Consider the following 57671-nt stretch of genomic DNA (forward strand, 5'->3'; position numbering starts at 1 on the left):
ATCTGTTCGTCCGTAAATCGTGTACGCTTCATTGTCTGTCCTCAAATTGGGTCAGACTCTAATCGATGATGGAGGAAAAATCCCGTGGCAGGTCACCTGTAAACACACAGTTAAGACAGGAGATGCTGGGTCCCATCGTTAATCTATTTATGCAAGGCGATCGAAAGAGCTATATCGGCCAGTTTCTTTGTACATATTGATCTAAGGAGACAGCGATGGACGATTGCAGGGGATTTCACAGGCGAGTTCAAGCTCGATCAATTCTCCCTAAGTGCTATTCACACCATCCGTTTTGCTCTGGCACGAACGTATTCCAAGCCGGGTCGGGGCATCTCACATAACAAGATGCTAAGTCGAAAAGCCGTGTTTAAGGTGGACCGAAATTTCTATACGAGCGGCTTTGTCAAATACCTTCAAAGAAGCAAGCCGTGCGCAATTCGAGTTCCTGCAATCAACGCTTTCGAATTGTGGGCAGCATTCGTAACTTATGGATGACGAGAGCAGCGAGTACGATGGCCGAGAGTAATACTTTGGGCATCGATCATAGCGGATCGAGACGCGACGCCAATCCTTCACGTTACACTGCCGACAGAGGAAGGGGGGAGGGTAACGAGAAAATGCCCCGCGCTATAGATCAGCAGGGCCCGCGAAAGCGAGGGCCGAGAAGGCCGCTGTTGTGCAAAAAGAACAGTTATAGTGCCGACGCTAAACGAATAAGCGTCAGTAATTCCTTCAAGAGCGTAACTGACCTGCCGCAATCATTGACATGAGCACCATAACGGTCGCGCACGCTAAGAGCAGCACCAAGCCCCCCATTTGGTAAGCTGCCCCAGACATAACAGTCCCAATCAGTCGCCCCGCGGCGTTGGCCATGTAGTAAAAGCCCACGTCCATAGTTACCCGTTCTGACTTGGTGAATGCGAGGATCAGGTACGAATGGAGCGAAGAATTGATTGCGAAGACGGCGCCAAAGGCCAAGAGTCCAACGATCAGTAACGCCGTAAGCCAATCGGATGGGCCGGTTGCCATGAATGCGGCGCAGGCGAGAGCGGCAGGAATGGCCGAAAGCAAGAACGCCCAACGGCGCGCGTCGGCGATGAGAGCCGCTTCCGAACGGGCGCCTGCGCGCAGGACTTTGGGCGCAAGACCTTGGATCAAGCCGTACAGAATAATCCACGCAGCCATGAACGTTCCGATGATGAAGAATGCCGTGCGATTGCCCTCTGCGGTCCCATCAGACAGCACACTGTAAAAATAGATCGGGATGCCCACCACAAACCACACGTCCCGCGCAGCAAATAGAAACAGGCGTGCCACCGAGAGCCAGTTCACGTTGGCCGACTTTGAGAAGACTTCCGAAAATTTGGCACCCTTTCGTCCTGTCGGCAGCCCGGCAGGCATCGCATAGGCAATAGCGACGAGTATGATGAACAACACGCCTGCCATCAAATAAGTCGCCCAAACAAAACCTAACGTGGACAACATCAGAGTACCCAGCAAGAAGCCGACGCCTTTGACCGCATTCTTGGAGCCTGTCAGGACAGCGACCCAACGGAACAGACCTCCTTTCTCAGTTGGGGCCAGAAGCTTGACTGCAGACTTTGACGACATCTTGGCCAGATCCTTGGCCACGCCGCTCGCACCTTGGACGCACATAACGTAGGTGACTGACAGACCGATGGACCATGCTGGATCGAGTTGCGCCAAGGCAATCAGCGCAACCACCTGAATGCCGAGCCCGACGTAGAGGGTAGAGGTCAGTCCAAACCGCGCGGCAATCCAGCCTGCGGACAGGTTCGTGACCATGCCTGCAATCTCGTAAAGCACGAACAAGTAGGCCAGTTGCACAGGGCTGAAGCCCAGAGTGTGGAAATGCAGCAAAACGAGCATTCTCAGCGCCCCGTCGGTCAGCATGAAAGCCCAATAGGCCGCTGTGACCGCGATGTAGGCGGACATTCCTTCGGGGCGGGTGCTCACAGGCGGGCTCCGACCATTTCGGCCACGTCAACGAGCCGATGCGCGTAGCCCATCTCGTTGTCATACCAAGCGTAGACTTTGACTTGGGTGCCGTTGATCACCATCGTCGACAGGGCGTCCACGATCGAGGAACGTATGTCGTTGGTGTAGTCGGTAGACACCAGCGGCCGTGTTTCATAGCCGAGGATGCCGGCCAGCGGGCCTTCGGCGGCGGCTTTGAACAAGGCATTGACCTCTTCGGCTGTGGTCTCCCGCTCCACCTCAAAGACGCAGTCGGTCAGCGACGCATTCAGCAGAGGCACACGCACGGCATGACCGTTCAGGCGGCCCTTGAGTTCGGGATAGATCAGGGTGATCGCCGTGGCGCTGCCCGTTGTCGTCGGGATTAGCGAGTTCAGTGCAGATCGCGCGCGGCGCAGATCCTTGGCGGGGCGATCCACGATGGTCTGTGTGTTGGTCACGTCGTGGATCGTGGTGATCGAACCATGCTTGATGCCCAAGTTTTCGTGGATGACCTTGACCACAGGTGCAAGGCAGTTGGTGGTGCAGCTTGCCGCGGTGACGATCTGATGCTCTTTGGGATCGTAGACGTCGTTGTTCACGCCGTAGACAATGTTCGCCGTGGGGCCGTCTTTGACAGGGGCCGAGACGACAACCTTTTTCACGCCTGCTGCAAAGTAGGGGGCGAGCTTGGCCTCGGTCTTGAAAACGCCGGTGCAGTCGATGACTACATCAACGCCGTCCAGAGGCAGTTCGTTCAGGTCAGATGTACCGACAAACGGCAGGCGGGTGCCGTTGATCGTGACGCTATCCGAGTCGTGGCTGAACTCTGCATCCCAGCGGCCGTGAACGGTGTCGAATTCCAGCAAGTGGGCATGCATCTCGGGATCGCCTACTGCGTCGTTGATCCATGCTATCTTGGCGCCGCGCTCGAGCAGCGGTTTGAGGGCAAGCTTACCGATGCGGCCAAGGCCATTCAGGGCGTAGGTGATCATGCGTCGTAGTCCTTTGGCATGCGGGCAATAGAGTCGATCGCGCTCTGCAACGCGATCCGGTCCAGCGAGTCGACTTGTAGCTGCACGAAAGCGGCAACGCGCTGGCGCAGCGCGCGATAGGTGTGTTGGTAGGCGTCTTCGATAGAGAATCCGCTTGCGACCAGAGAGCTGGGGTCTGGCAAGCCCCAGTGGCCGCTGATCGGTTGCCCCTCCCATGTGGGGCACTCTTCGTTCGCGGCTTGGTTGCACACAGTGAAAACGAAATCCATTTGCGGGGCCATATGCCCCTGAAACGCATCCATGTGTTTGGGCGACAGGCCGATGGGTTCAATCCCGTTGGCTTCGAGTGTGCGTAGGGCCATTGGGTTCACGGAGTCGCGCGGATGTGTCCCGGCGGAGTAGGCCTTGAACCGATCACCCGCCATGTCTCGCAGAATGGCTTCGGCCATGATCGACCTTGCAGAGTTTCCGGTGCACAAGAACAGAACGCTCATTTTGCCGCTTGATCTTGGAGCGGGGGCTGGGGCGCACATTTCGGGGCGGCCACGGCAGCAATCCACCAGCAGATAGTCAAAGGTCTGTCGCACAGTCTCCATATCCACCGAATACATGAGCGAGGTGCCCGCGCGTTGCTGCGTCACCAGCCCGACCTGCATGAGCGAGGACAGGTAGGTGGAGAGAGTACTGGCCTTGAGGTCCAGCGCGCCCGCGATTTCACCTGCGGGCAATCGGTCTGGATAGCGGCGCATCAACAGACGGAACAGGGCCAGCCGCGCAGGGTGACCCAGAATAGCGAGACGATCGGGAATCATTTTTTCCATATTTCAGGTATATCCGAAATATAGACATTGGAGCGTGAATTTTTTGTAACGCCCCATAAAAAAGGGCCACCCGAAGGTGGCCCTAAGTTTGGCTTAGCCGTTGTGGCCGCGCCATGCTTCGCGGTCGATATCGAGATCCGCAAAGTCATCTGGGTTCAGGACAGGGCGTTCGACCCCATCCTTGAGTTGTTCCCGGAAGTCGCGCAGCAGGCGCATCGCGACAGGGAAGAGCATCATGATCGCAAGCAGGTTCACGATCGCCAGAATGCCCATCATCGGGTCCGAGAAGAAGAAGACGGCGGTTGCTCCGGGTGCGACGGCACCAAGGAAGACAATGCCCATGATCGCCAGACGGAAGCTGACCAGAACTGCTTTGCTCTGGGTCATGAAGGTCAGAGCGTTTTCGCCAAGGTAGTAGTTGTAGATGATCGACGAGAAAGCAAAGAGCAGGATCGCCAGCGTCAGGTAGTACTGCGCCCAATCACCAAGGTGGAACACGATGGACTGCTGGGTCAGGGCGACACCGTCGATGCCTTCGGCACCGGGAACGTAGACATCACCCAGCAGGATCACGAAAGCGGTGCACGAGCAGATCAGGATGGTATCGATGAAGACCGAGAAGGCCTGCGTGATGCCTTGGCTGATCGGGTGACGCACATGGGCAGTCGCCGCGACGTTGGGGGCAGAGCCCAAGCCTGCCTCGTTCGAGAACAGACCGCGGCGTAGACCTTGGGCAATCGCTGCGCCCATACCGCCACTGACAGCTTCTTCCCAACCAAAGGCATTGCGCACAATGGTGGTCAGGACGGTGGGAATGTCGCTGAGATTCATCAAGATGACGACCAGTGCCATCAGGATATAGCCCACCGCCATGATCGGGACGACAACGTCCGACGCCTTGGCAATGCGGTGGATGCCGCCAAAGATGATGAAGCCAGAGATCACGGCCAGCGCGATACCGGTCCACAGGCGATCCACACCCAGCGAGTCCTGTACAGCGCCCGCGACGGTGTTGCCTTGGAATGCGTTGAAGCCGAGGCCGAACGCTGCGATCAGGCAGATCGCGTAGACCACTGCCAGCCATTTGTAGGAGGCACCGAGGCCGTGCATGATCGCGGTCGCCGGACCACCGCGATAGCCGCCGTCATCGGTCTTGCGCTTGAACAGCTGCGCGAGCGAGCATTCGACGAGGCTAGTGGCCATGCCGACCAGCGCAATCGCCCACATCCAGAACACCGCGCCGGGCCCGCCAAGGGTGATCGCAACCGCAACGCCCGCGATGTTGCCACCGCCGACACGACCGCCCACAGATACCAGCAATGCCTCGCGTGCAGAAATCTGGGAATTGTCGTCCGAGTTGTTCTTGTTCGACAGAACTCGGAACATGCGGCCGAAGTACTCGATCTGGACAAAGCCGGTGGCGATGGTGATGAACGCGCCAAAGACGACAAGGATCGGGATCAGGGACCAACCCCATGTCAGATCGCCGATCCTGCCAAAGATCATTTCTAAAAATTCCATGAAGCCCCTCGTGGATCCGGTCTTGGTTCAAAGTTCGGGGCACCCTAGTGAGCGAACCGAGGGTTACCATTTCGCTAGCTTGCGCAGGGGTGGCGCGATCTGTATGCGAACCAGCGTCAACTAGTGAAAGATGTGCCCACATGTCCCGAGATTTGCCCGCCAACCTGAAGGCGCTGTGCAGTTATCATAAATCTATCGCCGAAGTGTGCCGGCAGTTGGGCATGAACCGCTCGCAGTTCAACCGCTACCTCAGCGGCGAGACGTTTCCCTCCTTGCGGATCATGCGGCGGATGTGCGACTTCTTTGGTGTCGAAGAGGCTGAACTGCTGCTGCCCCACGGACAGTTCATGGAGCTGATCAGGCTCAAACCTCAGGAATCCGGCGTACGCGCCGAAACCAACAAGATCGCCGCAATTGCTGAGGACCTGCGCATGGGCTCTCGGACCGATCTGGATCGCTACGTGGGATATTATTTCACCTACTACAACTCCATGTCCCATCCGGGGATGATCTTGCGAGCGCTGACGCAGCTGTACCGTACCCAGCACGGGATCAACGTCAAAAGCATCGAGAAGGTCGGTTTGCCTGGTCAGGCCAAGTTCACCTGCAAATACGAGGGCGCTTGCTTCTTGCTGGGGGATCGCCTGTTCATGACCGTGATGGAGATGCTGACCCGCAACGAGGTCATGCAGATCATCCTTTATCCCAGCTATAACAACCGGATCAATTATTTGACGGGCGTCGTGACAGGGGTGGCCGCCCGTGCGCCGCGCCCGCCTGCGGCCACGCGGATGGTCTGTCAGTATCTGGGCCAGAGCCTTGATCTGCGTAAAAGTCTGAAGCTGAGCGGGCTCTATCAGCCAGACGATACATCGATCCCAGCAGAGGTGCGTCACATGCTGTCGGGCGGTCTGCGCGCGGGGTCGGGTCTGATCGAGGCGCCTCTGCCCTAAGCGGCGGTGTATTCCCCACACTGGCAGGTGGTCAGGTACTCGCGCTGCGAGTCAATGTTTTCGAATTGGCTCAGGGCGAATTGGACTTTGGCATAAGCCATCTCTGGTGTCATGTCGCGTCCGTCGATCACATCAGTCTCGCGCAGGACGCCGCCCGCTGCGTAGGTGCCAAGGCGAATCCCGCCCTCGGCGCACTGGGACACGGCGACGACCGGGATTTGCCGCTCTTGCGCGCGGCGCAGGGCTGCGCGCAAGGCGGGCGTATCCGGAGCCGTACCCGAGCCATAGCAGCGCAGGACGATGCCCGCGCAGGTGTCTGCGGCAAAACGGATCAGCTCTGTGCAGGTGCCGGGCGTGATCGAGACCACGCCGACGCGGTGGTCCTGAACTTGTGCGAGGTTCAAGGTTTCCGCGGGGATCACTGGCGGGGTCATCACCGTCTCGGCTTCGAACGCGTCAAAGGCATGGGAATGGGATTTCCGGACCCGCCCGCCGTGCAGCAGATTGCCCGCGAATTGCACCCAGACGCCTGCGGGGGCTTCGCTCGCGGCGGTCAGGGCATCGTTCAGGTTTCGCGTACCGTCCGTCCCTTCAACCGTCAGGGGCAACATCGCACCCGTGACGATCACCGGCTTGCGTAGTCCACGAAGCCCCAGACACAGAGCGGCTGCAGTGTAGGCGAGTGTGTCCGTGCCGTGGGTCACGACGAACCCGTCATAGCGGTCGTACTCCGCATGGATGGTTGCGGCGATCTTGGCCCAATCGGCAGGGGTGGCCTGCGCGCTATCAATCAACGGATCAAAGCCTTGGACGTGCACTTCGGTCGAGACCTGACCCGCTGCCCGCAACTCTTCGATTGCGGTTTCCAACACGCCAGAGCGAGGGGCAAACCCTGCATCGGTTTGAACCATGCCGATGGTGCCACCGGTGTGAATCACTAACAGAGCCATATTGTCCCCTTGCCGTTTGCTGGATTGTAACCTTGATCGCATGCGCGCCGATAGGGTCTGGTGCCCGACGCAGGCAAGCGCTGCCAGATATCGCATGCTCTGCGTTTGGTGTGAACTGCCCTAACCAGAGCATCAATTCGCGTCAAAACGCCCATACGCCGGAATACGCTCGTTGCCGAAGCTCTGGTTTCGGGCGACTCAGATGGCCGGTCTCCGCTTGAGCCGTTATCGCAAACAGTCTTACAAGAAGGGTAACTTTGCCCTTGTTCGATCAGGAGACCCCCATGCCCCAATCAGCGCCCGGACCAGAGGGATCGACCCCGTGGCTCTCCTCGCCTGAGCATCGTGCGTGGCTGACCCAAGAGGCCGAGCGACAGCTTGATTTCTTTGCGCGTAGCATCCGGCCTGAAGGAGGCTTTGTATCTCTGGATTATGACGGGGCGCCGATGGCGCACCAACTCCAAGAACTGCATTCCACAACGCGCTTGGTCCACAGCTACGCCTTGGCGCACTTGGCAGGGTATCAGGGCGCGGAGACGCTGATTGACCAAGGCATGGCGTACCTTTGGAACGCGCATCGCGACAGGGCGTATAGCGGCTATGTATGGGGCGTGCAGGGGCAGCAGGTCGCCGACGGGCGCAAGCTGGCCTATGGGCATGTTTTCGTCTTGCTGGCTGGGGCGTCGGCCAAGTGCGCAGGTCACCCCGATGCGGACCGCTTGATTGATGATGCGAGCCACGTGCTCGACACCCACTTCTGGGAGGATGGCCCGAGCCTGTTCGCAGATGAGTGGAACCGAGATTGGACGCCATTTTCGACCTATCGCGGGATGAACGCCAACATGCATGGGGCCGAAGCGCTGCTCGCCGCCTACGAGGCCACAGGGCGCGAGGTTTATCTGACACGGGCAGGACGTATTCTAGATTTCTTTATGCGACACGTCGCGCGGGATGAAGGCTGGCGTATTCCCGAACATTATACTGCTGATTGGCAAATAGATCGTGCCTATGACGGTGATCCGATGTTCCGGCCCAAAGGCACGACACCGGGACACTCTGTCGAGTGGTCGCGCCTGCTCTTGCAATACTGGGATCTGGTGGGGCGTCCAAAGGACGGCACGCTAGACATCGCGCGCTGTGTGGTGACCCGAGCGCTAGAGGATGCATGGGATACAGAGCGCGGCGGGCTGGTCTACACACTGAACTTCAATGGTACGCCGGACATCGCCGACCGCTATTGGTGGCCGGTGACTGAGGCGATCGGCGTGCTCGCGAGTCTCTTGAAGATCGCGCCGACGGAAGAGGACGAGCAGTGGTATCGACGCCTTTGGCAGTTCGCAAATGACCACTTTGTCGACCATGTTCATGGGGGCTGGTTCCCCGAGATCGACGCAGAGGGGCGTCCAATGGCGACACAATTCGCGGGGAAGCCCGACGTTTATCATGCGTTACAGGCGACGATGTTCCCGTTAGCGCAGGGCGTGTCCCGTTACGCCAAAGCGTTTGAGGACGCGCCCTTATGGCCTGTCGGTCAAGGTCAGTAAGGCAGACCGATATAATTCTCGGCTAGATCGCGGCGGGCAGTTTCAGAGTCCGCCAGATGGCGCAGCGTCGATTTCCGCATCTGCTCGGCAAAACTATCCTCCCCGTCAAAGCGGTGCAGCATGGTGGTCATTTGCCAGCTAAAGCGCATGGCTTTCCAAATGCGTTGCAGGGCGCGGGCCGAATATTCTTCGATCCCTGTCTGGCTGTTGCTCTTTACGGCGTCGATCAGGGCTTGGTGCAGGTAAAACACGTCAGATGCAGCAAGGTTCAAACCCTTGGCGCCGGTCGGCGGCACGATGTGTGCGGCGTCACCCACAAGGAATAGGTTCCCCCAGCGCAGCGGCTCCGACACAAAGGATCGCAGGGGCGCAATGGACTTTTCAATCGACGGACCAGTGACCAAGCGGCTCGCGGCTTCGGACGGGATGCGGCGGCTGAACTCCTCCCAAAAGCGGTCGTCGGACCAGTCTTCAACGGTATCGGTCAGCGGTACCTGAACATAATAACGCACAAGATTTTCGTTGCGCATGGAAGCCAGAGCAAAGCCGTGGCGCGAGTTTGAATAGATCAGTTCGTCGTTCACTGGAGGGGTGTGAGACAGAATGCCGAGCCAGCCAAAGGGGTACACACGCTCGAACTCGCTACGCTTTTCTTCGGGGATCGTCTTGCGGCTGACCCCGTGGAAGCCATCGCAGCCCGCAACAAACAGGCAGTCGAGCCGTTTTTCTTCGCCCTCGTGACGGAAGGTAACATAGGATTGGGTCTGGTCCAGATCATGGATCGAAAGGTCCTCTACGCCGTGCAGAATTTGCGTGCCCATGGTGTCTTGGGCGGCATAGAGGTCTGTGGTGACTTCGGTCTGGCCATAGACCATGACCTGTTTGCCCGTCAGGTGTTTGAAGTCGATGTGGACCATCAAGTCCTCGTCGGTCATGTAACAGCCGTCGTGGGGGATGCCCTCTTTGCCCATGCGGTCGCCGACACCGGCCTCGCGCAGTAAATCCACAGCGCCCCATTCCAGAATGCCCGCACGAATGCGTGACAGGACGTGCTCTCGGGTCGAACGCTCTAGCACCACGGTCTCAACACCCGCGCGGTTCAGCAACTGTGACAGCAACAGCCCTGACGGTCCGCCGCCAATAATCGCCACCTGAGTTTTCATGATCGTCCTCCCTTTTCGTGGCGGTCAGTTTGCCCTTGAACAGAGAAGACGGTAAATGGAGCGCTCCAGCCTGTGCTGGTACTTTTCGTGCATTTTGGCCTCAGCTTATGTCGCTGAAAGGGTATCCAGCAAAGCGCGGGTTTTCCGCACGTAGGTGGCAAAAGCGCTGGCAAACCCCCTAGCCGACATTGGCGCGGGACGAGGAATCTCTAGCCCAATGGGCGCATCGGGCGCGGCCCTTAGAAAGGCAGCCAGATCGATTTGTCCGTCGCCCGGCGCGAACCGTTCAGCGCGTGCTGTGTGCAGTAGATCCTCGACCGCGTAGGCGGGCAGAACAGGCGCATCGCAGAGGTGCAAAAAGGGGATCCGCTCCTGCGGGATCTGAGCCAACAGGTCAAGCGAAGAGCCCGAGCGGTCGAAGTGCAGGCTGTCGACCAACAGGCCCACGTCGTCACCCGCCGCTTGCACCACTTTCCAGCAGGTCGCCAAATCAGGCACCGAAGTCCACGGAAAGAACTCTAGTACGACCCCTAGGCCACGCGCCTGCGCGGCCTCTGACAGCGCCCCGATTGTTTGGGACAGCCGTGACAGGTCTTCGTCGTACGGGGCGAGGATGGCGGTGTTCGCCTCAAGCTCCGCGCCACAATCAAAGAAGGGCAGCAAGCTTTCTACTGTGGTTTCGGCGGTGACTTTGACGAATTCGATGTCGTTCACACGCAGTCCGCTGTTGCGCAGGGCGTCCTTGGTGGCGCGCATCATGGCGGGGTCTTGCCACAGGGGATAACCGGGCGAATCTGCCGTGACTTTGATCAGCCTTAGACCGACTGCATCCAGTTCGCCCTCTGCAGCGGCTTCGATCAGGGCAGGGGGTGCGAGCTCAATCGCGCTAAGATGGGCAATAGAAATGTCGCGCGTCATGTGTTCGCTCCGGTCTGGGCCGCGTGCCGGCCCGCAATAAAGCCAAAGGTCATTGCGGGACCAAGGTTAATCCCGCCTGCCGGATAGAACCCGCCAAAGACAGAGGCCGCGTCCGTGCCCGCCGCATATAGCCCACCAATCACGGAGCCATCTGCGCGCAGCACTTGGGCGTTCTCATTCGTTGCCAGCCCCGCAAATGTCCCGAAGCTGCCAGGCACAACCTCGACCGCGTAGAACGGCGCTTTGCGGATCGGGGCTACGTTTGGATTGGGCGTTTGCTCTGGGTCACCCTGAAGTCGCATGTAAGGGCTCGTGCCGCGACCAAAGGCTGGGTCCTCGCCCCGATCTGCGCCCGCATTCCAGTCAGCCAGCGTTTGCGTCAGGCCATTGGCGTCTATCCCGCAAGCGCGAGCCAGCTCTTCGGGGGTGCGTCCGGTTTTCAAGTACCCGCGCTTGATCCATTGCTTGAAGGGCAGGGGCTGCGGACGCACCACGCCGATGCCGTACCGGCGCAGGAAACGGTGATCGCAGATCAGCCAACTGCGCGCGGGCGTTCCCTCTGGTGTTACGCGGAGCAGAGCCTCAACATAATCATGATAGCCAAGACCTTCGTTGCAGAAGCGCTGGCCGTTCGCGAGTACGCCAATCAGACCGGGTTTCCCACGATCAATGATGTGGGGGAATTGCGCGACGCGGCCATCGGGCCAGCGTACAGTCGAGACGGGACAGAATGCAGCGGGCCGTGCAATATCAGTACGCACATGTGCGCCGACTGCTTCGGCCAAGGCAAGGCCGCTGCCATTGGCGCTCTTGACCGCGAGGGTGCGGTGCTCCTCGTTGCGGGGAAAGGTTTGGGCGCGCCGTGTGTCATCCTGAGGGTAGCCGCCACATGCCAACACGACACTTGGTGCGCTGAGGTTCGTGCCATCGGATAGAACGACGCCGGTAATGGTGCTGCCATCGGTGTTTAGATGTGTGACTGTCTGGCCGGTGCGGATATCGACACCCGCCATGCGCGCGGATTTCAGCAAGCGACCGACCAGAGCGATCCCGTTCCGCAAATCCATTCCACGCCGATACAAGGCCAGATCTCGGAAATGAAGCAGCGTGCGCTTCGTGACATAGGCAAAGGATTTCACCGACCGCGTCATGGTCATGAAAGCACGCAGGTCGGCACCGGCCTGAATGGTCATTCCCAGAAAGGTGGTCTCTCGCACCGGCTTGCGCAGTAGGGCGATGTCCGCCCCCAGATCTCGGGCATCGTAGGGACGGGCGATCACCGACCGTCCGCCGGTACCTGCGCCTGCCACGTGGCCATACGTGTCGGGGATGGGAAAGCCACCGTCGAATTGCAGCGCTGTGCCCCTTTCAAAAAAGCTGACCATCTCTGGCGCGGCCTTTAGAAACGCATCCACCCGTTTGGCATCAAAGTAGTTGCCCAGAACGCCCTTCAGGTAGGTGCGGGGGGCGTCGATATCCTCGTCAATCCCGGCGCGCTTTGCAGGGCCATTACGCGGGCTCCAGATCCAGCCACCAGACCACGCTGTCGTGCCGCCGATTACAGGCTCTTTCTCGATCATTGCGACGCGTGCGCCATGGCCCGCTGCCGTCACGGCTGCGGACAACCCAGCCGCGCCGGACCCTAAGACGATCACGTCAAAGCTAGCTTTTTCAGGTGTATTAACCGCCACTTTATTGCCCCCTCGTCCCCTCAATGGGCCCATCTCAGGCATTCCGCTGCGTAACGTCAATTACAAGTATATCGAATTACGGAACATCATGTTAATCACTGTGGCGGGAGGAGACAGGCATGAAAGAAATTACTCTTCGCCAGATCGAGGTAATCCGTGCCGTGATGCTGCGCGGGACGATTAGTGGCGCAGCGGACCATTTGGGGGTCTCCGCCCCCGGCATCAGCCGATTGATCAAACACACAGAGGAGAGCCTTGGTATCCGATTGTTCGAACGCCGCGCTGGCCTCTTTACTCCTGCGGTCGAGGCGAGCGCTGTCTTTGACCAGATCCGAGAGGTCTACAAGGGCGTCGAAAACCTGCAGCTCGCGCTCGACTCCCTACAAAAGGGAGAGGACGTAAGATTGGCCTTTGCCTCTGCCCCGTCGGTGGCGCAATTCATCGCCACGCGTGCGATCCGCGATCTACGGGGGCGCTACCCTGACCTCTATATTGACCTGAATATTTTGAAAATTGAGGAAACGGTCGACTATCTGCTGCTCGAGCGTGGCGAGTTCGTTATCATGAGCTCGCCCGTGCAGAACGCCGGTATCGAAAACACACAGATTGCCGAAGGGCGAATCGTCGTGATTGTCCCAGATGGCCATAGGCTGGCAGAGCAGGATGAAATCTCGATTTACGATTTAGAACACGAGCCTCTGATCGGGATCGATCCTGCGGATCCCTACGGGCAAATCCTTGCCAAACCCTTTGTTGAGGCCGGATTGACGATGCAGCATTCCATCCGTGGACGTTTTGCACAGACACTTGTCAGCTTCGTCCGGCATGGGCTTGGGGTGGCCTTGATCGATGAGTTTTCTGTGGCCGAAGTCTACATGCCGGGTTTGGTGCGTAAGCCCCTGAAAGAAAATGTTGTTGTTCAGTCCTACGTGGTACAAAAGCGGGGTCGAAACCTTTCAGCCTTTGCCGAAGATGCGATACGACTGCTGACCCGTGAATTGGCGAATGCAGCAACACATTGGCGCTAAATCCTGCCCGCAGTAAAATAACCTCAGGTTAATAGGAGATAACTTTAGGTATTTGACGTTATGCCTTGGCTTCGTCAGTCTCTGGTCTTAACGGGTAGCTCTGCGAGCAATAAGCTATTCCGACATTATCTCATTGGGAGGAGATACTATGAAACGCTTCGCTTTCGGCGCCGTCTCGGCGCTCGTACTTTCTGCAACCGGTGTTTTGGCGGCTGACTATCCCGCCAAGGAAATCCAAGGCATCATCCAGTGGGGTGCTGGTGGGTCTACCGATACCGTAATGCGCTCGGTCACCCCCCACGCCGAAGATGCGCTGGGTGGCACTGTTGTCATGCAGAACATGACCGGCGGCGTTGGCGCGATCGCGCTGAACTACGTCGCGACCCAGTCGACCGACGGCTACACCCTGCTGATGGGCGCGGAAAACCCGCTGCTCTACAAAGTCATGGGTCTGGGCAAGAAAGACTACACTGACTTTACCCCCATCAACCTGCTGGCACGTGGCACCCCGATTTTGGTGGCAAGCCCTGACGCGCCTTTCGATGATTACGCAGGCATGATGGCCTACATCAAAGAGAACCCCGGTGAAGTCCGCTTCGGCGCGACTGGCCCCGGCGGCCTGCCTTCGGTTGTCACCGCGATGATCGAAACTGTCGAAGGCGAGCTGGACGTGATCTCGGTGCCCTACGACGGTGACGGCCCCGCGCTGACCGCTCTGCAGGGTGGTGCGATTGACGTGATGCCCGCCGTTCTGGGCGCAGCGATCGAAGGCATCCGCGCAGGCAACATGAAGCCGCTGGCTCTGTTCGACGTTGCAGCAAACGAAAAGCTGCCCGACGCGCCCGCAGTCACCGACTTCAACGAGACCTATAACGACTTCCTGCCTTGGGGTCCGTTCTTTGGTGTGTTCGTTGCCAAAGGCACCCCTGATGATGTCGTCGAAAAGCTGTCGGCTGCCTATGCCGAAGCCGCAACCAACGAAGACTTCGTTCAGCTGATGGACAACCGTGGTTTCACCATGATGAACATCTCGGGTGCCGAAGCCGAAGACTTCCTGTCGACTTGGCAGCAGAACACCACTTGGCTGCTGCAGGACGCTGGTCTGACCAAGAACTCGCCCGAAGAGTTCGGCATTGCGCGTCCCGGCGAATAAATCAAACTGACAGATCGCCCGCTTGGCGGGCGAAGCTGCTATACTGGCGCCGCTCGTCCCTAGATGGGCGGCGTCTATCGTTCCGCAGGGCGGGCCACGCCTTGCACTAGGCTGATGGAGGAAGCCATGGAACCCGATTTTCGCGGTGATGCTGATCACCACGATGGTACGTCCGATGCCACTCCGGGTGGCTACGCAGACAGCCGTCGCCCCGGTGAACTGGTTTTCACCATTCTTCTGACGATTGGGAGCGGTGCGCTCTTGTGGAACGCCTACGGTATCGCGGGCTTTGAGGCGCTGTCCTCGCCCGGTGCGATCCCGATGGCGACAGCCGCCGTTATGCTGATCTCGTCGATTATTATTCTGGTCAAGACGGCCCGACTGAAGCTCGTGGCGAACGAAACCATGTCCAAGGATATTTTGCCTTGGCTCGTGATCGTCATGTTCGTTTTGCTTGTGGCATTTGGCATCGCTCTGAAACCGCTGGGATTTATTCCGACGGCCGCAATTTTCCTGATCCTCTCGATGAAGCTCATGGCCCGCCGCAGCTGGCCTGTGACCTTGCTCATCGCTCTTGGATCGCTCGTGGTGATTTGGCTGATCTTCCGCATCGTCTTCACGGTGCTCTTGCCCGCAGGCATCGTGCCCGAGGCAGAGTTCATCCAGTACTTCCGCGACCTATTCTCCGCAGGAGGTGACGCATGAGCGCCCTGATGGATATGCTGATGATCTTTACAAACCCGCAGCTGCTGTTGCTGGTGGGCTTGGGCACCTTTGCCGGCGTTTATGTCGGTGCCATTCCCGGTCTTTCGGTGACGATGGCGGTGTCGATCCTGATTTCGTTCACGTTTTCTTGGGATGTTCTGCCAGCGATCTCTCTGATGATCGGTATCTACATGGGCGGCGTCTATGGCGGCTCTCGGACAGCGATCCTACTCAATATTCCCGGTGCGCCTTCGGCGATTGCCACCGCGATGGATGGCTATCCCATGGCCAAGCGGGGCGAGGCAGGGACCGCCATTGGCGTGACCACCGTTATGTCGTTCTTTGGTGGCTTTATCGGGATCGGTGTGCTGGCTCTGGCCGCGCCCTTTGTCTCTAAGTTTGCGCTGACCTTCCAGCCGAGGGACTACATGCTGCTGGCCGTTCTGGGCATTTTGCTCGTGGGGTCGCTATCGTCCGGTTCGCTGATCAAGGGAACCTTCGCAGGTGCTTTGGGAATTGGCATCGGTGCGGTGGGCATGGACCCGTTGACCTTTACCGAGCGTTTCACCTTTGACATCCCGCTGCTGACCCAAGGCATCTCGTTCATCGCCGTGATGATCGGTATGTTCGGTGTTTCAGAGGCGCTGCTCCAGCTGCATCACATCGACATGCCCGCTGTGCGGCAAAAGATCGACCGCATCGTTCCGTCCTTTAGCACCATCAAGAAGCATCTGCCGCTATCGGTTCAGACGTCTTCTATTGGTGTCATCATTGGCGCTTTGCCAGGGACAGGCGGCGATATCGCTGCGCTTATGGCCTATGACCACGCCAAGCGTGTGACCAAGAACCCCGAGCGTGAATTCGGCGACGGTGCAATCGAAGGTCTTGTTGCCCCTGAAACTGCGAACAACGCGGCGGTGGGCGGTGCATTCATTCCGATGATGACCCTTGGTATCCCCGGTGATGCGGTTACTGCGATTATGATCGGTGCGCTATATATCCACGGCCTGAACCCCGGTCCGATGCTGATGATCGACCAGCCGCACATGTTCTGGTTCATCGTGGGCGCGCTGATCACCGCAAACTTCTTTATCCTGCTGTTCGGCCTGACAGGCATCAAGCTGTTCACCAAGATCGTGGAAATCCCTCGCGCGTTTCTGATCCCCCTGATCATGCTCTTGTCCATCGTCGGCGCCTATGCGGTGAACAACTCAATCACCGACGTCTACTGGATGCTTGGCTTTGGTGTGTTCGGCTACTTTATGCGTCACTACGGCTACCCCTTGGGTCCGGTCATTCTTGGTGTGATCCTGAGCCGCCTCTTGGACGATAACTGGCGCCGTGCGATCATCTCCGAGCGCGAAGATCTGGGGCGCTTCTTTGGTGGTCTCTTCTCCAGCCCGCTCTCGACCGTTTTGTTCGTCGCCGTGGTGCTGATTTTCGTGTCGCAAACCCCGCTGTGGACCAAGGGCAAAGCTTTGATCTTTGGCCGTAGCAACCGGAGTGCATCGTAATGCAAGACCTGCCCGTCACACTTCAACTTGGCCTGATCGGTGACAATATCGCCGCCTCGCGCTCACCCCTGTTGCACAAGATTGCAGGCGAGCAAAACGGGATGGACGTCAGCTATCTGCGTCTGGTGCCCCGCGAGATGGAGCAGGACTTTGACGGTGTGTTCCAGTACGCCAAAGACAACGGCTACCGCGGGATCAACGTCACCTATCCCTACAAGGAGTACGTGACCAAGTTCCTCGAAGTCGAGGACCCGCTGGTCCGCGGCATCGGTGCGTGCAACACCGTGATCTTTGGCGAAGGAATGCCCAAGGGGCACAACACCGATTACTCGGGCTTCATGTCGGCCTATCGGAACGTGCGGGGGAATCTTGCCCCCGGTGCGGTCCTGATGATCGGCACTGGTGGCGTGGGGCGTGCGATTGCCTTTGGTCTGGTCGGTCTGGGCTGCAAGGAACTGCGTCTGGTCGACCGCGACATGCTCAAGGCAGAAGCTCTGGCCGCCGACGTCCGCAAGACCGCGCCCGATGTCAAAGTCGTTTGTGGCTCGAATGCCGAGGCTTTGGCCGACGGCGCACAGGGCATCGTGAACTGCACCCCCGTAGGCATGGTCGGCTATGACGGCACACCGCTGGCGGAATGGGCGATGGCTGGTGCGGCGTGGGCGTTTGACGCGGTCTACACTCCGCCGAACACCCAGTTCCTGTCGGACGCCAAGGCCAACGGCCTCGACATCATTTCGGGGTGGGAGCTGTTCTTCTTCCAAGGGGTTCACGCGTGGAAATTCTTCTGCGGCGCGCCCTTGGATGAACCTGCGCTGCGCGCGGAACTCATGACCGAAAGGACATACTAATGAAGACCTCGATCGCCACTGTATCGGTCTCTGGCAACCTGCGCGAAAAGCTCGAAGCAATCGCCGCCGCAGGCTTCTCGGCGATCGAGATTTTCGAACAGGACTTTATCGCGGACGAAGGCACCCCGCGCGATGTGGGGCGCATTGTCCGCGACCACGGGCTGGAAATTGCGCTGTTCCAACCCTTCCGCGATTTCGAAGGTCTGCCCGGTACCCTGCGCACCAAGGCCTTTGATCGCGCCGAGCGTAAATTCGATCTGATGCAGGAATTGGGCACCGATCTGGTGCTATTCTGCTCGTCGGTGCATCCGCAGGCGTTGGGCGGGATCGACCGCGCCGCCGAGGATTTCGCCGAACTGGGGGAACGCGCGGCTAAGCGCGGCATCCGCGTGGGTTACGAGGCGCTGGCGTGGGGCACCCACGTCAACGATCACCGCGATGCGTGGGAAATCGTGCGCCGTGCGGATCACCCGAACATTGGTCTGATCGTGGACAGCTTCCACACGCTGGGCCGCAAGATCGATCCGAACACCATCCGCCGCATCCCCGGTGACAAGATCTTCTTTGTCCAGCTGGCAGACGCGCCGATGATCGAGATGGACCTGCTGTACTGGTCCCGCCACTTCCGTAACATGCCGGGCGAGGGCGATCTGGCCGTCACCGACTTTATGCGTGCTGTTGTCGCGACCGGCTACCAAGGCCCTGTGAGCCTCGAGATTTTCAACGACCAGTTCCGTCAGGGTAACGCCAAGACCGTGGCCCGCGATGGCTATCGTTCGCTGATCAACCTGATGGACGACGTGCGCCGCCAAGAGCCCGAAGTCGCAATGCCCTTGCCGAACCTCCCGCCCAAGGTCGAGGTCAACGGTACGTCCTTTATTGAATTCGCGTCCCGCGGTGATGACGCCGAGAAACTGCGCAAGCAACTGGAAGTTCTGGGTTTCGCCAAGACAGGCCAGCACGTCGACAAGAAAGTCGCGCTTTGGCAGCAGGGCGATATCCGCGTGATTATCAACGAAGAGCCCCACGATTTCGCGGGATCGGCCTACAACATGCACGGCACTTGCGTGTGTGACTTCGGTCTGGATGTGGGATCGGCGGCGGACACTGTCACCCGCGCCAAGGCGCTGGGGGCGACCATGTTCTCGCAGCCCCTGTCCGAGGGGCAGATCGACATTCCGGTGATCCGTGGTCTGGGGGGCAGCCTGCTGCATTTCCTTGATCAGTCGGACAAGCTGGCCCCCGTCTGGCAGCACGAATTCTCGCCTGTCGAAGCTGACACCACCGGCGTGGGCCTCAAGCACGTCGACCACGTGGCGCAGACAATGACCTATGACGATATGCTGTCTTGGTCTCTGTTCTACACCTCGCTGTTCGACATGAAGCAGTCCCCAATGTTCGACGTGACCGACCCTGACGGTCTGGTCCGCTCTCGCGCGATGGAGGCGAAGTCGGGCAAGTTTCGTATCACCCTGAACGGCGCGGAAACCCACCGGACGCTAGCGGGTGCATTCCTAGCGGACAGCTTTGGCGCGCCGGTTCAGCACATCGCGCTGGCGACTGACGACATCTTTGAGACCGCGCAGAAACTGGCGGATCGCGGATTTGCGACTTTGCCGATTTCGGGGAACTACTACGATGACCTCGCCGCGCGCTTTGACATTGACCCGGATCAGCTGGCCACCATGAAGAAGCTGAACATCCTGTACGACCGCGACGACCAAGGGGAGTTCTTCCAAGTCTACAGTCAGGCGATTCCCGGCGGGCTCTTTGTCGAAGTGTTGGAGCGCCGAAATGGTTACGCAGGCTACGGCGCGCCTAATGCCCCCATGCGCATCGCGGCGCAAAAGCGGCTGGCGCGGGCCAAGGATATGCCCCGAAACTAGGTCTTCACAGAATTGAAACGTTAGAGCAGGTGCCATTTGGTGCCTGTTTTTCTTTTAATATCAGTGGGTGAGGACCGAATGGGGATAGGGAAACAGCAACTTGGTCAGTTGGCGTTAACCCGATTGGATGAGGCCACGGCGCATAAGTCGGGACCCGATTGATCGCCTTTTTGCGTTCAGTAAACAGGCTAAATGCGAAACCTTCACCCTGCGCCCCTCATTGCCATCGGATTGATCGCCATTCTCATTGCAGAACTGGCGAGTGTCGCCGTGGCATCAGTGCCCGAGGAGGCAGATTTGGTCCTTGTAATCGCTCCGCCGTGGCACGGAGGCCCCGAGGCCATCGTCTTGTCTGCTGGCGGCTCGATCGTAGGTCCGACCAACGCTCCGCTCGCGGTGGTTGCGACTGACGCGGCACCGGCGGCGTTCAAAGAAGCAGGAGCTTGGTTTTTGCTCGACCCAAATAAATTTCCCTTCCTCTGCGCAACGGAAACACCCAAATGAGTACTGAAGATCTCTCTTCCACCAAGGCGAATGCGATCGCGATGACCCGTCTGGTCGCGATGGCTCTGGCGCCCCTCTCCCCAATCGCGGCGTTCATCGTAGGTGGCAATGTTGTCGCAGAACTCGTTGTCGCCGGCGTGCTGATGGCTGTTGCGTTCCTGTCGAACCGCGTGGCGCTCAGGTCGCAAGCCATCGTCCTCGGCGTGGTTCTGACGGGCTGTGCTGCGGCGCTTGTTTCTGCGTTTGCAGGGCATCCCTGGCAGATTGACGCGCACATGATCTTCTTTGCCGTTCTTGCAATCATTGCGACCATGGGCAGTAAGCCAGCACTTCTCGTCACCGTTGGGGTTGCAGCGGTGCACCACCTTGCCTTTGGCCTGTTGGCGCCGTCGCTCGTCTTTCCTAGCGTAGATGTGTTGGATGCTCTGGGGCGCGTTGTCTTCCATGCTGTGATCGTGGTCCTTGAAGCAGCGATCCTGTTCTGGTCTATGCACCAGTCTGACAAAGCCGAAGTCGCTATTTTGGACGGCCGCGCCGAACTCAGTAAATCCGCTGCTGCTGCCGAAGAAGCGCAGGTCGAAGCCGAAGCCACGCGCGAGCAGGCTCTGGAAGTCGCTGCGCGCACTCGCAAAGAGGGTCAGAAAGCCGCCGTCGCCGTCGAAGAGATTTCTGCCGCAGCCAGCGCCGCAGCCGAGACCGCCAGCAACGCGCGCGCCGTTGTGGAGCAGACGCGCTCTTATGCCGAGGGCTCCGGCGCGGTTGTCCACCGTGCAATGGATGCGATGGACGCAATCAAAACATCGTCCTCGCAGATCGACACCATCATCACTGTGATCGACGAAATCGCCCGTCAGACCGACCTTCTGGCGCTGAACGCTGCGGTCGAATCCGCTCGCGCAGGCGAAGCAGGCCGCGGCTTTGCTGTGGTCGCTCAGGAAGTCCGTAAGCTGGCGCAGCGCTCGGCCGATGCCAGCCAGCAGATCCGCAATCTGGTGACAACCTCTTCGGAGCAGGTTTCCGAAGGTGTGGAACTGGTGTCTGAAACCGGTGAATCCTTGAACCAGATACTGAACGCTGTGTCCGAACTCGCCGATCTGATGAACGGTATCGCCGAAAACGCCAAACAGCAGTCCGAGGGTCTAAACCAAGTCAGCGTCGCGATTTCGCAGATCGACAACATCTCGGAAGATGATGTGAAACAGACTATCTCGTCCAAGCCGGTTTTGGCTCTGGCCTAAGTCCCCTGATTCACCAAGAATAGCAAAGCGCCCGCCGAAAGGTCGGGCGCTTTTGCGTTTCTGGGGCGGCTCCATTGGCAAGCTGAGTTGTATAATTGTCGCAAGGATCAGTTGCCCGAGGAAACTCGCAAAAACCATATTCTTAAATTTCTATTTGAGCGTGGGCGTTTAGGGCGACGTCCACGCAACTACAGGTTTTCAAAACGCTCATCTATTCACCGAAATTTGAGATGTGTTGCACTTTAAGGTTGCAAAGAAAGAATCTGTCGCCATGCTTTGGCTGCGGAAATTCATCATTTTCTGTCACATAACTGTAATGAATTATTGGGATTAGCTGGGGGGCGTTCCGACGAAATCACAGGGCTATGGGCTGCCGCGTTGCAATCTTTGATTGCATCGCGCTTGCGGAGCTTTGTCATTTGCGCGGGCCTTCTGGCGTAAGGGTATCAAGGGATTTTTGATGTTTAAGACCTTCGCTTCGGGTGTCTCGTGCTCGGTTGTGTTTGCGTTGCTCACGTCGACCGCCGCTGTGGCACAGGACAGCATGACTTTTGCGACCAGCGAGCCGTACGGCCTGATTTCGGGAAGTGAGCTGCCCGATGGCGGCGTGGGGACGCTGGCTTTCAAACATATTCTCGACAAGGCAGGTATCGCCGCCGACATCACCTTTGCGCCGACATGGTCCGACGCAGAGGGCGGTGCGCGCGACGGCACGTATGCTGGTGCCTTCCCCTATTACTATACTCTGAGCCGATCGCTGGGGTTCTTGTACACCGACGCGGTGCTCGCCGTGGGCGAGCGCCTGTATGCGCGGGATAGCAGACTGAGTTCTTTGGATGACCTGAGCGGTCAGGATCTGTGCTATCCAGCGGGTTACAATCTTGCGACCTCGCTCCAACTGCGCGTGGATGCTGGTGACTTTGCGCGTGTGACTGCAAATGACATGAACGGCTGCTTCCAGATGCTGTCAAATGGTGACGTCTTCGCAGTTCTCTCGGATCAGAGCGAAGCGGCCTTTGTTTTGAACTTTGCCGATTTTGATGTCTCGTCGATCCGCGAAAGCTCTTTTGATCTGGCACGTCGCACCCTTCACCTGATGTTGCCCTTTGACATGCCGAACGCAGCCGCGACGATCGAGGCATTCAACGCGGCGTTGGCCGAGGCCCGCGACAGTGGTGAGCTTGCAGAGCTGCTCAAGGACCGGATTGATGTGGATCTGCTGCCCGCAAGCGCCACAGATTATCGCCTGAAATCGGCGGTCGAAGCGACCCTGAAGCTGCATGATGGTTCGCGCCAAAAAGGCATGGTCCTAGAAGTGGCACCGGGCCGCTATGACGTGAACACCCAATACGGGCCGATCACATATCCCCGCAGCATTATCGCCGATATCTGCCCCGCCGATGGCTGCCCCGAAGATCTGGTCGTTGCCGAGGCACCCGCCGCTGAGGCCGAGGCGCAAGACGTTGCCGAGGTCGTTGCAGAGGATGTGGCCGAGGCAGTGGTCGAGGCCGACGTCGTGGCCAGCATTCAGCCCACCGCTCTGCGTCTGCACGGCTCGAACACCATCGGGGCGCAGTTGGCACCGGCGCTGCTTGAAGCCTGGGTCGCCCAAGAAGGCGCATCCATGGGCGCATGGGTTCTGGGTGACGAGAACGAGCGTTCAGTCGAGATCGAGGGCGAACTCCCCGGCGGCGTGAGCGAGATCACTCTGGCCGCACATGGCAGTTCCACCGGCTTCCGCGCCATGCTGCAAGGCGAGGCGGACATTGCGTTGGCGTCGCGCCGGATCAAAGATGAAGAGCGCAATGATCTGCAGGTTGCAGGTTACGCTGACCCACTGGCCGAAGGCGCCAATGGCGAGATTGTGGTCGGCCTCGATGGTGTTGCGATCATCGTGCACCCTGACAATCCGGTCCGTGAACTCAGCATCGAACAGGTTCGCGATATCTTTGCAGGTATTGTGACCAACTGGATCCAGATCGGTGGGCCAGACCTGCCCATCGTGGTCCACGCGCGGGACGATAAGTCGGGCACCTTTGACACCTTTGACACGCTGGTAATGAACGATCTGCCGCTGGTCTCTTCGGCCAAAGAGTTCGAGTCCAACGCCAACCTGTCGGACGCTGTCCGCGCAGAGCCTGGTGCGATTGGCTTCACCGGTCTGTCCTATGTGCGCAATGCCAAGGCGCTACCGCTAAAGGTATGTGACGCGATCCACAGCCCCACCGCCTTCTCGGTCAAGACCGAAGAATATCCGCTGAGCCGTCGTCTCTACATGTACAAGAACGCGAGCGCCGATCCGGCGGATGTCGAAGCGTTCACCGACTTTGTTGTTGGCGAAGGCCAAGAGCAGTTGGAAAAGCATGGCTTTGTTGACCTGAACCTAGGCGTGCGCTCCGGCTGGGAGGCTGTCGATGCACTGGCCAACATTCAGTTCATGCCTCACCAGAACGGTCCGGTTGTCCGTGACTACGTTTTGACTGTCCGTGACATGGATCGCCTTAGCGCGACGTTCCACTTCGTCACCGGCTCTTCGAATTTGGATGCGCGCTCTGTGGATGACATGGGCCGTCTGGTTGAGTGGATGAACCAGCCCGAAAATGCAGACCGCAAACTGGTCTTTGCAGGGTTTGCGGACAACACCGGCGGCTACGACATCAACCTCGAAATCTCGCGCCAGCGGGCACAGGCCTTGGCTGACCAGCTGCGGGCCGAATTGGGCCGTGATGTCGAAATTCAAGTCATGGCAGTCGGCGAAGATGCCCCCGTCGCGTGCAACGATGAGACGGGCTACGACCGCAACCGCCGCGTCGAAGTGTGGGCGTCGCGTTGATTGATAAAAAGGGGAGTGTAATGCGTATTCTGTTTAAAACACTCGGCGTCGTGGTGTTGTGCGCGACGATGCAGCCGGTCCTTGCTGAGAACACGGCAGAGGCTGCGGCCGCCGCTGAGGTGCGCCAAGCCGTCCGGATCGAAGCGCCGTCCGAGCTGCCCAAAGCGGCTGTCGCCCCGGCAGCCCCCGAAACCGAAGGAGGGGCCGGTTTGGCCCTTCCCAAGGGATTTGATGCCCCCAAACTGGATCAGAAAGCTGTCGCCCAAGCGCCCACGCCTGCGCCGATCCCTGTGGCGGATGAAAACCCTGCGCCGGTCATGCCAGCCTGCGACGACCCGCGCACGGTCGAACTGGTCGAAACTGACAGAGGCACGGCTTTGATGGTCGCGCCGATCTGTGCGGATCAGGTGCGTTTGTCGCTGACCGACCGCGATGGCGCTATTCTGAAGCCAGAGTTCAACGTGATCGACAGGACATTGCGCGCGGACCTGCCCTGTGGGCGTGTCTTCAAGGCGGTCAAGATGATGGTTGGTTTTCAGCCGGTCTCTGTCGGTCTGGTCCCGCGGGAATTGCCTTGCAGCGAGCAGGTCATCGAAGCCGCGATGCCGGTTGAAGAGGCTGCGCCTGCGGCCCCCGCTGTCCCGCAGAGCGGCTGTGGCAATGCCTTTGACGGTGCGGTGGTGGATGGCATTCTGACCGCAGGCTTCAGCGGCTGCAACACAGGCGAAGTGGTGACCTTAACCTACCGCGACCATGCCTTTGACGGCATCGCGAATGCCGATGGCATGGCGCAGATCAACCTGCCTTTGCTTAGTGAGACCGCTGTGATTCAAATGGCTGACGGCGCCGAGCAAGAGGTTACCTGGCCAGAGGCGAACCGCACCATTCGCGTCGTTCTGGCATGGGACCAGCCGGTGGATCTGGACCTCTACGTTCTGGAGCCTGGTCAGAGCTATAACACCTTCGAAGGTGCAGCCCATGCCGTGGCGCAGACAGCTGAGGATGCGTTGGGCCGCATGGTTCACACCTCCGAAGGTGCGCAAGGGCTGGTGTTCGAGGTGTATGACAGCCTGCAAAATGGCGGTGCCCAAGGCTACGGGACGGTCGTCGTTACGGACGTCAGCCGTGGTATGGTGCCAACCGGCGATCATTGCGGAAGCGGTCCGCTGGCGGGTCCAGACTTCTACGTGATGAGCGGTGGTGCCGAAGCGCTGCAAGAGGTGCACTTCGCCTTTACCAAATCGGAGTGCGGGTCAGAATTGTCGCGCGGGGAATATTACCGCCGCGTCGATGACATCCGACCTTTCTGGTGATGCAATAGGGGCGGCTCTCGGGCCGCCCTGTTCCGTTTAGCCCGCCGCGGTGCGGTAGGTGATTTCGGCGGTCTCTTCTGCCGAGAAATCTTCGGCCAAGGCGCGCATTTCCTCGTTGAAGGGGGATTTTACGCAGACCGGATCGGTCGCGCTCGCATCTCCTGCCACGGCCAGCGCCTGACATCGGCAGCCGCCAAAGTCGATCTTCTTGCGATCGCAGCTCTGGCACGGTTCGGGCAGGAAGTCGGTGCCGCGATAGGTTTTGAACGCATCGCTCTGATACCAGATGTCGGCCAAGAGTTTGTCGCGCACATTCTCGAAGTTCAGGTGCTTGATCGTCTGGGCTGCGTGGCAGGGCAGAACCTGTCCGTCCGGCGCGATGTTCAGGCCCGTGGTACCCCAGCCGCCCATGCAACGCTTGGGATAGTCGCTGTGGTAATCGGCGGGGACAAAGTCGATGACCAGCGTTCCCTTTAGATCCTCGCGCGCCTGCGCAACGATGCGCTCTGCCTCTTTGGCTTGTTCACGGGTGGGCATCAGCACGTTGCGGTTCAGCATCGCCCAACCGTAGAACTGAACGATGGCGACCTCGATCCGGCGGGCGCCCATTTCCACGGCCATTTCCAGCGCACGGGGAAGTTGGTGCAGGTTCTGGCGATGCAGAACGGCGTTCAGGGTCAGGGGGAAGCCAATGTCCTTGATCCAGCCCGCCACCTGCATTTTGCGGTCATACCCACCGCGATAGCCGCCGATGCGGTCGGCCATCTCGGCGTCTGTCCCCTGAAGCGATAGCTGTATGTGATCCAGTCCGGCCGCGTCCAATTCTTGCATCCGCTTTTCGGTCAGACCGATGCCCGAAGTGATCAGGTTGGTATAGAGGCCCGCATCCCGTGCGCCCTTGACCAGTTCGGTTAGATCGCGCCGCGTGGCCGGTTCGCCGCCCGACAAGTGCAGTTGCAGGACACCCAGATCAGCGGCCTGTTTGAACGTCGAAATCCACTCTTCGGTCGTCAATTCGCCCGAACGTGCCGCCAGTTCGACTGGGTTCGAGCAATAGGGGCAGGACAGAGGGCAGCGGTGGGTCAGCTCGGCCAGCATGGCCAGAGGGGCGGGAACCTTCATGCGCGCACCTCCAGAAAGCGGCGCTCGGCCAACTGGCCGAGGAACTGTTGCACGTCGCCCGCGATTTGAACGGCGGGGGCATCATATTTCGCGGCCAGCCGGTCCACGATCTGCGCAAACCCGCTAGAGCCGTCCAGTTCGGTGATGATCGCGTGGCCAATCATATCAAGGCTGATCGTCCGCTCGGGCGCCAGCAGCACCCAACGGTCACGCACGTGGTCGCGGTGCAGACGCACACCGCGCGGCAAGTAGGGAACAGCATTGGGCGCGATCATGCGGTGGCTCGCAGGTCCAACTCATAGGTGCCGGGCTGCCAGCCGCCGGGCGGGATGCGGCCGGGCGCGACATATGCCGAATACAGCGCATCGAGCTGGGACCAAAGCACGTCGGTCTTGAACTCGAGCGCAGCGGCGCAAGCGTCCTGCTTTTCCTGAGTGTCCGCGTTATCGAGCACGTATTTCAAGCCGAATGCGACGTCCTTGGGAGCCTCGTTCAAACGGCGCTGGAAGTAGGACATGCTGCGATCGTTGGCGAAGTCATAATTCGCCAGCAGTCCCTTGATCCGGTCTGCGTGGATCTTCGGCGCAAACAGTTCGGTCAGCGATGCCGCCACAGCCTCTAGCAACGGCTTCTCGCGGACAAAGCGCACATAGGCATCAACAGCGAATTTGGTGGCGGGCAGCACGCCTTGCTTGCTGGCCACATAGCTGCGGTCCAGACCCACGGCATCGGCCAGACGCAGCCAGCGTTCGATGCCGCCCTCGTTCTCGCCATGGCCGTCGTGATCCTCGATCCGGCTGCGCCATTCGCGGCGCAGTGCGGGGTCCTCGACGCGGGACATAAAGGCGGCGTCCTTCATCGGGATGCTGGCCTGATAGTAAAAGCGATTGATCACCCACGCGCGCACCTGCGCAGGGGTGCATTCCCCGCCGTGCAGCATGTGATGAAACGGGTGCTTGTCGTGATAGCGGTCGGCACCGATCTGGCGCAGGCGGGCTTCGAATTCCTCGCGGCTGGCAGTCATAGGGTGATCTCCATCCCGTCCTGCCCGATGGTCCAGCCGTTTGCTTCGGCTTCGGCGCGTTCGGCGCTTTCGGGGCGCAGGACTGGGTTGCTGTTGTTCATGTGGACATAGACTTTGCGAGAGACACCCAGATCGGCAAAAGCGGCCATCGAACCATCAGGCCCTGACATCGAGATATGGCCCATGCGCTGCCCTGTCTTTTGTGACAGCCCCATGTCGATCATCTCGTTGTCCTGCCAGAGTGTGCCGTCAAACATCACCATATCCGCACCGCGCAAACGATCCGCCAGATCGCCTTTCACCAGTGCGCAGCCGGGGATGTAATAGGCATCCTTGCCGCCCGCTTGCAGGTGAACGCCCACGGTCTGCTCCCCCTCGAGATCGGTCTGGACAACCTCACCTTCCATATAAAGTGGCACCTTGCCCGGAACAGCGAACAGGGTCGCTGTCAGGTCAGGGGCCAGTTCGAACGGTTGGTCTAGGGCGATTTCCTCGCGCACCACGATGTTTTGGCGCAGGGCGTCAAAGATGGGGTTTTGGGCTAGTACGCTGTGGATTTCGGCCGTGGCAAACAGCTTGAACGGTTGCTGTTCACGCAGGATGAGTAGCCCTGCCACGTGGTCGATATCGCCGTTAGTCACCATCACCGACCGCAGGGGCAATTCCCGCAGGGCCGTCGGGTGCAGTTCCGGCGTACGCGCCATCTGGTCACGAATGTCAGGAGAGGCGTTCAGGATCGCCCAATCTGAGCCGTTGCCGCTAAACGCGACGGAGCTCTGTGTCTGGGAGGGGATTTTCCCCGCCCGTGCGAGATTGCAATTCTCGCACCCGCAGTTCCATTGGGGGAGACCGCCACCGGCTGCCGCCCCCAGGATTCGCGCGCGAAGTGTCATAGGCCTGCCTCGCGCTTCGGGTTCTTAGAACAGAACGCCGTGGTCGTCGCCCGAGTCGGGGCCGTACATGTTGATTTCCATGCCGCACTCGATCTCTTTCAAAATGGGTTTTGCCCAAGCCATGATTTTCTCCTCCCTAAGATTGAATCGCTGGTCGGATCACTATGGGCGAGCCGCATACGCAGAGTCAGTAAGACTATGGTCGGTGCTGGGAGGGTGTTGTCGCCACTGGGATCACAAGAATTGACATCTAGGCGCGAGTTCGCAATGGTGCACGCACGTCGGGGGAGTTCCGCTTAGGGAACTGAGAGGCTGACAGCGGGGGAAACCCTGCGGTGACGCGACCCTTTGAACCTGACCCAGTTGATACTGGCGTAGGAAGACCGAAGGGCACTCCGTTTCTCGCTGAACTTTGCGAGCGGTCCTTTCGGGCCGCTGACGGCCCTATTGCGCGCGCTGTGTCGTGCGGGGGCTGCGTGGCCCCTTTCTGCCACCTGTTTCGCTTGGGTCTTTTCGAGAATGTCTTGAGGAGACCATAGATGAAAGACAACGCAACACCGACCATCACTACGGGAAATATGCCCGCCGCCACCAAGGTGTTCATTCCCGGCCAGACCTATGACATCCGCGTGCCCCTGCGCCACATCCAAGTGGGCGGCGGCGAGCCGCCCGTCGCGGTCTACGACAGCTCTGGCCCGTACACAGATCCTGCCGTGCAAACCGATATTCGACAGGGCCTCGCAGTGCAGCGCGGGGAATGGCAACAGGCCTGCGGAGACGTCGAAAGCTATACTGGCCGCGCCGTGACTGCCGCCGATAATGGCTATGCCGAAGGCAACAGGCTGGTCCCGGCCTTTCCCAACCAGCGCGACCCACTGCGCGCGGTCGGCGACCGGGCCATCACTCAGATGGCCTATGCCAAAGCGGGCATCGTCACCCCCGAGATGGAGTATGTAGCGATCCGCGAAAATGTGGGCCGGACTCTGGCATGGGATAAAGAGCGTGATGGCGAGGATTTTGGCGCTTCGATCCCCGATCTGGTGACACCCGAATACGTCCGTCAGGAAATCGCTGCGGGCCGCGCGATCATCCCCGCGAATATCAACCACCCCGAGTTGGAACCGATGATCATCGGACGCAACTTTCTTGTGAAAATCAACGCCAACATCGGCAATTCGGCTGTGACCTCAAGCATGGAGGAAGAGGTTGAAAAGATGGTCTGGGCCATCCGCTGGGGCGCGGACACGGTCATGGACCTGTCCACGGGCCGGAATATCCACAACATCCGCGACTGGATCATCCGCAACAGCCCCGTCCCGATTGGGACCGTCCCGCTGTATCAGGCGCTGGAAAAGGTGAATGGCATCGCCGAAGACCTGACATGGGAGGTGTATCGCGATACGCTGATCGAACAGGCCGAGCAGGGTGTCGATTACTTTACCATCCATGCAGGCGTTCGCCTGCATATGATCCCGATGACGGTTGATCGCGTGACAGGGATCGTCAGTCGGGGTGGCTCGATCATGGCGAAGTGGTGTCTGCACCATCACCGCGAGAGCTTCCTCTACGAGCATTTCGAAGAGATCTGCGATATCTGCCGCAAGTACGACGTGTCCTTTAGCCTTGGCGACGGCTTGCGTCCCGGCTCAGTCGCTGATGCCAATGATCAGGCGCAGTTTGCAGAGCTAGAGACTTTGGGCGAGTTGACCAAGATCGCATGGGCCAAGGATTGTCAGGTCATGATCGAAGGCCCGGGCCATGTGGCCATGCACAAGATCAAAGCGAACATGGACAAGCAGCTAAAGCATTGTGACGAAGCCCCGTTTTACACGCTTGGGCCGCTCACCACTGACATCGCGCCGGGCTATGACCACATCACGAGCGCCATTGGGGCGGCGATGATCGGGTGGTTCGGGACCGCGATGCTGTGCTACGTGACGCCCAAAGAGCACCTAGGTCTGCCAGACCGAGACGACGTGAAGACCGGCGTGATCACTTATAAAATAGCGGCCCACGCGGCGGACTTGGCCAAAGGCCACCCCGGTGCGCAGCTTCGCGACGATGCGATCAGTCGTGCGCGTTTCGAATTCCGGTGGGAGGATCAATTCAACCTGTCTCTGGACCCGGACACCGCGCGCGCTTTCCACGACGAGACCATGCCCAAAGAGGCGCACAAGGTCGCGCATTTCTGCTCCATGTGTGGGCCGAAGTTCTGCTCTATGCGGATCAGCCACGACATTCGCGCAGAGGCGCAAAAGTCAGAAGGGATGGAGGCGATGGCAGCCAAATTCCGCGAGGGCGGGCAGCTCTATGTGCCTGCCAAAGAGGATGCGGAGTGATGTATTCGGTCCTTGGGGCAGGGGTGACGGGGCTGTGCGTGGCCACAGCCTTGTCCGAACGTGGGCTTCCTGTGGAGCTGGTCGACGATGGGGGAATTCCGGCTTCGCACTGGGCGGGCGGTATGCTCGCCCCCATGTGCGAGGGCGAAAGCGCCCCGCCAGAGGTCGTGCGCATGGGCAAACACGCTGCAGATTGGTGGAGCGCCCGTTTTGATGGGGTGGCGTGGCGCGGGACTTTGGTCGTTGCGCCGCCACGCGACCAAGCCGAACTGCTCAGGTTTTCCCGTGCGACGCGGCGGCACCACACCGTCGATCCCGCCGAGTACGAGGCAGATTTGCAGGGCAGGTTCACCCGTGCGCTCTACTTCCCCGAAGAGGCGCATATGGACCCCCGCGCCGCCATGTCCTGTTTGCGCGCTCGGCTGGCAGAGCGGGGCGTTGTGACGGTGGAAAGGCCCAAGGGGCAGATCATCGATTGCCGAGGGCTCGCAGCCCGCGACCAGCTGCCCGACCTGCGCGCAGTACGGGGCGAGATGCTTTTGGTGCATGCACCTGACGTAAACCTCAGCCGCACCGTCCGCCTCTTGCACCCGCGCTTTCCTTGCTACGTCGTCCCACGCGGCGATGGCCTGTATATGATCGGCGCAACCATGATCGAAAGCGATGAAGCGGGCCCCATCTCCGCCCGTGCCTTGGTAGAGATGCTGTCTGCGGCTTATGCGCTGCACCCAGCATTCGCCGAGGCGCAGGTGATCGAGACAGGCACAGGTCTGCGCCCGAGTTTTCCTGACAACATTCCCTGTATTCGCGAAATCGGTAGCCGCATCCACGTCAACGGAATGTACCGACACGGTTTTTTAACGTCGCCGTATCTGGCCGAAACCCTCGCGGACAGGCTGAGCAATGAGATGAAGCATGCAAGTTGAACTGAACGGCAAACCGACTGAAACCAAAGCCTCCACCCTAGCGGAGCTTATCGAGGTTGAGGGTTTTGAAGCCCCCTGCGTGGCCACTGCTGTGGATGGCGTTTTTGTCCCCAAAGCCACGCGCGACAAGGTGACTCTGACCGAAGGCATCCGCGTCGAAGTGCTCTCACCAATGCAGGGGGGCTGAGCGATGTTCTATGGCGTAGAGTTGGGTAGCCGTCTGATGTTGGGCACTGCGCAATACCCGTCTCCGGCGGTTCTGGCCAAAGCGATGGAGGTCAGTGGGACAGAGGTGATTACCGTCAGCCTGCGCCGCGAGGGTAGCGGGGGTTCTGCGTTCCGCGATCTGATCGCAGGCAGTGGCTGCCGTATCCTGCCCAACACGGCTGGATGCCACACCGCCAAAGAGGCCATCACCACAGCGCACATGGCCCGCGAGGTCTTTGGCACCAACTGGATCAAGCTCGAGGTCATCGGCCACGCGGACACACTGCAGCCAGACCCCTTTGCCTTGGTCGAGGCTGCGCGCGTGCTCTGTGCAGACGGTTTCGAGGTCTTCCCCTACACAACAGATGACCTGATCGTCGGAGAGAAACTGCTGGACGCGGGTTGTCAGGTGTTGATGCCTTGGGGCGCTCCGATCGGATCGGGGCAAGGGCTTCGGAATAGTGCCGCCCTGAAAACGATGCGTGCGCATTTCGCTGGTGTGCCCTTGGTCGTGGATGCGGGGATCGGTGCGCCAAGCCAAGCCGCGCAGGCCATGGAGATGGGTTTTGACGCTGTGCTTTTGAACACGGCTGTGGCGAAGGCGGTCGATCCCGTTGCGATGGCTCGCGCCTTTGGCATGGCGGTTTCGGCAGGTCGCTTGGCCCATGATGCAGGGCTCATGCCAGCCCGAGATATGGCTGCGGCCTCGACTCCGATCTTTGGGATGGCAGAGTTGGCATGATGGAGAAGCTCTATCTGATCACGGGCACAGCAGACCTGCTCGAGCGACTGGTTCCCTTGGGCGTCAAACTGGTCCAACTGCGTGTCAAGGATGCCGCTCCTGCCGATCTGCGCGTCCAAACCATCCGCGCCCGTGAGTGCTGCGCGAAGCACGGGGCACAGTTAATTTTGAATGATTACTGGGAGTTGGCCTTGGAATTGGGCCTCGACTTTGTCCATCTGGGCCAAGAAGATATGGATGCCGCCGACTTTGGTGCCTTGCGCCGCGCGGGCGTGCGCTATGGACTGTCGACCCATGACGATGACGAACTTGAGCGGGCGCTTGCTTTGGATCCCGCCTACGTCGCGCTCGGTCCGGTTTACCCCACCATTCTGAAGCAGATGAAATGGGCGCCCCAAGGCGTGGATCGCGTGCGGGAGTGGAAGTCGCGCGTTGGCCAAACGCCTTTGGTTGCGATTGGTGGGCTCACGCCAGAGCGGGCGGTTGGCGTTCTGCATGCGGGCGCGGACAGTGCGGCGGTCGTTACAGACATTCAGCTGGCCGATAGCCCCGAAGCGCGAACCCAAGAGTGGCTGGCCACCCTGAGGGACGTTTAACCCATGGCGGTCGTTTTGGCGATTGGCGGGCTAGATTCCAGTTGCGGGGCAGGGGTACTGCGCGATGCTCAGACCATCCAGTCTCTGGGGCATCTGGCAAGGGTCGCCGTGACCGCCGTCACGGCCCAGTCGGATGCGGGCGTTCTGGATGTACATCCGGTGTCAAGCGCGACGCTAAAAGCACAGATGGTGCCGGCGAGCGCGGTCAAGATCGGCATGCTCTGTGATGCGCAGAGAGCTCAGACGGTCGTCCACGCAATGGGGTGCCACAGCGCACCGATCGTCCTTGATCCCGTTCTGGCCGCGTCGTCTGGGGGCCCATTGCTGGACGCCCAAGGCATTGAAACCTTGCTGACAGAACTCCTGCCTATGGTCACTCTGGTGACCCCGAACCTGCCTGAACTGGCTCGTCTTGCCATGTTGTGTGGCGAGCGCAGCCCTGAGCCGCAGATCCAAGCGCGGGCGCTTATGGCCAGAGGTGCGGGCGCTGTGTTGATCAAAGGGGGCCACGCACAAGGTTCGTCTGCCACAGATTATTTGGTCACGCCTCGTTGGGTGAAAACATTGGACGGGCCGCGCTTTGGTGGGGCGCGGCGGGGAACCGGTTGCACGCTGTCCAGCGCGATCGCCTGCGGGTTGGCCGAGGGGCGATCTCTGCCCGAGGCCTGTGTGTTGGCAAAGCAAACGGTTTCAGAGCAATTTGCGCGACCGGCCACCGCATGAAACGCCCGCGCCGCTGACGTGCTACGCATTCACGAAGAGTCGTGTGTGCAAATCAGCATGCGAAATAGTCGTGCGGAACTGTTGCATTTTCGGGGGTAAAGTTAGAACTAAACCGATCAGTTCAGAAAATTTCTGGCATAATCGCGTTGGGCTGTTTTAATGGCTCCGAACCCCAATTCCGCAGAGGATCCCCATGCGCAGACTACATGCCCTCCTTGCCGCGCTGGTGCTCACCGCGCCTCTGGCCTCTCCTTTGGTCGCCCAAGAGGTGCCCAAACCCGTGAAATTGATGACCGTCACATCCGAGCCGCAGCAGGTCGAGCGCCGGTTTTATGGACAGGTCACTGCCCTGCAAACCGTTGATCTGGCGTTTCAGGTCGGCGGGCAGGTCGAGGTGCTGACCGCTCCCGAAGGTCAAGTCATTCCCGAAGGCGAGGTCATCGCCCAACTTGATCTGGACGCATACGAGCGCGCGCGGTCTCAGGCTGATGTGAACCTAGACAAGGCGCGCCGGGACTTGTCCCGACTGGAGTCCCTGAGTGGGGCGGCTGTCAGTGAAGTGTCGATCCGCGATGCACGCACGCAGGTGCAGCTGGCCGAAATCGCCCTGCAAGACGCAGAGGCCAACCTGGATCACGCGACCTTGCGCGCGCCATTTGACGCGCTTGTTGCCCGCCGTGAGATTGCAAACTTTACCACGGTGTCGGCGGGGACGCCTGTGGTGCGTCTGCATGACGTGTCTGAAATGCGTGTCGAAATCGACGTCCCTGAAGTGCTGTTTCGGCAAGCAGGCCAAAATGGCAGTGTTAGTTTCGAAGCGGAGTTTCCGGGGGGATCCGAACGCTTTCCGCTGGTCTCACGCGAGTTCGAGGCAGAGACCAGCGCGCTTGGCCAGAGCTATACTTTGACGCTGGCGTTCGAGCAGAACCCGGGCGCAGGGATCTATCCCGGTGCGTCTGTTTCTGTCTTGGCGCGCGCGGAAATGCCCGCTCAAGAGGCTGTGTTCCTGCCGGAAACCGCTCTGACCTTTGATGCTGCGGGCGATCCTATGGTCATGGTGTTCGATGAAGCTGGCACCGTCATTGCGACGCCTATCGAGATCGAGATCGCCCTCGATGGCCGCGTGCGTCTGGTGGATGGTTTGGAAAACGGCACCGAAATTGTTAGCACCGGCGCCTCGCAACTGCAGGACGGACAGTCCGTCCGCCGCTTTACCCGCGTCGGAGAGTGATCCATGTCTATTGCACGCGCGTCCATTGATAAGGCGCTGATTACATGGCTCCTGATGATCGGTTGCCTTCTTGGCGGGATCTGGGGCTTTGCTACGATTGGCCGCCTCGAAGACCCCGCTTTTACCATCAAGCAAGCGGTGGTGATCACCCAGTATAGCGGCGCTTCGGCGGATCAGGTGGCCCGAGAGGTGACCGAACCGCTGGAATCTGCCATCCAGAAGATGTCCGAGGTGAAGAGCATCACTTCGTCCAATAAGCCAGGTGTCAGCCGCATCGATGTCGAAATCGAGAGCATCTACGACGGCACAGAGCTGCCCCAAATCTGGGACAAGCTGCGCAAACGTGTGAACGATGCGCGGGGCAGTTTGCCCTCTGGCGCAGGCACGCCCTACGTGAATGACAGTTTTGGCGACGTGTTTGGTGTGTTCTACGCGATCCAGACACCGGGTTTCACAGACGCGGAAACCCACGAAATCGCGGAGTTCTTGCGACGTGAATTGCTGACCGTTGATGGCGTGGCGGATGTAGACCTGCAGGGTCTGCCTGAAGAGGCGGTCTATGTGACCCCAGACATGGCTATCATTCGGAACCTTGGTGTGTCACCCGCTGCGATTGCGACGGCGATTGCGAATTCGAACGCAGTGGCGAGCGCGGGGAGCGTGACCTCGAACGGGCAGGATATTCGCATCGAAGCCCCCCAAGGCTCCAACACCGTCGAAGAGATTGCCCGCCTGACCATCGGCGTTCAGGGGGAAATTATCGATCTGCTCGATCTGGCGACTGTCACACGTGAACGCGTCTCCGATCCAGACATGATCATCCGGTTTAACGGCCAAGAAGCCTTTACCATGGGTGTCTCGGGCAAATCCGGCCAGAATATCGTGGATATTGGACATCGCATTGATGACCGTCTTGGGACTCTGACGCGCGATTTGCCCGCAGGCGTACAGATTCACCCCGTTTACCAGCAGCACATTGTTGTTGAAGAAGCATCGAATGCCTTCCTCGTGAACCTTGCGATGTCGGTGGCGATTGTGGTGATCGTTCTGGCGCTGTTCATGGGCTGGCGTGCTGCCGTGGTGGTCGGGGCGACCCTGCTGTTGACCGTGGTGGGCACTGTCTTCTTCATGGCGATCTTCGGTATCGAGATGGAGCGTATCTCGCTTGGTGCTCTGATCATTGCGATGGGCATGCTGGTGGACAACGCAATCGTGGTGGCCGAAGGGATGCAGGGTGACATGGCACAGGGCAAGACTGCCCGAGATGCGGCCGAAGATGTGGCGAGCAAGACCCAGACCCCATTGCTTGGGGCGACAGTGATTGGGATCATGGCCTTTGCCGGGATCGGGTTGTCGCCAGATGCCACGGGCGAATTCCTGTTCTCGCTGTTTGCGGTCATCGGTATTTCGCTGCTGCTGTCGTGGGTGCTGGCCATTTCGGCAACGCCGCTGTTGGGGCACTACTTCTTCAAGGTCGGCGACGGGAATGCAGACGGCAACTACAGTGGCCCGATTTTCCGCGCCTATCGCAACACGCTGAATCTGGCGCTGACGTTGCGCTGGCCCGTGCTGGCCGCGCTGGGGGTCGTGACCGTGGTGTGTTACATCGGCTTTGGTCAGGTAAAGCAGCAGTTCTTCCCCGACTCCAACACGCCGCTGTTCTACGTGCATTACAAGTTGCCGCAGGGCGGAAGCATTCACCAAACCGCCGATGAGATGACCATCCTTGAGGATTGGCTGAAGGACCGCGAAGAGGTGGTCTCGGTTGCGACGTTCGTTGGCGGTGGCGCGAGCCGCTTCATGTTGACCTACGCCCCAGAAGAGGCGTTGCCGACCTACGGTCACCTGATCATCCGCACCCACAATCTAGACGAAATCCCCCAGTTGCGGTCCGATCTAGAAAGCTTTGGCCGCAGTCAGTTGGTCGCGGGAGAATTTCGGACAGAACGTCTGGCCTTTGGTCCTGGTGGCGGTGCGCCGATCGCCGCGCGCTTTTCTGGCAGCAATCCGGTGATCCTGCGGGAACTGGCTGCCGAAGCGGCAGATCGGATGCTGGCGGCGTCGGATCAGTTGCAAGACTTGCGCACGGACTGGCGTGAACGGGAACTGGTGCTGAAACCCATCTATGCCGAGGACCGTGCCCAAGCGGTCGGTGTGTCACGCGAAGACCTAGCTTCGGCCTTCCTAACTGCGACCGACGGCATTCAGGCCGGCACATACCGCGAGGATGATCGCCTGATTCCCATCGTTGTCCGTAATGATCTGGTGACGGACCAAGGTGCACCCGATCTGGTCGACCAGCTGGTCTATTCCAGTGCGGCAAACGCTTATATTCCTGTGCTCCAGTTGATCGACGGTTTCGATTACGAGGCGCAGAATACTTTGATCCAGCGTCGCGACCGTCTGCCCACGATCACGGTCGAAGCCGGTGTGGTCGATGGCGCCAACGCTGCTGCGGTGTTCAACGCCATCCGCGCGGACATTGAAGCGATGGAACTGCCCGACGGCTACATGCTGGAATGGGGCGGGGAATACGAGAACTCGACCGAAGCCCAAAGCAGCCTTGGCAAGCAGTTGCCGCTGTCCTTGCTAATCATGATCGTGATCTCGATCCTGCTATTCGGTCGTCTGCGTCAGCCCCTGATCATCTGGCTCTTGGTGCCGATGGCGGTGAACGGTGTGGCTTTGGGTCTGTTGGGAACGGGCCTGCCCTTTAGCTTTACCGCACTCTTGGGTCTGCTCAGCTTGTCGGGGATGCTCATCAAAAACGGCATCGTTCTGGTCGAAGAAATCGATCTGGTCCGCGCCGAGGGCGTGCCCTTCCGTCAAGCAGTTCTGGATGCCTCGACCTCGCGTTTGCGTCCTGTGGTCTTGGCGGCGGCCACGACGATTCTGGGGATGATTCCTCTTTTGTCGGACGCGTTCTTTGCCTCAATGGCGGTGACGATCATGGGCGGTCTGGGCTTTGCGTCGATCCTGACGCTCGTAGCGGCTCCGGTGCTGTATTACATGTTCTTCTTCCGCGAACGCCGTGCCGAAGCGGCTGAAGCCTAAGAAAATCCCAAAGAAACAAAGGGGCGCGTTCATCGCGCCCTTTTTATTTGATACAACGATAGGGTGTGGCATTTCCGCTAGTCTTGTTTGATTTTCTAACCAAATCGCGTTCTGTGCTGGAAAAATAAATTCTCAATTTGCTATGCTTCGGCAGTGCCTGGGGGGGCACAGTAACGAGGGTCACCATGCGCGCGATCTTTGGGGCAGCCATTGCCCTGACTATGATGGCACCCGCCTCCTATGCTCAAGATGTCGGTTTCTTGGGCTTTGGCTATCAGATTTCGAACGACTTTATCGGCGATGCCCGTGACCGTTGGCGCACGGGTGCCACGCAGGCCAGCGTCATGTTTGGTCGCGACTGGCAGGGTTCGCTGGGGTCGCAGTATTTCGACACGCTTGAACTGCGGGGCAGTGCAGAGATCGCAGCGCCCGACAATCTAGATGCGCCGGCGCAGGGCGATCGCCCTTATGCGTCTGTCGCGCGTCTCGGGGTGCACTCGCACTTCAATCAACAGCTGTCGCGCACCGATTTTGACATGGGCGTCGGCGTTGAGGTCATCGGACCACAGACCAAGCTTGATGAGTTTCAGGCTAACTTCCACCGCTGGATCGGCGCTAGCGATGCCAGTGACGAAGTGCGCGCCGGTCAGATTCAGGACAACGTCTTTGGTTACGGCCACATTGAGGCCGCGCGGACCTTTGAATTGGGCGACGCATCGCGCGTGATCCCATTTATCGAAGGGCACGCAGGACTCGAGTCTTTTGCCCGTGTGGGGGCGGACTTTGAATTCGGCGGTCTGATCCCAGACGATTTGATGATCCGCGATTATACGACGGGTCAGACCTACACCGCGATCCGCGGCACGATGAGCGCACTTACCCTGACGGCAGGCGCAGACATTGGCTACATGGTCGACTCCGCGATGCTTCCGGACAGCGACTCCTATGACATGGTCCAAGAGCGCGCCCGCGCCCGCGCCGGCCTCAAGTGGGAGGGCCGCCAATCGTCGGCAACTTTCGGTGTCACCTACCTGAGCAAAGAGTTCGACAACCAAGACACCGGACAGGTGCTGGGCTCTTTCAACCTGAAATACAAATTCTGAGGGCCTGCCCGAACGGGCCCCATTCGGCGGACACTCCGCCAGAGCGGTAACAAGTTAGCAGTGGAAGCAGGCAAATGGCGATTGCAGGCGCATATGTAGTGCATTGGGGGCAAACCTTGATCGAGGGCGTGCGCGCAGCCCCCTTGGCGGATTTGGCTGTTGGTGTCGTATGGCGCTGGACCGGCGAACTGACGCGGATCGACGGCCCGCACTCTGTCCTGCAACTCACCGGAGCCGAGGGCGATGCCCAATTGCGCCGTGGTGCCGCTGGACGGGCGGGGCGCCTGATCGGCGAGGGCGCGCGCCAAGCCCACACCGAACGTGCGCCGCTGATGGCGGATCAAAGCATTACGGTCAGTGACGGAAAATCCAGCCATACTGCGCGCATTATCCGCAGCACAGTCACCGGCCAGCTCATGCTGTGCTTTGATCGTGACCATCCGCTTTCCGATCAGGATTATTGGGTGATCAAGCTGACGTTGGATGAGACGGACCGCTCGGCGTTGAGCAGTCCCTCGAACGAGCGGCCGGCTGGGGTCATCTGCTTTGGCGCAGGCACGCGCATTGATACCCCCATGGGTCCACGTCTGGTCGAGGCCTTGCAGCCCGGCGATTTTGTCATGACCCGCGACAGTGGCCCGCAAGAAGTTCTCTGGACTGGCAGCCGCCGGATGAGCGGGGCGCGTTTGTTTGCGATGCCTCATCTACGACCTGTGCGCATCCACGCCTCGGCCTTTGGCAAGGACCGTCCCGACGACACTCTGATTGTGTCGCCTGAACATCGCCTGCTAGTGCAGGGCGATGCCGCCCGTGCCCTGTTCAATACAACAGAGGTAATGGTGCAAGCCCGTGATCTGGTGAACGACCGAACCATCATCTGCGCCCCCGATATGAAAGAGGTCACCTATGTGCACATCCTTCTAGGGCGCCACGAGGTGATCTGGGCCAACGGGATTGAATGCGAGAGCTTCCACCCCGCGACAGCCTCAATGGATGCACTGGATCAAGGGGATCGGATGGCTCTGGAACAGCTGCTGCCTTGGGTCGGCGATGCCCCCATGCGCTATGGCGAATTCGCCCGCCGTCCGCTATCCCGCTCCGAAGCTGCAATTCTGGCCTACGAGACCTGAGAAAAGCGCGGTGCGCTGTTGACTCTGCCGTGCGGACCTATATAGGGGCGGCTCACATTGGTGTTGGTGGCCCCCGCAAGGGGATGCCTGTCAGGGGAAACCCAGTAGGACAACGCCCTTCATACTTAACGAAGGAGATCAGCCGTGACCAAACGCACGTCTGCCAAGTACAAAATTGACCGCCGCATGGGCGAAAACATTTGGGGTCGCCCCAAGTCGCCCGTAAACCGTCGTGAATATGGCCCCGGCCAGCACGGTCAGCGCCGCAAGGGCAAACTGTCGGACTTCGGTCTGCAGCTGCGCGCCAAGCAGAAGCTGAAAGGCTACTACGGCGACATGACCGAGAAGCAATTCCGTCGCATCTTCGGTGAAGCAGAGCGTCGTCGTGGTGACACCGGTGAGATCCTGATCGGTCTGCTGGAAAGCCGTCTGGACGCAGTTGTTTACCGCGCCAAGTTCGTTCCCACCGTCTTCGCGGCGCGTCAGTTCGTGAACCACGGTCACGTTCTGGTCAACGGCAAGCGCGTGAACATCCCCTCGTACCGCGTCAAAGAAGGCGACGTTATCGAGGTTCGCGAGAAGTCGAAGCAAATGGTTGTCCTGCTGGAAGCTGTTCAGCTGGCAGAGCGCGATGTTCCTGACTACATCGACGCCGACCACAGCAAGATGACCGCAACCTTCGTTCGCATGCCCGGCCTGTCGGACGTTCCTTACCCCGTCGTAATGGAACCGAACCTGGTTATCGAATTCTACGCACAGAACTAATCCTGATTTCAGGACCGGTTTTGTGCCACGAGCGCCGTCCCAATGGGGCGGCGCTTTGCTTTTGTGGGCATCCGGCCACTTTCCGGGGGCCATGGGATCAAAGTGCTCTTTCCCAGTCGTCATCTGCGCTATATGCAGGGCCCGAGTTACGGAGGCCCAGATGAACAAACCCGTCCCCCAGCCCGGCATTATGGAGATTGATCTCTACGTCGGCGGCGCGTCCGGCGCGCCGGGTTCCAATGTGGTCAAGCTATCCTCGAACGAGAACCCGTTCGGTCCGTCCGAGGCAGCAGTCAAGGCAGCAGGCGTCGCGGCGCATCAGATGCACCGCTATCCCGAAATCGACGGGTATTCCCTGCGCGCTGCTCTGGCGGACAAATACGGGCTAGAGGCGGACAAGATCATCCTAGGTGTCGGGTCCGACGAAATCCTGCAGATGATCTGCAACGCATACGCGGGTCCGGGCGACGAAGTGATTTACACCCAGCACGGCTTTGCCATGTACCGCATCTGTGCCCTCGGCGCCGGCGCGACGCCTGTCGAGGTCCCCGAGTGTGATCGCGTGACCGACGTCGACGCCATTCTGGCGGCCGTGACGGATGCGACCCGCATCGTCTTTATCGCGAACCCGAATAACCCGACCAGTACCATGATCGGTCTGGCCGAAGTGACGCGTCTGGCAGACTCTCTGCCGCCCCACGTTGTGCTGGTTCTGGATGGCGCCTATGCGGAGTTCGTTGAGGAATATGATGGCGGTGCCGAGCTGGCCCGCACCCGTCCCAACGTCATCATGACCCGCACCTTCTCCAAGCTGTATGGCTTGGGTGGTTTGCGCGTGGGTTGGGGCTATGCGCAGCGCGACGTGATTGACGTGTTGAACCGACTGCGCGCGCCGTTCAATATCTCGACCATCGCTTTGGAAGCCGCGAAAGCTGCGCTGGCCGACACCGCGCACATCGACAAGTCGCTGGCCGAAAACGCCCGCCTGCGTGTCTGGCTGTCCGAAGCCTTGGCAGCCATTGGTGTGCAATCCGACGCCTCTATGACCAACTTTATTCTGGCCCGCTTCCACGATCAGGAAGAGGCCGAAGCTTGCAACGACTACCTGAAGTCCCAAGGTCTGATCGTGCGCCCTGTGGCCAGCTATAACCTGCCGCACTGCCTGCGGATCACCGTCGGCGACGAGCCGTCTTGCCGCCGCGTGGCACATGCCATTGGCGCGTTCAAAGCAGGAGCCCGTGCATGACCCAAGTCTACGACCGTGTGGCGCTAATCGGCCTTGGCCTGATCGCGTCCTCGATGTTCTGGTCGATCAAACGTGGCGGTCTGGTGGGCGAAGTCACCGGCTATGCTCGTTCCGCGGAAACCCGTGACACCGCGCGCGAGATCGGCCTGTGCGATCGCATCTGTGACACCGCGGCCGAGGCCGTCAAAGACGCGGATCTGGTAGTGCTCTGTGTCCCTGTGGGTGCGATGGGCGCTGTGGCGGCAGAAATTGCTCCGCACCTGAAGCCGGGTGCGACGATCAGTGATGTTGGGTCGGTCAAGCAATCTGTGATCGACACCGTTGGCCCGCATCTGCCCGAGGGCGTGCATTTTGTGCCTGCCCACCCGTTGGCAGGGACAGAACATTCGGGTCCGAAGTCCGGCTTTGCCGAGCTGTTCGATAACCGCTGGTGCCTCTTGGTGCCTGTGCCGAATTCCGACCCAGAAGCAGTCGCGAAGCTGCGCGCGCTGTGGGAAGGCATTGGCTCCAATGTCGAGGAAATGGATGCCGAGCACCACGATCTGGTGCTGGCCGTCACCAGCCACACGCCGCACCTGATTGCCTACACGATGGTGGGTGTGGCGGACGACCTGCGCCGCGTGACCGACAGCGAAGTGATCAAATATTCGGCGGCGGGTTTCCGCGACTTTACGCGGATTGCCGCCAGTGACCCGACAATGTGGCGCGACGTCTTCTTGACGAACAAGGACGCGACGTTGGAAATTCTGGGCAGGTTCACCGAAGAGCTTTTCGCGCTTCAGCGAGCCATTCGCACAGGAGACGGCGATATGCTGCATGCTTACTTCACTCGGACCCGCGCAATCCGCCGTGGCATTCTAGAAGCTGGCCAAGACGTTGACGCGCCCGATTTTGGTCGTGGAAAGGCTGCAAAATGATGCGCGGTTTGGTCTGCGCCTTGATGATGGGTGCAACCGCCGTGTCCGCGTTCCCGCTGGAAACGTCCCTGCGTCCTGTGGCCCGCCCGGGGGACGAGGTAAAGCCAGTGCTTGTCGCGACCGAAGCTCTGACCCCGCCCATGCTCCGCCCCAAAGCGCGTCCTGCCTCGGACCACGCGGCCCAAGTTCTGGCCGCGATCGAGGCGTCCAAAGCAGGGCCGCCGGTGCCAACCGCGTCGGAACCTGCCGCGACCAGTCCCAATCCTCATGATGCAGAAGAGTTCAGAGTGGCCTCTGCGGCTTTTGTGCTGCCTCAGGCTTTGCGTCCGATCACGCGCCCGCACGCCATCACGCAAAAAGCGATTTTGCGCCGTCAGGAGCGTTTGCAAGGGTCGGTCTGTGGTGATCCCGCAATTCAAGGCGAGGACGTTGGTGTGATCCTTGCCTCGACTTTTGGTTGCGGCGTCGAAGGCGCGGTCAAGATCAAGTCGATTTCCGGAGTCGCGCTCAGCCAGCGGTCGACTATGGACTGCACCACTGCCCAAGCTTTGAAAAAGTGGGTGGATAACGGTTTGTCACCTGCCGTCGGGACCATGGGCGGAGGTGTCGCCAAGATTGATGTCATGGGCCACTACGTCTGCCGGACCCGCAACAACCAACCGGGCGCCAAGATTTCAGAGCATGGTCGTGGCCGCGCGGTTGATATCGGCGGCTTTACCCTGCGCGACGGGACAAGGATCAGCGTGCTTAATGACTGGAGCAAAAAGTCAAAAGGCAAGGTACTGAAAGCTGCATATTCCAAAGCCTGTGGCACTTTTGGCACGACTTTGGGGCCGAACGCGAACCGGTACCATCGCGATCATTTTCATTTTGATACAGCGCGTTACCGGTCAGGTTCGTACTGCCGCTAAGACTTAGTGCGGGCTAAAGCGTGGGGCAGGGCCGATCGGTAGCTGCCCTAGACGCATCATCCCGCCGCTGAAGGTCAGCGTGGCGTCAAACGCACGCGGATCGCCGCTGCTGCTGGCCATCATGCCAATCATCATCCGCATCGACTCGGCCTGCTGGTGGCTCATCGCGCCAGAGTTCGCAATGTCACCGATCATCTCTTCCCAATTCTTGAGTGAAAAGTCGATCTCGCCCTCGGGCGTCCCAGTCTCATCGAGCTCTAACAGACCCGTTGCGGTCAGCGTCGCCGGGCCCCACTCAATATCTGCAGCGACAATCTCTAGCGAGGTGGGTTTCGGCCGATCAAAGAGCAGGCTCTTGGCGTCCCACGCGTGCTCAAAACTGATGTGGGTGTCGACGTCTAGTTTCTCGATCCGATTTGGCAGGCTGCCTGCGCCGATCAAGGGCAGATCCACCGTCATGTCGGATGTCGCCAAGGCAACGCGATAGTCGGACACTGCGCCAGGCAGACGCTCCGCCGCCAATCGCAGCTCTGACGCTTCCCAACTGCCGCGTTCGGTCCGCGCTTCCATGTCCTCACCGACCAGTGAAAATCGGTTCAGCGAACTCGCGTCGTCGCCGTCGAACACAACGCTGGCGCGAAGGTCTTCTTTGCGCAGGGCGACTGTGCCATAGGGCGTGATAAAAGTCTGGGTCTGGGGCCAGATCACGATGACATGCGATGGATTATAGACCAGCGAAAGCAGCTGCAAAAAAGGGGCATTCCACGCGATCGAGCCATCTTGGTTTTCGACACTTGGATTGTCGAGTGTGGCATCAACCCTGTTAGGGAAACCGGCAATCGACAGATCCTCGTAAGACGCCTGCCAGCCCTCTTCCTGTTTTTCGGTGAACCAATCCTCGATCGCTGCGCGCTTCTGACCCGAGGCATAGAACCAGTAGCCTGACCACGCACCGGCCAAAAGAACGATCATCACAATCAGGCGCTTCATGCCTCACCCTTCCATATTTACTATGGTCTGTTTACAGACGGTGCAAAAGGGAGGCCAGCTTCATGAGCATGTGGGTATTCGGATATGGGTCACTTCTGTGGAATCCGGGTTTTCAAGTTGCAGAAAAGCGGCTCGCGACGCTCGAAGGGTACCATAGATCCTTTAGCATGCGGTCGGTGACGCACCGCGGCAGCCACGAGGCGATGGGGCTGGTGCTTGCGCTGGATGCAGACAATGACGCAACCTGTGACGGTCTGGCACTGCGGGTCGAGCCGGGAACCGAAGACGAAACGCTGGCCTATTTGCGCGAAAGAGAGTTGGTGACCGCCGCATATCTGGAGCGTCACCTAACGGTTCGTCTAGAGGATGGCCGTGCAGTCGAAGCTGTGACTTACATTATCGACCCTGATCACGACCAATACTGCGGAGGGCTGCCCCTAGAGGAACAGGCGCAGATCATCGCGCGGGCGCGCGGCAAAATGGGCCCCAATTGGGAGTATCTCTACCATACCGCTTTGCAATTGCGCGAGTTGGGAATTTCCGATGCAGATCTGGACTGGCTAGAAAACCGCGTGCGCGAGATCATCGGATAATCCTTTGCGCTTTGTGACTTAGTCCCTATGGTGATGTCGAATTTTAACTCTGGGGGCAGGGGGCATCACGCATGAACCGCGAGTCCGAGCCGCAATTTTCGCAGCCGATCCGGCAGATTTTCTTAATGGTTGTGGCTTTGGGGCTGACCGGAGCAGGGGCCTCTTTCGCTTATGGCGTTGTCCGCCCGTTGTTTGTGGCGAACCCTTGGCTGAACGGCACAATCGCACTGGTTTTTGTGTTTGGCGTTCTGGCTTGCTTTGTGCAGGTAGGGCAGCTGATTGCCTCGGTCCGATGGATCGAATCCTTTGCGGCTGATCAAGTTGACCAATCCGTTCGCCCGCCGCGTCTGCTGAAACCGTTGGCTGCACTGCTGTCCTCGCGCGGGCGCCTGATGAAGATCAGTTCGACCGCCGCGCAATCCATTCTGGACAGTTTGGCCACACGGATCGATGAAGCGCGAGAGATCACGCGCTATGTCGTGAACCTGCTGATTTTCCTAGGTCTGCTTGGGACATTCTACGGTCTGGCGACCACAGTGCCGGCGGTTGTGGACACGATCCGCAGTCTCGCGCCGTCAGAAGGCGATAGCGGTTCAGAGATGTTCTCGCGCCTTATGACGGGGCTAGAGAGTCAGCTTGGCGGGATGGGCGTTGCGTTCTCCAGCTCGCTCTTGGGTCTTGCGGGCTCTCTCGTGGTCGGATTGCTGGAACTCTTTGCGGGCCACGGTCAGAACCGCTTTTACCGCGAACTCGAAGAGTGGCTGACCTCGATCACCCGGCTTGGGTATGTGGGCGACACCGAAGGCGCGAGCCCAGAGCAAGGCGCGATGGTGCAAGTCCTCGAACAGATGGCCGACCAGATGGAGCAGATGCAGGGCGCATTGCTCAGTTCAGACAACCAGCGCAACACCTTGGACGAACATTTGGCGCACCTGACCCGCGCCGTTGACCGCATGGGCGAAAAGCTGGCGCTGATCGACAACTCTGATCTGTCCCATGGCTTGCAGCAGATTGCGAATGGCCAGCAGCAGGTTGTCGATGCGCTGCATATGGCAATTGCACAGGGCCAACAACAAAGCAGCGCGCCTGGCGTGCCCGATGACGAAGCGCGTATGCGCCTGCGCTCGATCGATCTGCAAATGCTGCAACTGCTCGAGGATATGAACTCCGGCCGCCAAGAGACCCTGTCCGAATTGCGGACCGATATCGCCGCGCTGACGCGCGCGGTGCAGCGTTTGGGCGCGTCCGAAGGTGCAATGGGCCGCCGTGCCCGAGACGAGGGCTAAGCCATGGCTCTGTCTCGCAGAACGGGTCAACGGTTTCAGGGATCAATCTGGCCGGGTTTCGTCGATGCGATGACCGGTTTGCTGCTGGTGCTGATGTTTGTTCTGACTATTTTTATGGTCGTCCAATCGGTGCTGCGCGAACAGATCACGGGGCAGGAAACCCAGATTCAGGATCAAGAAGTGCAGCTCGGCGCCTTGGGTGCTGAGATTGCCGCCCTGTCCCAAGCGCTCGGGCTCGCCGAAACCAAGGCTGCCGGTCTTGAGACGCAGGTTGGCGAGCTGACCGCAACCCTGTCCGCCACGCAGGATCAGGTTGACGCGCGTACCGCCGAGCTGAACGCCGCCCAAGAACAGATCACAGCCTTTGAGGCGCGGGTGGCCTCTTTGCTGTCGCAGCAGTCAGATCTGGAGGCAGAGCGCGACAGCCTGAATGCGTCCTTGTTGACTGCACGCGAAGAACTGGACGCTCAGGCAGAGGCGGCGCAATTGGACGCAGCGCGCCGTGCCGCACTCGAAGCGATGGTGCAAGATCTTGAGGCACAAGCCGCCGAGCAGGCGGAGGCGCTGTCGGATGCCGAAGCTGCCCGCCTTACCGAGGCCGAAGCTGCCGCCGCCCTGCGCAAGCGGTTGGAAGAGGCTGATACCGAACTCACGGCTATGACTCTTGCGCTCGAGCAACAGCGCCAAGAGGCAGAGGATACGCTGACCAAACTCGCCGCCGCAAATGCTGTGCAGGACGAGCTAAATCAGCGGTTGGCGACAGTCATTCTGGCGCGAGATGCGCTGAAAGACGAGCTTGATGCGCTGTCGGCGGAAACTGCAGATAGCGACGCCGCCCGCGCGGAACTTGAGGCACGTCTGCAGGCGGCACTCGCCGCACAAGCTGGCGGGGAAGAGGCCGCAGAGCGCGTGATGTCCCTAGAGGATCAGCTGGCCGCTGCTTTGGCCGCGCGCCAGGACACCGAAGCAGAGCTTGAACGCCTGCGCCAACAGGGCATTACCTTGGACGATCAGCTTGCGGCTGCACTGGCGCTGCAAGCAGAGGCTCAAGCCGATGCGGAAACCGCAGAAAGCCGCGCTGCCGAAGCCGAGCAAGCCTCGGCCGATCTTCAGGCCCAATTAGCTGCCGCCCTCGCTGCCCAAGAAGAGGCTGAAACCCAACTCAGTGCCGCCGAACAGCGCAATGCGATTTTGGCCGCCGCACAGGATGCCCTGACCGGCCAAGAGGCGCAAACCGTCGAGGCAGAACGGAAAGTCGCTCTGCTGAACCAACAGCTGTCGGCCCTGCGCAACCAATTGGGAGAATTGCAGTCCCTGCTGGACGACGCCCAAGAGCGCGATGCCGCCGCGCAAGTGCAGCTGCAATCCTTGGGGTCGGACCTGAACGCGGCTCTGGCCCGCGCGGCTGCCGAAGAGCGCCGTCGCCGCGAGTTGGAAGAAGCCGAAAATGCCCGTCTCGCCGAAGAGGCCACGCGTCTCGCCGCCGAAGCCGAAGAATTGTCGCGCTATCGGTCCGATTTCTTTGGCCGCCTGCGTGATTTGCTTGGCAGCCAAGAGGGCGTTCAGATCAAGGGTGATCGCTTTGTCTTCTCCTCTGAGGTTCTGTTTGATCAGGGGGACGCCACATTGTCTGGCGAAGGGCGTCAACAAATCGGCAATGTCGCTCAAATCCTGCAAACCGTGGCGGATGATATTCCTGCGGGCATAGACTGGATTTTGCGTGTGGATGGGCACACCGACAACGTGCCGCTGTCTGGTTCCGGTCAGTTCGCAGATAACTGGGAGCTCAGCCAAGCCCGTGCGCTGTCGGTGGTGCGTTACATGGTGAATCAACTTGGCATTCCGCCAAATCGTCTGTCGGCCAACGGCTTTGGGGAGTTCCAACCAATCAACCCGGAAAACACCGCCGAGGCCCGTGCGCAGAATCGCCGGATCGAACTGAAGTTTACCGAGAGATAAAGAAAGGGCGCCACGCGGGCGCCCTTTTTTGCCTAGCCGTGGATTTTTGCCTAGCCGTGGATTTCGGCTTGCGTGACACGCCGATCAACGAGCCGCCCTTCACGAGAGACCGAGACGAGGCCCGTGTAGCGCCCTGTTGGCCAGCCTCCCTTTGGGGCCTTGAGGCCACCTGCGCGGAAGTACTGCGCTTGCTGGCGATCTACAGTCACGTCATGGCGGAAAATCTCGCCATGGGGGCCCGTGATCAGAAATGACATCACATCGCCGGACTGCGCACCGTAGGCATAGCCCCACAGAACCAGCGGTTCGTTACGGGCGATATCGGCCTCAGGCAGCCCCTGCTTGATCGCGTCGTATTCAGGCACGGCGTCGGACAGCCCCAGATCCAGAATCGCTGATGGTTGGTAGGCGATATCTTTGGCCCAAAGGGATAACTCGCTGTCGGCGCAGCTATCGGTATTCGGTGCAAAGGGATCGACGACAGCGCCGTTGTGGCGGACCGACAGGTGCAGATGCGGGAATTGGGTGCGGCCACTAAAGCCGACCTGTCCTAGAGGTGTACCTGCGGTGACAGTGTCACCATCCAGAACCCTCACGGACCCTTGGGCCATGTGGCAGTACTGGGTTTCCCAGCCATTGCCGTGATCAATGACAACGCCATTGCCGCAATCCCGCCCCTCGATCTCGTCGCTGGAGGTGTTGTCGAGGCCCAGATCAGGCATTCCATCGCGCACGCCGCGGACGCGTCCGTCCGCAGCGGCCAGAACGTCAACACCGTTTAAACGATCCTCATGTGTGGCGAGCGCGAAGTCTGTGCCCTTGTGACCGTCGTAGCTGAGTGTGCCGCAGGTGAAATCCTTGGCCTCTGGGCCAGGGTCACGGTCTGTGAATTGCTGGATAAAACAGGTTTTGCCTAAAGTGCAGTCAATGGGAAGTTGCAGGGAAATATCCTGCGCCAAAAGCGGAGAAGCCCCCGCCGTTATAGCGAGGGCAATCAAATGTTTCATTTAGTTTGCCGTAAGTAATGGAGGCTTTTTGCCAGAAGTTAACCGTTTGCTATCCGGCCCCGAGATTTCGAGCTTCAGCTCTCCATCCTCAACGCTGACTTTGACGATGCCGCCTTTGGTCAGCTGACCGAACAACAGCTCCTCGGCCAGCGGCTTCTTGAGGTTCTCCTGAATGACACGACCCAGCGGGCGGGCGCCCATCTTGTCGTCGTAGCCTTTGTCGGCGAGCCATTCGGCAGCAGGTTGCGTCAGCTCGATATGGACGTTGCGGTCCATGAGTTGCGCTTCCAGCTGCAGAACGAACTTCTCGACGACCTGCAGGATGACCTCTTTGGGCAGCGGACCAAAGCTGATCACCGCATCCAGACGGTTGCGGAATTCCGGAGTAAAGGTGCGCTCCACGGCGGCGGTATCTTCGCCCTCGCGGCGGTCGCGGCCAAAGCCAACTGCGGCCTTTGCCATATCCGCAGCACCCGCGTTCGAGGTCATGATCAGAACCACGTTGCGGAAGTCCACAGTACGCCCGTTGTGGTCGGTCAGGCGCCCGTTGTCCATCACCTGGAGCAAGATGTTGTAGACATCCGGGTGCGCCTTTTCGATCTCGTCGAGCAGCAGGACACAGTGCGGATGTTGGTCCACGCCATCGGTCAGCAGCCCGCCTTGGTCAAAGCCCACATAGCCCGGAGGCGCACCAATCAGTCGGCTGACCGCGTGCTTCTCCATGTACTCGGACATGTCGAAGCGCAGGAGTTCCACACCAAGCTGATCAGCCAGCTGCTTTGCGACTTCTGTCTTACCCACGCCGGTCGGACCCGCGAACAGGTAGTTGCCGATGGGCTTCTCGGGTTCACGCAAGCCAGCACGGGACAGTTTGATCGCGCTGGATAGGGCGACGATGGCATCGTCCTGGCCAAAGACTACGCGCTTCAGGCTGTTCTCCAGATCCTTCAGAACCTCGGCATCGTCTTTGCTGACGTTCTTTGGGGGGATGCGGGCGATCTTGGCTACGACGCCTTCAATCTCTTTGACGCCGATGGTTTTGCGGCGCTTTGATTCTGCCACCAAGTGCTGCGCAGCGCCTGCCTCGTCGATGACGTCGATCGCTTTGTCAGGCAGCTTGCGGTCATTGATATAGCGCGACGACAGTTCCACAGCAGACTTGATCGCGTCCGAGGTGTAGCGAATGTCGTGGTGCTCTTCGAAATAGGGCTTCAGGCCCTGCAGGATCTTGATGGTATCCTCGACACTGGGCTCCGACACATCGATCTTCTGGAAACGGCGGCTCAGAGCGCGGTCCTTTTCGAAGTGCTGGCGGAACTCTTTGTAGGTCGTCGAACCCATGGTGCGCAGCTTACCGCCCTGAAGCGCAGGCTTCAGCAGGTTAGACGCGTCCATCGCGCCACCAGACGTCGCGCCCGCACCGATGACGGTGTGGATTTCGTCGATGAACAGAACTGCGTCGGGGTGATCCTCGAGCTCGGTTACAACGGCCTTCAGGCGTTCCTCGAAGTCACCACGGTAGCGGGTGCCCGCCAGCAGCGCGCCCATATCCAGCGAGTAGATGATGGTGTTTTTCAGGACGTCAGGGGTCTGTCCCTTGATGATCTTGCGCGCGAGACCCTCGGCGATGGCGGTTTTGCCTACACCGGGATCACCCACCAGAAGCGGGTTGTTTTTGCGGCGGCGGCAGAGCACCTGAATGCAGCGCTCGACCTCTTCTCCGCGACCGATCAAAGGATCGACATCGCCTTTGGTGGCTTTCTTGTTCAGGTCCACGCAGTATTTGGCCAGCGCGGATTCCTTGTTTTCGCTCGGGTTGGGACCGTCGCGCTCGACGTTTTGCGCCTCTTCCTGCTCGGTCGCACCGGTAACAGGACGGCTTTCGCCGAACGAGGGATTTTTGGCGACGCCGTGGGCGATGAAGTTCACCGCGTCGTAGCGGGTCATGTCCTGCTCTTGCAGGAAGAACGCGGCATTCGATTCGCGCTCGGCAAAGATCGCGACCAGAACGTTCGCGCCAGTGACTTCGGTGCGGCCCGAGGACTGCACATGAATGGCGGCGCGCTGGATCACGCGTTGGAAAGCAGCGGTGGGGACCGCTTCGGAACCATCGACTTCGGTGACTAGGTTGGAGAGGTCATCATCAATATATTCGACGAGCGTGCTCTTGAGTTCGCTCAGGTCCACATTGCACGCGCGCATGACCTGAGCCGCATCGGGTTCATCAATGAGGGCCAGCAACAGGTGCTCCAACGTCGCAAACTCGTGCGAGCGTGCGTTGGCGAGCGCCAATGCCGAATGGATTGCCTGTTCGAGAGTATTCGAGAATGAAGGCACTGGGGGTGCTCCTCTTGATCGGGGTCAGAGGGGCCCGAGGCCCCAACCAACCGTGGCCTGCATAAGTTAAAGTTTGGTCGTTCCGCGCGGCTCTTCAAGAGAAAACTTGGAATTATCCGACCAAATAGGAGTACGCGGATGATCTTTGTGATGGGTTAAAAGGCATCTTTCATCTCGCGGATACGAGCAAATACTGAGGAATCTGCTGCATGAACCATGCCAAGCGCCTCTTTCACATCGCTGTTACTCGCCCGCAAAAACGGATTCGTTTTAAGCTCAGTTTCGAGTGAAACGGGCACCGTGGGCTCATCCTTGGTGCGTTTTGCGGCGATTTCTTCGGCCCGTTTCTGCAGTTCAGGATTCTTTGGTTCGACCGTCAGGGCGAATTTTGCGTTGGATGCCGTGTATTCGTGGCCCGAGTACACCATGGTTTCGGGAGGCAGGGCAGCCATCTTGGACAGGCTCTCCCACATCATCTCGGGGGTGCCTTCGAACAGGCGGCCACATCCCAACGCCATCAGGCTGTCAGCAGAAAAGAGCGCTGCGCTGCCCGGGAAATAGAAGGCAATGTGCCCGACGGTATGCCCCGATACATCTATAACGCGGCCGGTTTCCGCACCGACTTGCACAACGCTGTCTTCTTTGACCTTCAGGTCAAGCGGGGGCATCCTGTTCTGGTCCGCCTCGGCTCCGACGACACGCGCTTGGGGGAAGCGCTCTAGCATATCAGGCACGCCTTGGACGTGGTCGTGGTGATGGTGGGTCAGGAGAATGACGTCGGCCGACCAGCCCTTGGCATCCAGAGCGTTTAGGATGGGACCGGCTTCGGGAATGTCGATGACTGCGGTTTCGCCCGTTTCAGGGTCATGCGCCAAATATGCGTAATTGTCCGCTAGGCAGGGAACTGTAATGATCTCGAGGGGCATGGCGTTTCCTGTCGCTATTGCTATTGTTCCCCAAGAGACTGACCGAAGGGGCACCAAGGCGCAATGCATCTGGACGTGCAAGATCTGCGAAATTTCTACTATCGCAGCGCTTTGGGGCGGGCCGCGCAGCGCGTGATCCGCGATGAAGTCCTGCGCTTCTGGCCCGAAGCACGCGGGCAGTCCGTTCTGGGATATGGCTTCGCTGTTCCGCTTTTGCGGCCCTATTTGCAGTCGGCACGCCGGGTAACGGCGCTGATGCCGGGCCCGCAGGGGGTCATGTCTTGGCCAGCAGGGATGCCAAATGTCTCTGTCCTGTGCCAAGAGGCAAACTGGCCGATCGAGACAGGCCACATCGATAAGTTGATTGTCATGCACGGGCTCGAAACCTCAGAGCAACCGGATCTGGTTCTGGAAGAGGCGTCTCGCGTTTTAGGGCCGGGGGGCAGCGCTATCTTTATTGTGCCAAACAGGGCAGGGGTCTGGTCGCGTCGGGACATCACGCCGTTTGGCTACGGCCGTCCCTTCAGTGCCCGCCAGCTTGAGGTGCAGCTTCAGCGCAGCGGGTTCCAGCCAAAGCGGACCAGCTCCCTCTTGCACCAGCCACCATCGCACCGTCGTTTCTGGCTGCGCTCTGGTCAGTTGATTGAAAAAGTAGCCCGCACCGCAGGCGCCGGCCTGCCCGGCGGTGTCATCCTTCTTGAGGCGCAGAAACTGACGCAGGAACCGTCCGGCGGCGGGACCGCAGTGTCGACGCGCCCGCTCAAGGTTCTGGCCGGTCTCGCTTCGCCCGAAGCGAAGCCCGCCTGACCCCGAGAGAATCGGATTCGAATTTAAAAATGTGGGCTCATGCGGCACTTTGCAGCATTCCGTGCGATTAATTTGCCCGTCTCAACAAATGCTAGCGCCATCTACGACTTTAAAAGTGTGATCCAATGTTGCTAGGTGCGTCACCCTCTGCTAAGTCCTGCGCGATTTCGATGCCCTTAGGGATAATACCTACGGGCAAAAACGCCCCCGATACGACATTTCGACGGGTCGGGGCCAAGACATCGGAAGGGTGGACGTGTCCGAACCAGCTTCGATCTCCTTCGGCATCGCGCAACGCTATGCCTCTGCCGTATTTGATCTCGCCCTCGAGACCAAATCGCTCGACTCCGTTGAGAAGGACGTAGACGCGCTGGCTGCCGCATTGGCAGGTAGCGATGATCTTCGTGAACTGATCAACAACCCCGTTTACACGCGTGAAGAGCAAGGCGCTGCGATTGCCGCAGTTGCAACTCAAATGGGCGTGAGCAGCATCGTGAAAAACACGCTGGAGCTGATGGCTTCCAAGCGTCGTCTGTTCGCCATGCCGCAGCTGATCGCAGCTATGCGCGAGAAGATTGCAGCCTACAAAGGTGAAGTCACCGCTGAGGTTGTCAGCGCCACGGCTCTGTCCGACGCGCAAAAGGACAAACTTGCAGCCGCTCTGAAAGAGAGCGTCGGCAAGGACGTGAAGATTGAAGCCGCCGTTGATGAAGCTCTCATCGGTGGTCTCGTTGTTAAGGTGGGCTCGAAGATGGTCGATACCTCGATCCGCTCCAAGCTCAACGCCCTACAGAATGCAATGAAAGAGGTCGGATAAATGGGTATCCAAGCAGCCGAAATTTCTGCGATCCTAAAGGAGCAGATTAAAAACTTTGGCCAAGACGCCGAAGTGGCCGAGGTTGGCCGCGTTCTTTCCGTCGGTGACGGTATTGCGCGCGTTCACGGTCTGGACAACGTTCAGGCTGGTGAAATGGTCGAATTCCCCGGTGGCATCCAGGGCATGGCGCTGAACCTTGAAACCGACAACGTCGGTGTCGTTATCTTTGGTTCGGACCGTGACATTAAAGAAGGTGACACCGTTAAGCGCACCAACTCGATCGTGGACGTTCCCGCTGGCGAAGGCCTGCTGGGTCGCGTTGTCGACGGTCTGGGTAACCCCTTGGACGGCAAAGGCCCGGTAGAATTCACCGAGCGCCGCGTTGCTGACTCCAAAGCGCCTGGCATTATCCCCCGTAAATCGGTTCACGAGCCCATGGCGACCGGCCTCAAAGCCGTTGACGCGATGATCCCGATCGGCCGTGGCCAGCGCGAGCTGATCATTGGCGACCGTCAGACCGGTAAAACTGCCGTTGCTCTGGACGCGATCCTGAACCAGAAGTCGTACAACGACGCTGCTGGCGGCGACGAAAGCAAGAAGCTGTACTGCATCTACGTTGCGGTTGGCCAAAAGCGTTCGACCGTTGCTCAGCTGGTGAAGAAGCTGGAAGAAACTGGCGCGATTGAATACTCGATCGTCGTTGCCGCTACCGCTTCGGACCCCGCACCCATGCAGTTCCTGGCTCCCTACGCCGCGACCGCAATGGCTGAGTACTTCCGTGACAACGGCAAGCACGCCCTGATCATCTACGATGACCTGTCCAAGCAGGCCGTGTCGTACCGTCAGATGTCGCTGCTGCTGCGTCGTCCCCCGGGACGTGAAGCGTACCCCGGCGACGTTTTCTACCTCCACTCGCGTCTGCTCGAGCGTTCGGCGAAGATGGGCGACGATCACGGCGCAGGCTCGCTGACCGCGCTGCCGATCATTGAAACTCAGGGCGGCGACGTTTCTGCGTTTATTCCGACCAACGTGATCTCGATCACCGACGGTCAGATCTTCCTCGAAACCGACCTGTTCTATCAGGGCATCCGTCCTGCTGTGAACACTGGTCTGTCGGTTTCGCGTGTGGGTTCGTCGGCTCAGACCAACGCAATGAAAACTGTTGCAGGTCCGGTTAAGCTGGAACTGGCTCAGTACCGCGAAATGGCTGCATTTGCTCAGTTCGGCTCGGACCTCGACGCCGCAACCCAGAAGCTGCTGAACCGTGGTGCGCGTCTGACCGAGCTGATGAAACAGCCCCAGTACGCACCGCTGACCAACGCTGAAATCGTCTGCGTGATCTTTGCCGGTACTCAGGGTTACCTGGACACCGTCGCAGTAAAAGAAGTTGGCCGCTACGAAGCTGGCCTGCTGAAGTTCCTGCGCACCCAGAAGAAAGACCTTCTGGACTGGATCACCAACGAAGATCCCAAGATCAAAGGTGATGCAGCGGACAAGATCAAAGCGGTTCTCGACGAATACGCCAAGACCTTCGCATAAGCCCGAAAGGACTGGATTATGCCAAGCCTTAAGGACCTCAAAAACCGGATCGAGAGCGTGAAATCCACGCGCAAGATCACCAAGGCCATGCAGATGGTGGCCGCCGCAAAACTGCGGCGGGCACAGGATGCAGCCGAGGCAGCGCGCCCCTATTCGGAGCGTTTCAATGCTGTCATGGCAAGCCTTGCAGCATCGGTTGGTGGTTCTGACACGGCACCCCGCCTTCTGGCGGGGACCGGGTCGGACCAAGTACAACTTCTCATCGTGATGACCGCGGAACGTGGTCTTTGCGGCGGCTTCAACAGCTCGATCGTGAAGCTGGCCCGTCAAAAGGCAGCGGAACTGAAAGCAGCTGGCAAAACGGTTAAAATTCTGACTGTTGGCAAAAAAGGCCGCGAACAGCTCAAGCGTGATCTGGGTGATCTCATGATCGGCCACGTGGACCTCTCCGAGGTGAAGCGTGTCGGTTACGACAATGCACAGGCCATCGCAAAGGATGTACTGGCGCGTTTCGACGCTGGTGAATTCGATGTGGCGACCATCTTCTACGCCCAATTCCAGTCGGTGATTGCGCAATTGCCGACCGCACAACAGATCATTCCTGCCCAGTTCGACGACGCTGGCGAGGAAAACGGTCCGCTCTATGACTACGAGCCCAGCGAAGAGGCCATTCTGGCTGACCTGCTGCCGCGCGGCGTCGCGACCCAGATCTTTGCGGCTCTGCTGGAAAATGGTGCATCGGAGCAGGGCGCTCGGATGTCGGCAATGGACAATGCGACCCGCAACGCGGGCGACATGATTGACCAGCTGACCATCGAATATAACCGCTCGCGTCAGGCCGTCATTACGAACGAGCTGATCGAAATTATCTCGGGCGCTGAGGCGCTCTAAGGAAATCGGAGAAACAACGACATGGCAAACGC

At 59.5% G+C, this 57671-nt stretch carries 51 protein-coding genes (1 of these 51 running past the window's edge); 34 read left to right on the forward strand and 17 right to left on the reverse strand.

The window, feature by feature from the left end; all coding sequences use genetic code 11:
* Nucleotides 1-732: 732 nt before the first annotated feature.
* The 4 genes from arsJ to BM225_RS12945 all read right to left on the reverse strand — a co-directional run bounded on the left by arsJ (nt 733) and on the right by BM225_RS12945 (nt 5314).
* Entirely contained in the window at nt 733-1977 is a 1245-nt protein-coding gene (gene arsJ / locus BM225_RS12930; protein ID WP_072704689.1) for an organoarsenical effux MFS transporter ArsJ, read from the reverse strand.
* Nucleotides 1974-2972 (reverse strand): ArsJ-associated glyceraldehyde-3-phosphate dehydrogenase, encoded by a 999-nt coding sequence (locus BM225_RS12935; RefSeq protein ID WP_092464796.1) that lies wholly within the window; start codon nt 2970-2972, stop codon nt 1974-1976. The genes arsJ and BM225_RS12935 overlap by 4 nt, the downstream gene beginning before the upstream one ends.
* Complete coding sequence (locus BM225_RS12940; RefSeq protein ID WP_072704695.1) at nt 2969-3793, reverse strand: arsenate reductase/protein-tyrosine-phosphatase family protein; 825 nt, start codon at nt 3791-3793, stop codon at nt 2969-2971. The genes BM225_RS12935 and BM225_RS12940 overlap by 4 nt, the downstream gene beginning before the upstream one ends.
* A gap of 93 nt (nt 3794-3886) precedes the next feature.
* Nucleotides 3887-5314, reverse strand: coding sequence for an alanine/glycine:cation symporter family protein (locus BM225_RS12945; RefSeq protein ID WP_072704698.1), 1428 nt, complete (start codon nt 5312-5314; stop codon nt 3887-3889).
* A 140-nt stretch (nt 5315-5454) separates the two neighbouring features.
* On the opposite strand from BM225_RS12945, the gene BM225_RS12950 reads away from it, so the two are divergent.
* Nucleotides 5455-6267 (forward strand): helix-turn-helix domain-containing protein, encoded by an 813-nt coding sequence (locus BM225_RS12950; protein WP_072704701.1) that lies wholly within the window; start codon nt 5455-5457, stop codon nt 6265-6267.
* Here BM225_RS12950 and BM225_RS12955 read toward each other — a convergent pair.
* Complete coding sequence (locus tag BM225_RS12955) at nt 6264-7217, reverse strand: asparaginase (protein ID WP_072704704.1); 954 nt, start codon at nt 7215-7217, stop codon at nt 6264-6266. The genes BM225_RS12950 and BM225_RS12955 overlap by 4 nt on opposite strands.
* 284 nt (nt 7218-7501) lie before the next feature.
* On the opposite strand from BM225_RS12955, the gene BM225_RS12960 reads away from it, so the two are divergent.
* Nucleotides 7502-8761, forward strand: a complete 1260-nt coding sequence (locus tag BM225_RS12960; protein ID WP_072704707.1) for an AGE family epimerase/isomerase — start codon at nt 7502-7504, stop codon at nt 8759-8761.
* On the opposite strand, the gene pobA is transcribed toward BM225_RS12960, so the two are convergent.
* The 3 genes from pobA to BM225_RS12975 form a co-directional block, all read right to left on the reverse strand.
* Nucleotides 8755-9924 carry a 4-hydroxybenzoate 3-monooxygenase gene (gene pobA / locus BM225_RS12965; RefSeq protein ID WP_092464797.1) on the reverse strand — a complete coding sequence of 390 codons (1170 nt, stop codon included), beginning with the start codon at nt 9922-9924 and terminating at the stop codon, nt 8755-8757. The two genes, BM225_RS12960 and pobA, sit on opposite strands and share 7 nt — an antisense overlap.
* Before the next feature lie 105 nt (nt 9925-10029).
* Entirely contained in the window at nt 10030-10842 is an 813-nt protein-coding gene (locus BM225_RS12970) for a sugar phosphate isomerase/epimerase family protein (RefSeq protein WP_072704713.1), read from the reverse strand.
* Nucleotides 10839-12533: an FAD-dependent oxidoreductase gene (locus BM225_RS12975; protein ID WP_072704716.1), complete on the reverse strand. Its 1695-nt coding sequence runs from the start codon at nt 12531-12533 to the stop codon at nt 10839-10841. Before BM225_RS12975 ends, BM225_RS12970 begins: the two co-directional genes overlap by 4 nt.
* A gap of 119 nt (nt 12534-12652) precedes the next feature.
* Here BM225_RS12975 and BM225_RS12980 point away from each other — a divergent pair, with 119 nt between their 5' ends.
* The 10 genes from BM225_RS12980 (at nt 12653) to BM225_RS13025 (ending at nt 25558) form a co-directional block, all read left to right on the forward strand.
* Entirely contained in the window at nt 12653-13561 is a 909-nt protein-coding gene (locus tag BM225_RS12980) for a LysR family transcriptional regulator (protein WP_092464798.1), read from the forward strand.
* A gap of 148 nt (nt 13562-13709) precedes the next feature.
* Nucleotides 13710-14714: a Bug family tripartite tricarboxylate transporter substrate binding protein gene (locus BM225_RS12985; RefSeq protein WP_072704722.1), complete on the forward strand. Its 1005-nt coding sequence runs from the start codon at nt 13710-13712 to the stop codon at nt 14712-14714.
* Nucleotides 14715-14840: 126 nt separating this feature from the next.
* A complete protein-coding gene (locus tag BM225_RS12990) occupies nt 14841-15419 on the forward strand; it encodes a tripartite tricarboxylate transporter TctB family protein (protein WP_072704725.1) in 579 nt (192 codons plus the stop codon).
* Nucleotides 15416-16933: a tripartite tricarboxylate transporter permease gene (locus tag BM225_RS12995; protein ID WP_072704727.1), complete on the forward strand. Its 1518-nt coding sequence runs from the start codon at nt 15416-15418 to the stop codon at nt 16931-16933. Before BM225_RS12990 ends, BM225_RS12995 begins: the two co-directional genes overlap by 4 nt.
* Nucleotides 16933-17784 carry a shikimate dehydrogenase family protein gene (locus tag BM225_RS13000; RefSeq protein WP_072704729.1) on the forward strand — a complete coding sequence of 284 codons (852 nt, stop codon included), beginning with the start codon at nt 16933-16935 and terminating at the stop codon, nt 17782-17784. Before BM225_RS12995 ends, BM225_RS13000 begins: the two co-directional genes overlap by 1 nt.
* Nucleotides 17784-19670, forward strand: coding sequence for a bifunctional sugar phosphate isomerase/epimerase/4-hydroxyphenylpyruvate dioxygenase family protein (locus tag BM225_RS13005; protein ID WP_072704732.1), 1887 nt, complete (start codon nt 17784-17786; stop codon nt 19668-19670). Before BM225_RS13000 ends, BM225_RS13005 begins: the two co-directional genes overlap by 1 nt.
* A gap of 192 nt (nt 19671-19862) precedes the next feature.
* Entirely contained in the window at nt 19863-20174 is a 312-nt protein-coding gene (locus tag BM225_RS13010; RefSeq protein WP_072704735.1) for a hypothetical protein, read from the forward strand.
* On the forward strand, nt 20171-21412 hold the full coding sequence (locus BM225_RS13015; protein ID WP_072704738.1) for a methyl-accepting chemotaxis protein: 1242 nt from the start codon (nt 20171-20173) through the stop codon (nt 21410-21412). The genes BM225_RS13010 and BM225_RS13015 overlap by 4 nt, the downstream gene beginning before the upstream one ends.
* 460 nt (nt 21413-21872) lie before the next feature.
* Entirely contained in the window at nt 21873-24245 is a 2373-nt protein-coding gene (locus tag BM225_RS13020) for a substrate-binding domain-containing protein (protein ID WP_072704740.1), read from the forward strand.
* A gap of 20 nt (nt 24246-24265) precedes the next feature.
* Complete coding sequence (locus BM225_RS13025) at nt 24266-25558, forward strand: hypothetical protein (protein WP_072704743.1); 1293 nt, start codon at nt 24266-24268, stop codon at nt 25556-25558.
* A gap of 36 nt (nt 25559-25594) precedes the next feature.
* On the opposite strand, the gene pqqE is transcribed toward BM225_RS13025, so the two are convergent.
* From pqqE to pqqA, 5 genes are read right to left on the reverse strand one after another with little or no spacing between them, the layout of a single operon-like run.
* Nucleotides 25595-26680 (reverse strand): pyrroloquinoline quinone biosynthesis protein PqqE, encoded by a 1086-nt coding sequence (gene pqqE / locus BM225_RS13030; protein ID WP_072704746.1) that lies wholly within the window; start codon nt 26678-26680, stop codon nt 25595-25597.
* On the reverse strand, nt 26677-26955 hold the full coding sequence (gene pqqD, locus BM225_RS13035) for a pyrroloquinoline quinone biosynthesis peptide chaperone PqqD (RefSeq protein WP_072704749.1): 279 nt from the start codon (nt 26953-26955) through the stop codon (nt 26677-26679). Before pqqD ends, pqqE begins: the two co-directional genes overlap by 4 nt.
* Entirely contained in the window at nt 26952-27704 is a 753-nt protein-coding gene (pqqC, locus tag BM225_RS13040; protein ID WP_072704752.1) for a pyrroloquinoline-quinone synthase PqqC, read from the reverse strand. The genes pqqD and pqqC overlap by 4 nt, the downstream gene beginning before the upstream one ends.
* Nucleotides 27701-28597 carry a pyrroloquinoline quinone biosynthesis protein PqqB gene (gene pqqB / locus BM225_RS13045; protein ID WP_072704755.1) on the reverse strand — a complete coding sequence of 299 codons (897 nt, stop codon included), beginning with the start codon at nt 28595-28597 and terminating at the stop codon, nt 27701-27703. The genes pqqC and pqqB overlap by 4 nt, the downstream gene beginning before the upstream one ends.
* A 24-nt stretch (nt 28598-28621) precedes the next feature.
* Entirely contained in the window at nt 28622-28720 is a 99-nt protein-coding gene (pqqA, locus tag BM225_RS13050) for a pyrroloquinoline quinone precursor peptide PqqA (protein WP_072704757.1), read from the reverse strand.
* Between the two features lie 416 nt (nt 28721-29136).
* On the opposite strand from pqqA, the gene thiC reads away from it, so the two are divergent.
* The 14 genes from thiC to BM225_RS13120 all read left to right on the forward strand — a co-directional run bounded on the left by thiC (nt 29137) and on the right by BM225_RS13120 (nt 44487).
* A complete protein-coding gene (thiC, locus tag BM225_RS13055) occupies nt 29137-30936 on the forward strand; it encodes a phosphomethylpyrimidine synthase ThiC (RefSeq protein ID WP_072704759.1) in 1800 nt (599 codons plus the stop codon).
* Nucleotides 30936-31862, forward strand: a complete 927-nt coding sequence (locus BM225_RS13060; RefSeq protein ID WP_072704762.1) for an FAD-dependent oxidoreductase — start codon at nt 30936-30938, stop codon at nt 31860-31862. Before thiC ends, BM225_RS13060 begins: the two co-directional genes overlap by 1 nt.
* Nucleotides 31852-32049 (forward strand): sulfur carrier protein ThiS, encoded by a 198-nt coding sequence (gene thiS, locus BM225_RS13065; protein WP_072704765.1) that lies wholly within the window; start codon nt 31852-31854, stop codon nt 32047-32049. Before BM225_RS13060 ends, thiS begins: the two co-directional genes overlap by 11 nt.
* A gap of 3 nt (nt 32050-32052) precedes the next feature.
* Nucleotides 32053-32811 (forward strand): thiazole synthase, encoded by a 759-nt coding sequence (locus BM225_RS13070; RefSeq protein WP_072704768.1) that lies wholly within the window; start codon nt 32053-32055, stop codon nt 32809-32811.
* Entirely contained in the window at nt 32811-33407 is a 597-nt protein-coding gene (locus BM225_RS13075) for a thiamine phosphate synthase (protein ID WP_072705374.1), read from the forward strand. Before BM225_RS13070 ends, BM225_RS13075 begins: the two co-directional genes overlap by 1 nt.
* Nucleotides 33408-33410: 3 nt before the next feature.
* Complete coding sequence (gene thiD, locus BM225_RS13080) at nt 33411-34130, forward strand: bifunctional hydroxymethylpyrimidine kinase/phosphomethylpyrimidine kinase (protein WP_072704771.1); 720 nt, start codon at nt 33411-33413, stop codon at nt 34128-34130.
* A gap of 193 nt (nt 34131-34323) precedes the next feature.
* On the forward strand, nt 34324-35361 hold the full coding sequence (locus tag BM225_RS13085; protein ID WP_072704774.1) for an efflux RND transporter periplasmic adaptor subunit: 1038 nt from the start codon (nt 34324-34326) through the stop codon (nt 35359-35361).
* Nucleotides 35362-35364: 3 nt separating this feature from the next.
* Entirely contained in the window at nt 35365-38415 is a 3051-nt protein-coding gene (locus BM225_RS13090; protein ID WP_072704776.1) for an efflux RND transporter permease subunit, read from the forward strand.
* Nucleotides 38416-38600: 185 nt separating this feature from the next.
* Entirely contained in the window at nt 38601-39518 is a 918-nt protein-coding gene (locus BM225_RS13095) for a lipid A-modifier LpxR family protein (RefSeq protein WP_072704778.1), read from the forward strand.
* Between the two features lie 74 nt (nt 39519-39592).
* Nucleotides 39593-40648 carry a Hint domain-containing protein gene (locus tag BM225_RS13100; RefSeq protein WP_072704781.1) on the forward strand — a complete coding sequence of 352 codons (1056 nt, stop codon included), beginning with the start codon at nt 39593-39595 and terminating at the stop codon, nt 40646-40648.
* A gap of 144 nt (nt 40649-40792) precedes the next feature.
* Nucleotides 40793-41413: a 30S ribosomal protein S4 gene (gene rpsD / locus BM225_RS13105; protein WP_072704785.1), complete on the forward strand. Its 621-nt coding sequence runs from the start codon at nt 40793-40795 to the stop codon at nt 41411-41413.
* A 160-nt stretch (nt 41414-41573) separates the two neighbouring features.
* Entirely contained in the window at nt 41574-42659 is a 1086-nt protein-coding gene (gene hisC / locus BM225_RS13110) for a histidinol-phosphate transaminase (RefSeq protein ID WP_072704788.1), read from the forward strand.
* Nucleotides 42656-43576 carry a prephenate/arogenate dehydrogenase family protein gene (locus tag BM225_RS13115; protein WP_072704791.1) on the forward strand — a complete coding sequence of 307 codons (921 nt, stop codon included), beginning with the start codon at nt 42656-42658 and terminating at the stop codon, nt 43574-43576. Before hisC ends, BM225_RS13115 begins: the two co-directional genes overlap by 4 nt.
* Nucleotides 43573-44487, forward strand: a complete 915-nt coding sequence (locus tag BM225_RS13120; protein WP_245780492.1) for an extensin-like domain-containing protein — start codon at nt 43573-43575, stop codon at nt 44485-44487. The genes BM225_RS13115 and BM225_RS13120 overlap by 4 nt, the downstream gene beginning before the upstream one ends.
* A 3-nt stretch (nt 44488-44490) precedes the next feature.
* Here BM225_RS13120 and BM225_RS13125 read toward each other — a convergent pair whose 3' ends face one another.
* Nucleotides 44491-45477 carry a DUF2125 domain-containing protein gene (locus BM225_RS13125; RefSeq protein WP_072704794.1) on the reverse strand — a complete coding sequence of 329 codons (987 nt, stop codon included), beginning with the start codon at nt 45475-45477 and terminating at the stop codon, nt 44491-44493.
* A gap of 62 nt (nt 45478-45539) precedes the next feature.
* Here BM225_RS13125 and BM225_RS13130 point away from each other — a divergent pair, with 62 nt between their 5' ends.
* The 3 genes from BM225_RS13130 to BM225_RS13140 all read left to right on the forward strand — a co-directional run bounded on the left by BM225_RS13130 (nt 45540) and on the right by BM225_RS13140 (nt 49315).
* On the forward strand, nt 45540-46070 hold the full coding sequence (locus tag BM225_RS13130) for a gamma-glutamylcyclotransferase (protein ID WP_092464799.1): 531 nt from the start codon (nt 45540-45542) through the stop codon (nt 46068-46070).
* Nucleotides 46071-46141: 71 nt separating this feature from the next.
* Nucleotides 46142-47356, forward strand: a complete 1215-nt coding sequence (locus tag BM225_RS13135) for a biopolymer transporter ExbB (RefSeq protein ID WP_072704800.1) — start codon at nt 46142-46144, stop codon at nt 47354-47356.
* A 3-nt stretch (nt 47357-47359) separates the two neighbouring features.
* Nucleotides 47360-49315, forward strand: a complete 1956-nt coding sequence (locus tag BM225_RS13140; protein WP_072704803.1) for a peptidoglycan -binding protein — start codon at nt 47360-47362, stop codon at nt 49313-49315.
* Between the two features lie 50 nt (nt 49316-49365).
* Here BM225_RS13140 and BM225_RS13145 read toward each other — a convergent pair whose 3' ends face one another.
* From BM225_RS13145 to gloB, 3 genes are all read right to left on the reverse strand, one after another.
* Nucleotides 49366-50322 (reverse strand): M23 family metallopeptidase, encoded by a 957-nt coding sequence (locus tag BM225_RS13145; protein ID WP_072704806.1) that lies wholly within the window; start codon nt 50320-50322, stop codon nt 49366-49368.
* Nucleotides 50323-52659 (reverse strand): ATP-dependent Clp protease ATP-binding subunit ClpA, encoded by a 2337-nt coding sequence (clpA, locus tag BM225_RS13150; RefSeq protein WP_072704809.1) that lies wholly within the window; start codon nt 52657-52659, stop codon nt 50323-50325. It lies immediately after the preceding gene.
* Nucleotides 52660-52814: 155 nt separating this feature from the next.
* A complete protein-coding gene (gloB, locus tag BM225_RS13155) occupies nt 52815-53585 on the reverse strand; it encodes a hydroxyacylglutathione hydrolase (RefSeq protein ID WP_072704812.1) in 771 nt (256 codons plus the stop codon).
* Between the two features lie 63 nt (nt 53586-53648).
* Between gloB and BM225_RS13160 the strand changes: the two genes are divergently transcribed.
* The 5 genes from BM225_RS13160 to atpD form a co-directional block, all read left to right on the forward strand.
* A complete protein-coding gene (locus BM225_RS13160) occupies nt 53649-54392 on the forward strand; it encodes a methyltransferase domain-containing protein (RefSeq protein WP_072704814.1) in 744 nt (247 codons plus the stop codon).
* Between the two features lie 256 nt (nt 54393-54648).
* The gene (locus BM225_RS13165; RefSeq protein WP_177218625.1) at nt 54649-55209 is read left to right on the forward strand and encodes a F0F1 ATP synthase subunit delta; all 561 of its coding nucleotides are present in this window, start codon (nt 54649-54651) and stop codon (nt 55207-55209) included.
* Nucleotides 55210-56748, forward strand: coding sequence for a F0F1 ATP synthase subunit alpha (gene atpA, locus BM225_RS13170; RefSeq protein WP_072704820.1), 1539 nt, complete (start codon nt 55210-55212; stop codon nt 56746-56748).
* 18 nt (nt 56749-56766) lie between these two features.
* Nucleotides 56767-57639 (forward strand): F0F1 ATP synthase subunit gamma, encoded by an 873-nt coding sequence (locus BM225_RS13175; protein ID WP_092464800.1) that lies wholly within the window; start codon nt 56767-56769, stop codon nt 57637-57639.
* A 21-nt stretch (nt 57640-57660) separates the two neighbouring features.
* A protein-coding gene (gene atpD, locus BM225_RS13180) for a F0F1 ATP synthase subunit beta (RefSeq protein WP_072704827.1) crosses the window boundary here: on the forward strand, nt 57661-57671 show its beginning. Its footprint extends 1411 nt past the window's final position; 11 of the gene's 1422 nt are visible here — the first part of the coding sequence; the start codon lies at nt 57661-57663; its stop codon lies beyond the right edge, outside the window.

The sequence above is a fragment of the Donghicola eburneus genome (genome assembly GCF_900115865.1).
Taxonomy (GTDB): Bacteria; Pseudomonadota; Alphaproteobacteria; order Rhodobacterales; family Rhodobacteraceae; genus Donghicola; species Donghicola eburneus.

Bases quoted from the DNA above. Each gene is read 5' to 3' on its own strand.
- pqqD (WP_072704749.1), bottom strand. From the start codon at position 26,955: ATGATCGCGCCCAATGCTGTTCCCTACTTGCCGCGCGGTGTGCGTCTG.
- BM225_RS12995 (WP_072704727.1), top strand. From the start codon at position 15,416: ATGAGCGCCCTGATGGATATGCTGATGATCTTTACAAACCCGCAGCTG.
- BM225_RS12935 (WP_092464796.1), bottom strand. From the start codon at position 2,972: ATGATCACCTACGCCCTGAATGGCCTTGGCCGCATCGGTAAGCTTGCC.
- BM225_RS13095 (WP_072704778.1), top strand. From the start codon at position 38,601: ATGCGCGCGATCTTTGGGGCAGCCATTGCCCTGACTATGATGGCACCC.
- BM225_RS13005 (WP_072704732.1), top strand. From the start codon at position 17,784: ATGAAGACCTCGATCGCCACTGTATCGGTCTCTGGCAACCTGCGCGAA.
- BM225_RS13085 (WP_072704774.1), top strand. From the start codon at position 34,324: ATGCGCAGACTACATGCCCTCCTTGCCGCGCTGGTGCTCACCGCGCCT.
- hisC (WP_072704788.1), top strand. From the start codon at position 41,574: ATGAACAAACCCGTCCCCCAGCCCGGCATTATGGAGATTGATCTCTAC.
- BM225_RS12980 (WP_092464798.1), top strand. From the start codon at position 12,653: ATGAAAGAAATTACTCTTCGCCAGATCGAGGTAATCCGTGCCGTGATG.
- BM225_RS13075 (WP_072705374.1), top strand. From the start codon at position 32,811: ATGGAGAAGCTCTATCTGATCACGGGCACAGCAGACCTGCTCGAGCGA.
- pqqB (WP_072704755.1), bottom strand. From the start codon at position 28,597: ATGACACTTCGCGCGCGAATCCTGGGGGCGGCAGCCGGTGGCGGTCTC.
- BM225_RS12990 (WP_072704725.1), top strand. From the start codon at position 14,841: ATGGAACCCGATTTTCGCGGTGATGCTGATCACCACGATGGTACGTCC.
- BM225_RS13115 (WP_072704791.1), top strand. From the start codon at position 42,656: ATGACCCAAGTCTACGACCGTGTGGCGCTAATCGGCCTTGGCCTGATC.
- thiC (WP_072704759.1), top strand. From the start codon at position 29,137: ATGAAAGACAACGCAACACCGACCATCACTACGGGAAATATGCCCGCC.
- BM225_RS13060 (WP_072704762.1), top strand. From the start codon at position 30,936: ATGTATTCGGTCCTTGGGGCAGGGGTGACGGGGCTGTGCGTGGCCACA.
- thiS (WP_072704765.1), top strand. From the start codon at position 31,852: ATGCAAGTTGAACTGAACGGCAAACCGACTGAAACCAAAGCCTCCACC.
- BM225_RS13125 (WP_072704794.1), bottom strand. From the start codon at position 45,477: ATGAAGCGCCTGATTGTGATGATCGTTCTTTTGGCCGGTGCGTGGTCA.
- BM225_RS12945 (WP_072704698.1), bottom strand. From the start codon at position 5,314: ATGGAATTTTTAGAAATGATCTTTGGCAGGATCGGCGATCTGACATGG.
- BM225_RS13120 (WP_245780492.1), top strand. From the start codon at position 43,573: ATGATGCGCGGTTTGGTCTGCGCCTTGATGATGGGTGCAACCGCCGTG.
- BM225_RS13175 (WP_092464800.1), top strand. From the start codon at position 56,767: ATGCCAAGCCTTAAGGACCTCAAAAACCGGATCGAGAGCGTGAAATCC.
- pqqC (WP_072704752.1), bottom strand. From the start codon at position 27,704: ATGACTGCCAGCCGCGAGGAATTCGAAGCCCGCCTGCGCCAGATCGGT.
- BM225_RS12940 (WP_072704695.1), bottom strand. From the start codon at position 3,793: ATGGAAAAAATGATTCCCGATCGTCTCGCTATTCTGGGTCACCCTGCG.
- BM225_RS13130 (WP_092464799.1), top strand. From the start codon at position 45,540: ATGAGCATGTGGGTATTCGGATATGGGTCACTTCTGTGGAATCCGGGT.
- BM225_RS13100 (WP_072704781.1), top strand. From the start codon at position 39,593: ATGGCGATTGCAGGCGCATATGTAGTGCATTGGGGGCAAACCTTGATC.
- BM225_RS13020 (WP_072704740.1), top strand. From the start codon at position 21,873: ATGTTTAAGACCTTCGCTTCGGGTGTCTCGTGCTCGGTTGTGTTTGCG.
- BM225_RS13025 (WP_072704743.1), top strand. From the start codon at position 24,266: ATGCGTATTCTGTTTAAAACACTCGGCGTCGTGGTGTTGTGCGCGACG.
- BM225_RS13145 (WP_072704806.1), bottom strand. From the start codon at position 50,322: ATGAAACATTTGATTGCCCTCGCTATAACGGCGGGGGCTTCTCCGCTT.
- pqqA (WP_072704757.1), bottom strand. From the start codon at position 28,720: ATGGCTTGGGCAAAACCCATTTTGAAAGAGATCGAGTGCGGCATGGAA.
- BM225_RS12950 (WP_072704701.1), top strand. From the start codon at position 5,455: ATGTCCCGAGATTTGCCCGCCAACCTGAAGGCGCTGTGCAGTTATCAT.
- BM225_RS12955 (WP_072704704.1), bottom strand. From the start codon at position 7,217: ATGGCTCTGTTAGTGATTCACACCGGTGGCACCATCGGCATGGTTCAA.
- gloB (WP_072704812.1), bottom strand. From the start codon at position 53,585: ATGCCCCTCGAGATCATTACAGTTCCCTGCCTAGCGGACAATTACGCA.
- BM225_RS13160 (WP_072704814.1), top strand. From the start codon at position 53,649: ATGCATCTGGACGTGCAAGATCTGCGAAATTTCTACTATCGCAGCGCT.
- BM225_RS13015 (WP_072704738.1), top strand. From the start codon at position 20,171: ATGAGTACTGAAGATCTCTCTTCCACCAAGGCGAATGCGATCGCGATG.
- BM225_RS13000 (WP_072704729.1), top strand. From the start codon at position 16,933: ATGCAAGACCTGCCCGTCACACTTCAACTTGGCCTGATCGGTGACAAT.
- pobA (WP_092464797.1), bottom strand. From the start codon at position 9,924: ATGAAAACTCAGGTGGCGATTATTGGCGGCGGACCGTCAGGGCTGTTG.
- atpA (WP_072704820.1), top strand. From the start codon at position 55,210: ATGGGTATCCAAGCAGCCGAAATTTCTGCGATCCTAAAGGAGCAGATT.
- BM225_RS13090 (WP_072704776.1), top strand. From the start codon at position 35,365: ATGTCTATTGCACGCGCGTCCATTGATAAGGCGCTGATTACATGGCTC.
- BM225_RS13010 (WP_072704735.1), top strand. From the start codon at position 19,863: ATGCGAAACCTTCACCCTGCGCCCCTCATTGCCATCGGATTGATCGCC.
- BM225_RS13070 (WP_072704768.1), top strand. From the start codon at position 32,053: ATGTTCTATGGCGTAGAGTTGGGTAGCCGTCTGATGTTGGGCACTGCG.
- BM225_RS12985 (WP_072704722.1), top strand. From the start codon at position 13,710: ATGAAACGCTTCGCTTTCGGCGCCGTCTCGGCGCTCGTACTTTCTGCA.
- pqqE (WP_072704746.1), bottom strand. From the start codon at position 26,680: ATGAAGGTTCCCGCCCCTCTGGCCATGCTGGCCGAGCTGACCCACCGC.
- BM225_RS12960 (WP_072704707.1), top strand. From the start codon at position 7,502: ATGCCCCAATCAGCGCCCGGACCAGAGGGATCGACCCCGTGGCTCTCC.
- thiD (WP_072704771.1), top strand. From the start codon at position 33,411: ATGGCGGTCGTTTTGGCGATTGGCGGGCTAGATTCCAGTTGCGGGGCA.
- BM225_RS13140 (WP_072704803.1), top strand. From the start codon at position 47,360: ATGGCTCTGTCTCGCAGAACGGGTCAACGGTTTCAGGGATCAATCTGG.
- BM225_RS12970 (WP_072704713.1), bottom strand. From the start codon at position 10,842: ATGACGCGCGACATTTCTATTGCCCATCTTAGCGCGATTGAGCTCGCA.
- BM225_RS13135 (WP_072704800.1), top strand. From the start codon at position 46,142: ATGAACCGCGAGTCCGAGCCGCAATTTTCGCAGCCGATCCGGCAGATT.